General features: G+C 68.4%; 71 protein-coding genes and 1 pseudogene (1 of these 72 running past the window's edge). 66 read left to right on the top strand and 6 right to left on the bottom strand.

All coding sequences use genetic code 11. The features are described 5' to 3' along the window. Both AXA74_RS12970 and AXA74_RS12965 read left to right on the top strand, forming a co-directional pair. Window positions 1-914: the 3' portion of a gamma-glutamyltransferase family protein gene (locus AXA74_RS12970; protein ID WP_185844188.1), read on the top strand. 883 nt of this gene lie to the left of the window's left edge; the window shows 914 of its 1,797 coding nt (coding positions 884-1,797); its start codon lies beyond the left edge, outside the window; the stop codon is at window positions 912-914. Between the two features lie 5 nt (window positions 915-919). Then, window positions 920-1,327, top strand: a complete 408-nt coding sequence (locus AXA74_RS12965) for a hypothetical protein (protein WP_029581286.1) — start codon at window positions 920-922, stop codon at window positions 1,325-1,327. 67 nt (window positions 1,328-1,394) lie between these two features. On the opposite strand, the gene AXA74_RS12960 is transcribed toward AXA74_RS12965, so the two are convergent. The 3 genes from AXA74_RS12960 to AXA74_RS12950 all read right to left on the bottom strand — a co-directional run bounded on the left by AXA74_RS12960 (window position 1,395) and on the right by AXA74_RS12950 (window position 5,673). Further along, window positions 1,395-1,955, bottom strand: a complete 561-nt coding sequence (locus AXA74_RS12960) for a MarR family winged helix-turn-helix transcriptional regulator (protein ID WP_029581285.1) — start codon at window positions 1,953-1,955, stop codon at window positions 1,395-1,397. Window positions 1,956-1,990: 35 nt separating this feature from the next. Beyond that, complete coding sequence (locus AXA74_RS12955) at window positions 1,991-3,682, bottom strand: collagen-like triple helix repeat-containing protein (RefSeq protein ID WP_032955864.1); 1,692 nt, start codon at window positions 3,680-3,682, stop codon at window positions 1,991-1,993. A gap of 290 nt (window positions 3,683-3,972) precedes the next feature. Further along, window positions 3,973-5,673, bottom strand: coding sequence for a ShlB/FhaC/HecB family hemolysin secretion/activation protein (locus AXA74_RS12950; protein ID WP_032977705.1), 1,701 nt, complete (start codon window positions 5,671-5,673; stop codon window positions 3,973-3,975). Between the two features lie 434 nt (window positions 5,674-6,107). Between AXA74_RS12950 and AXA74_RS12945 the strand changes: the two genes are divergently transcribed. The 10 genes from AXA74_RS12945 (at window position 6,108) to AXA74_RS12900 (ending at window position 14,291) form a co-directional block, all read left to right on the top strand. Continuing rightward, window positions 6,108-6,917 carry an MHYT domain-containing protein gene (locus tag AXA74_RS12945; RefSeq protein WP_032977708.1) on the top strand — a complete coding sequence of 270 codons (810 nt, stop codon included), beginning with the start codon at window positions 6,108-6,110 and terminating at the stop codon, window positions 6,915-6,917. A 140-nt stretch (window positions 6,918-7,057) separates the two neighbouring features. Beyond that, complete coding sequence (locus tag AXA74_RS12940) at window positions 7,058-7,264, top strand: Flp family type IVb pilin (protein WP_032977711.1); 207 nt, start codon at window positions 7,058-7,060, stop codon at window positions 7,262-7,264. 117 nt (window positions 7,265-7,381) lie between these two features. After that, window positions 7,382-7,894, top strand: coding sequence for an A24 family peptidase (locus AXA74_RS24560; RefSeq protein ID WP_158333021.1), 513 nt, complete (start codon window positions 7,382-7,384; stop codon window positions 7,892-7,894). Further along, on the top strand, window positions 7,855-8,280 hold the full coding sequence (locus tag AXA74_RS12930; RefSeq protein ID WP_185843321.1) for a TadE/TadG family type IV pilus assembly protein: 426 nt from the start codon (window positions 7,855-7,857) through the stop codon (window positions 8,278-8,280). Before AXA74_RS24560 ends, AXA74_RS12930 begins: the two co-directional genes overlap by 40 nt. Window position 8,281: 1 nt before the next feature. Further along, entirely contained in the window at window positions 8,282-8,737 is a 456-nt protein-coding gene (locus tag AXA74_RS12925) for a TadE family protein (protein ID WP_032955870.1), read from the top strand. Next, on the top strand, window positions 8,734-9,672 hold the full coding sequence (gene cpaB / locus AXA74_RS24555; protein WP_032955871.1) for a Flp pilus assembly protein CpaB: 939 nt from the start codon (window positions 8,734-8,736) through the stop codon (window positions 9,670-9,672). The genes AXA74_RS12925 and cpaB overlap by 4 nt, the downstream gene beginning before the upstream one ends. Window positions 9,673-9,746: 74 nt before the next feature. Next, a complete protein-coding gene (locus AXA74_RS24550; protein WP_029581276.1) occupies window positions 9,747-11,048 on the top strand; it encodes a type II and III secretion system protein family protein in 1,302 nt (433 codons plus the stop codon). Beyond that, window positions 11,045-12,385 carry a P-loop NTPase family protein gene (locus AXA74_RS12910; RefSeq protein WP_032977718.1) on the top strand — a complete coding sequence of 447 codons (1,341 nt, stop codon included), beginning with the start codon at window positions 11,045-11,047 and terminating at the stop codon, window positions 12,383-12,385. Before AXA74_RS24550 ends, AXA74_RS12910 begins: the two co-directional genes overlap by 4 nt. Window positions 12,386-12,399: 14 nt before the next feature. Then, window positions 12,400-13,764 (top strand): CpaF family protein, encoded by a 1,365-nt coding sequence (locus tag AXA74_RS12905; RefSeq protein WP_029581274.1) that lies wholly within the window; start codon window positions 12,400-12,402, stop codon window positions 13,762-13,764. Next, window positions 13,761-14,291, top strand: coding sequence for a hypothetical protein (locus AXA74_RS12900; protein ID WP_232019812.1), 531 nt, complete (start codon window positions 13,761-13,763; stop codon window positions 14,289-14,291). The genes AXA74_RS12905 and AXA74_RS12900 overlap by 4 nt, the downstream gene beginning before the upstream one ends. A gap of 222 nt (window positions 14,292-14,513) precedes the next feature. Here AXA74_RS12900 and AXA74_RS12895 read toward each other — a convergent pair whose 3' ends face one another. Both AXA74_RS12895 and AXA74_RS12890 read right to left on the bottom strand, forming a co-directional pair. Then, window positions 14,514-14,714, bottom strand: coding sequence for a hypothetical protein (locus AXA74_RS12895; protein ID WP_060833209.1), 201 nt, complete (start codon window positions 14,712-14,714; stop codon window positions 14,514-14,516). 24 nt (window positions 14,715-14,738) lie between these two features. Then, window positions 14,739-15,233, bottom strand: a complete 495-nt coding sequence (locus tag AXA74_RS12890; RefSeq protein ID WP_060833212.1) for a helix-turn-helix domain-containing protein — start codon at window positions 15,231-15,233, stop codon at window positions 14,739-14,741. A gap of 123 nt (window positions 15,234-15,356) precedes the next feature. Here AXA74_RS12890 and AXA74_RS23920 point away from each other — a divergent pair, with 123 nt between their 5' ends. The 39 genes from AXA74_RS23920 (at window position 15,357) to AXA74_RS12710 (ending at window position 41,096) form a co-directional block, all read left to right on the top strand. Beyond that, the gene (locus AXA74_RS23920) at window positions 15,357-15,659 is read left to right on the top strand and encodes a helix-turn-helix domain-containing protein (RefSeq protein ID WP_081093937.1); all 303 of its coding nucleotides are present in this window, start codon (window positions 15,357-15,359) and stop codon (window positions 15,657-15,659) included. Window positions 15,660-15,804: 145 nt separating this feature from the next. Continuing rightward, window positions 15,805-16,251, top strand: coding sequence for a hypothetical protein (locus AXA74_RS12885; protein ID WP_232019811.1), 447 nt, complete (start codon window positions 15,805-15,807; stop codon window positions 16,249-16,251). Then, complete coding sequence (locus AXA74_RS12880; protein WP_060833207.1) at window positions 16,248-18,215, top strand: transposase domain-containing protein; 1,968 nt, start codon at window positions 16,248-16,250, stop codon at window positions 18,213-18,215. The genes AXA74_RS12885 and AXA74_RS12880 overlap by 4 nt, the downstream gene beginning before the upstream one ends. An 83-nt stretch (window positions 18,216-18,298) precedes the next feature. Next, a complete protein-coding gene (locus tag AXA74_RS12875; protein ID WP_060833206.1) occupies window positions 18,299-19,267 on the top strand; it encodes an AAA family ATPase in 969 nt (322 codons plus the stop codon). After that, window positions 19,264-19,413, top strand: a complete 150-nt coding sequence (locus AXA74_RS24175) for a hypothetical protein (protein WP_155680867.1) — start codon at window positions 19,264-19,266, stop codon at window positions 19,411-19,413. Before AXA74_RS12875 ends, AXA74_RS24175 begins: the two co-directional genes overlap by 4 nt. Before the next feature lie 36 nt (window positions 19,414-19,449). Then, a complete protein-coding gene (locus AXA74_RS12870) occupies window positions 19,450-19,761 on the top strand; it encodes a hypothetical protein (protein WP_060833205.1) in 312 nt (103 codons plus the stop codon). After that, a complete protein-coding gene (locus tag AXA74_RS12865) occupies window positions 19,758-20,144 on the top strand; it encodes a hypothetical protein (protein WP_060833204.1) in 387 nt (128 codons plus the stop codon). Before AXA74_RS12870 ends, AXA74_RS12865 begins: the two co-directional genes overlap by 4 nt. Before the next feature lie 28 nt (window positions 20,145-20,172). Then, on the top strand, window positions 20,173-20,796 hold the full coding sequence (locus AXA74_RS12860; RefSeq protein ID WP_060833203.1) for a DUF3164 family protein: 624 nt from the start codon (window positions 20,173-20,175) through the stop codon (window positions 20,794-20,796). A 2-nt stretch (window positions 20,797-20,798) separates the two neighbouring features. Beyond that, complete coding sequence (locus AXA74_RS12855) at window positions 20,799-21,479, top strand: DUF7168 domain-containing protein (RefSeq protein ID WP_060833202.1); 681 nt, start codon at window positions 20,799-20,801, stop codon at window positions 21,477-21,479. Window positions 21,480-21,483: 4 nt separating this feature from the next. Further along, window positions 21,484-22,110 (top strand): hypothetical protein, encoded by a 627-nt coding sequence (locus AXA74_RS24680; protein ID WP_060833201.1) that lies wholly within the window; start codon window positions 21,484-21,486, stop codon window positions 22,108-22,110. Continuing rightward, on the top strand, window positions 22,107-22,655 hold the full coding sequence (locus AXA74_RS12845; RefSeq protein ID WP_060833200.1) for a hypothetical protein: 549 nt from the start codon (window positions 22,107-22,109) through the stop codon (window positions 22,653-22,655). The genes AXA74_RS24680 and AXA74_RS12845 overlap by 4 nt, the downstream gene beginning before the upstream one ends. Next, entirely contained in the window at window positions 22,655-23,257 is a 603-nt protein-coding gene (locus tag AXA74_RS12840; protein ID WP_060833199.1) for a gp16 family protein, read from the top strand. Before AXA74_RS12845 ends, AXA74_RS12840 begins: the two co-directional genes overlap by 1 nt. After that, window positions 23,257-23,544 carry a hypothetical protein gene (locus tag AXA74_RS12835; RefSeq protein ID WP_060833198.1) on the top strand — a complete coding sequence of 96 codons (288 nt, stop codon included), beginning with the start codon at window positions 23,257-23,259 and terminating at the stop codon, window positions 23,542-23,544. Before AXA74_RS12840 ends, AXA74_RS12835 begins: the two co-directional genes overlap by 1 nt. Window positions 23,545-23,558: 14 nt before the next feature. Continuing rightward, complete coding sequence (locus AXA74_RS12830) at window positions 23,559-24,023, top strand: hypothetical protein (RefSeq protein ID WP_060833197.1); 465 nt, start codon at window positions 23,559-23,561, stop codon at window positions 24,021-24,023. Then, entirely contained in the window at window positions 24,016-24,405 is a 390-nt protein-coding gene (locus tag AXA74_RS12825; RefSeq protein ID WP_060833196.1) for a hypothetical protein, read from the top strand. Before AXA74_RS12830 ends, AXA74_RS12825 begins: the two co-directional genes overlap by 8 nt. Continuing rightward, window positions 24,398-24,823, top strand: coding sequence for a Mor transcription activator family protein (locus tag AXA74_RS12820; RefSeq protein ID WP_060833195.1), 426 nt, complete (start codon window positions 24,398-24,400; stop codon window positions 24,821-24,823). Before AXA74_RS12825 ends, AXA74_RS12820 begins: the two co-directional genes overlap by 8 nt. Before the next feature lie 105 nt (window positions 24,824-24,928). After that, window positions 24,929-25,246, top strand: a complete 318-nt coding sequence (locus AXA74_RS12815; protein WP_060833194.1) for a putative holin — start codon at window positions 24,929-24,931, stop codon at window positions 25,244-25,246. A gap of 1 nt (window position 25,247) precedes the next feature. Beyond that, a complete protein-coding gene (locus AXA74_RS12810) occupies window positions 25,248-25,880 on the top strand; it encodes a transglycosylase SLT domain-containing protein (protein WP_060833193.1) in 633 nt (210 codons plus the stop codon). Further along, window positions 25,874-26,281 carry a hypothetical protein gene (locus AXA74_RS12805; RefSeq protein ID WP_060833192.1) on the top strand — a complete coding sequence of 136 codons (408 nt, stop codon included), beginning with the start codon at window positions 25,874-25,876 and terminating at the stop codon, window positions 26,279-26,281. The genes AXA74_RS12810 and AXA74_RS12805 overlap by 7 nt, the downstream gene beginning before the upstream one ends. Further along, entirely contained in the window at window positions 26,278-26,586 is a 309-nt protein-coding gene (locus AXA74_RS24385; protein WP_060833191.1) for a flagellar basal body L-ring protein FlgH, read from the top strand. The genes AXA74_RS12805 and AXA74_RS24385 overlap by 4 nt, the downstream gene beginning before the upstream one ends. Window positions 26,587-26,626: 40 nt before the next feature. Next, complete coding sequence (locus AXA74_RS24860) at window positions 26,627-26,782, top strand: TraR/DksA C4-type zinc finger protein (protein WP_118993605.1); 156 nt, start codon at window positions 26,627-26,629, stop codon at window positions 26,780-26,782. Further along, window positions 26,782-27,123, top strand: coding sequence for a DUF2730 family protein (locus AXA74_RS12795; protein WP_060833190.1), 342 nt, complete (start codon window positions 26,782-26,784; stop codon window positions 27,121-27,123). The genes AXA74_RS24860 and AXA74_RS12795 overlap by 1 nt, the downstream gene beginning before the upstream one ends. 4 nt (window positions 27,124-27,127) lie before the next feature. Next, entirely contained in the window at window positions 27,128-27,427 is a 300-nt protein-coding gene (locus AXA74_RS12790; protein WP_060833189.1) for a VpaChn25_0724 family phage protein, read from the top strand. Window position 27,428: 1 nt separating this feature from the next. Next, the gene (locus tag AXA74_RS12785) at window positions 27,429-27,977 is read left to right on the top strand and encodes a DUF3486 family protein (RefSeq protein WP_060833188.1); all 549 of its coding nucleotides are present in this window, start codon (window positions 27,429-27,431) and stop codon (window positions 27,975-27,977) included. Between the two features lie 2 nt (window positions 27,978-27,979). Beyond that, window positions 27,980-29,695 carry a hypothetical protein gene (locus AXA74_RS12780; RefSeq protein WP_060833187.1) on the top strand — a complete coding sequence of 572 codons (1,716 nt, stop codon included), beginning with the start codon at window positions 27,980-27,982 and terminating at the stop codon, window positions 29,693-29,695. After that, a complete protein-coding gene (locus AXA74_RS12775) occupies window positions 29,696-31,168 on the top strand; it encodes a DUF935 domain-containing protein (RefSeq protein WP_060833186.1) in 1,473 nt (490 codons plus the stop codon). It begins immediately after the preceding gene. Then, window positions 31,169-31,963, top strand: coding sequence for a phage head morphogenesis protein (locus AXA74_RS12770; protein ID WP_060833185.1), 795 nt, complete (start codon window positions 31,169-31,171; stop codon window positions 31,961-31,963). A 3-nt stretch (window positions 31,964-31,966) separates the two neighbouring features. Beyond that, the gene (locus AXA74_RS12765; RefSeq protein WP_060833184.1) at window positions 31,967-32,479 is read left to right on the top strand and encodes a phage virion morphogenesis protein; all 513 of its coding nucleotides are present in this window, start codon (window positions 31,967-31,969) and stop codon (window positions 32,477-32,479) included. Between the two features lie 264 nt (window positions 32,480-32,743). After that, the gene (locus tag AXA74_RS12760) at window positions 32,744-33,850 is read left to right on the top strand and encodes a hypothetical protein (protein ID WP_060833183.1); all 1,107 of its coding nucleotides are present in this window, start codon (window positions 32,744-32,746) and stop codon (window positions 33,848-33,850) included. A gap of 4 nt (window positions 33,851-33,854) precedes the next feature. Further along, window positions 33,855-34,217, top strand: a complete 363-nt coding sequence (locus AXA74_RS12755; protein WP_060833182.1) for a capsid cement protein — start codon at window positions 33,855-33,857, stop codon at window positions 34,215-34,217. A gap of 24 nt (window positions 34,218-34,241) precedes the next feature. After that, entirely contained in the window at window positions 34,242-35,177 is a 936-nt protein-coding gene (locus tag AXA74_RS12750; protein WP_060833181.1) for a major capsid protein, read from the top strand. Between the two features lie 62 nt (window positions 35,178-35,239). Next, a complete protein-coding gene (locus AXA74_RS12745) occupies window positions 35,240-35,554 on the top strand; it encodes a hypothetical protein (protein WP_060833180.1) in 315 nt (104 codons plus the stop codon). 2 nt (window positions 35,555-35,556) lie between these two features. Further along, window positions 35,557-35,967 (top strand): gp436 family protein, encoded by a 411-nt coding sequence (locus AXA74_RS12740; RefSeq protein ID WP_060833179.1) that lies wholly within the window; start codon window positions 35,557-35,559, stop codon window positions 35,965-35,967. Further along, window positions 35,968-36,528 (top strand): DUF1834 family protein, encoded by a 561-nt coding sequence (locus tag AXA74_RS12735; RefSeq protein ID WP_060833178.1) that lies wholly within the window; start codon window positions 35,968-35,970, stop codon window positions 36,526-36,528. Continuing rightward, window positions 36,525-36,740 (top strand): DUF2635 domain-containing protein, encoded by a 216-nt coding sequence (locus AXA74_RS12730; RefSeq protein ID WP_060833177.1) that lies wholly within the window; start codon window positions 36,525-36,527, stop codon window positions 36,738-36,740. Before AXA74_RS12735 ends, AXA74_RS12730 begins: the two co-directional genes overlap by 4 nt. After that, window positions 36,740-38,227, top strand: a complete 1,488-nt coding sequence (locus AXA74_RS12725; RefSeq protein ID WP_060833176.1) for a phage tail sheath subtilisin-like domain-containing protein — start codon at window positions 36,740-36,742, stop codon at window positions 38,225-38,227. The genes AXA74_RS12730 and AXA74_RS12725 overlap by 1 nt, the downstream gene beginning before the upstream one ends. A 28-nt stretch (window positions 38,228-38,255) precedes the next feature. Then, a complete protein-coding gene (locus AXA74_RS12720; protein WP_060833175.1) occupies window positions 38,256-38,615 on the top strand; it encodes a phage tail tube protein in 360 nt (119 codons plus the stop codon). A gap of 3 nt (window positions 38,616-38,618) precedes the next feature. Next, window positions 38,619-38,978 carry a hypothetical protein gene (locus AXA74_RS12715; protein WP_060833174.1) on the top strand — a complete coding sequence of 120 codons (360 nt, stop codon included), beginning with the start codon at window positions 38,619-38,621 and terminating at the stop codon, window positions 38,976-38,978. Between the two features lie 120 nt (window positions 38,979-39,098). Next, window positions 39,099-41,096, top strand: coding sequence for a phage tail tape measure protein (locus AXA74_RS12710; RefSeq protein ID WP_126623602.1), 1,998 nt, complete (start codon window positions 39,099-39,101; stop codon window positions 41,094-41,096). Between the two features lie 14 nt (window positions 41,097-41,110). Here AXA74_RS12710 and AXA74_RS12705 read toward each other — a convergent pair whose 3' ends face one another. Beyond that, entirely contained in the window at window positions 41,111-41,323 is a 213-nt protein-coding gene (locus AXA74_RS12705; RefSeq protein ID WP_060833172.1) for a hypothetical protein, read from the bottom strand. A 40-nt stretch (window positions 41,324-41,363) separates the two neighbouring features. Between AXA74_RS12705 and AXA74_RS12700 the strand changes: the two genes are divergently transcribed. From AXA74_RS12700 to AXA74_RS12630, 15 genes and pseudogenes are all read left to right on the top strand, one after another. Continuing rightward, a complete protein-coding gene (locus AXA74_RS12700) occupies window positions 41,364-42,668 on the top strand; it encodes a DNA circularization protein (RefSeq protein ID WP_060833171.1) in 1,305 nt (434 codons plus the stop codon). Next, entirely contained in the window at window positions 42,661-43,740 is a 1,080-nt protein-coding gene (locus AXA74_RS12695; protein WP_126623601.1) for a phage baseplate assembly protein, read from the top strand. Before AXA74_RS12700 ends, AXA74_RS12695 begins: the two co-directional genes overlap by 8 nt. Next, window positions 43,737-44,303 (top strand): phage baseplate assembly protein V, encoded by a 567-nt coding sequence (locus AXA74_RS12690; RefSeq protein WP_060833169.1) that lies wholly within the window; start codon window positions 43,737-43,739, stop codon window positions 44,301-44,303. The genes AXA74_RS12695 and AXA74_RS12690 overlap by 4 nt, the downstream gene beginning before the upstream one ends. Beyond that, window positions 44,303-44,746, top strand: a complete 444-nt coding sequence (locus tag AXA74_RS12685; RefSeq protein WP_060833168.1) for a phage GP46 family protein — start codon at window positions 44,303-44,305, stop codon at window positions 44,744-44,746. Before AXA74_RS12690 ends, AXA74_RS12685 begins: the two co-directional genes overlap by 1 nt. A gap of 11 nt (window positions 44,747-44,757) precedes the next feature. Next, a complete protein-coding gene (locus tag AXA74_RS12680) occupies window positions 44,758-45,810 on the top strand; it encodes a baseplate J/gp47 family protein (protein WP_081093933.1) in 1,053 nt (350 codons plus the stop codon). Next, window positions 45,795-46,421 carry a YmfQ family protein gene (locus AXA74_RS12675; RefSeq protein WP_060833166.1) on the top strand — a complete coding sequence of 209 codons (627 nt, stop codon included), beginning with the start codon at window positions 45,795-45,797 and terminating at the stop codon, window positions 46,419-46,421. The genes AXA74_RS12680 and AXA74_RS12675 overlap by 16 nt, the downstream gene beginning before the upstream one ends. A 2-nt stretch (window positions 46,422-46,423) precedes the next feature. Further along, window positions 46,424-46,693: a hypothetical protein gene (locus tag AXA74_RS23910; RefSeq protein ID WP_181391112.1), complete on the top strand. Its 270-nt coding sequence runs from the start codon at window positions 46,424-46,426 to the stop codon at window positions 46,691-46,693. Window positions 46,694-46,696: 3 nt separating this feature from the next. Further along, a complete protein-coding gene (locus tag AXA74_RS12665) occupies window positions 46,697-47,044 on the top strand; it encodes a hypothetical protein (protein ID WP_060833164.1) in 348 nt (115 codons plus the stop codon). A gap of 50 nt (window positions 47,045-47,094) precedes the next feature. Further along, entirely contained in the window at window positions 47,095-48,117 is a 1,023-nt protein-coding gene (locus AXA74_RS12660) for a phage major tropism determinant (protein ID WP_197723106.1), read from the top strand. Window positions 48,118-48,161: 44 nt separating this feature from the next. Then, a complete protein-coding gene (gene avd, locus AXA74_RS12655; RefSeq protein WP_197723105.1) occupies window positions 48,162-48,476 on the top strand; it encodes a diversity-generating retroelement protein Avd in 315 nt (104 codons plus the stop codon). Between the two features lie 329 nt (window positions 48,477-48,805). Beyond that, complete coding sequence (locus tag AXA74_RS12650; RefSeq protein ID WP_060833161.1) at window positions 48,806-49,852, top strand: reverse transcriptase domain-containing protein; 1,047 nt, start codon at window positions 48,806-48,808, stop codon at window positions 49,850-49,852. Next, entirely contained in the window at window positions 49,852-50,658 is an 807-nt protein-coding gene (locus tag AXA74_RS12645; RefSeq protein ID WP_060833211.1) for a DNA adenine methylase, read from the top strand. Before AXA74_RS12650 ends, AXA74_RS12645 begins: the two co-directional genes overlap by 1 nt. Window positions 50,659-50,719: 61 nt before the next feature. Further along, window positions 50,720-51,154: pseudogene (locus tag AXA74_RS12640) on the top strand (type II secretion system F family protein); the annotation flags it as partial. A gap of 9 nt (window positions 51,155-51,163) precedes the next feature. Continuing rightward, window positions 51,164-52,162: a type II secretion system F family protein gene (locus tag AXA74_RS12635; RefSeq protein WP_029581272.1), complete on the top strand. Its 999-nt coding sequence runs from the start codon at window positions 51,164-51,166 to the stop codon at window positions 52,160-52,162. A gap of 2 nt (window positions 52,163-52,164) precedes the next feature. Continuing rightward, on the top strand, window positions 52,165-53,058 hold the full coding sequence (locus AXA74_RS12630) for a tetratricopeptide repeat protein (RefSeq protein WP_172899583.1): 894 nt from the start codon (window positions 52,165-52,167) through the stop codon (window positions 53,056-53,058). Window positions 53,059-53,162: the final 104 nt, after the last annotated feature.

Below are 53,162 nucleotides of genomic sequence, written 5' to 3'. Positions count from 1 at the left end.
ACCTGGGCGCGATGGGCGCCAACAGCGCCGCCTTCATCCATCGCGTGACCGAAGCCATGAAGCTGGCTTTCGCCGACCGCGAGGTCTATTACGGCGACCCGCGCTTTACCGACGTGCCCCTGGACATCCTGCTCTCCGACGCCTACAACGACGCGCGCCGCGCCCTGATCGGTGAGACCGCCTCGCATGCGCTGCGGCCGGGCCAGGTGCTGGGCTTCGAAGCCCAGCTGGCGCGCGTGATGGACACGCTGTCGCGGCTGTCCAAGGTCACGCCGGTGGGCGCGGCGGGCAGCGAGCCCACCCTGGCCGACATGCGCGCCTCGGTCAAGCGCGGCGATACCACCCATGTGGACGTCATCGACCGCTGGGGCAATATGGTGTCGGCCACGCCCTCGGGCGGCTGGTTCCAGTCTTCGCCCGTCATCCCGGAGCTCGGTTTCGGCCTGAACACGCGGGCCCAGATGTTCTGGCTGGAGCCGGACCTGCCCTGCTCGCTGGCGCCGGGCAAACGGCCGCGCACCACGCTCACTCCCTCGCTGGCGTTGCGCGGCGGCCGGCCTTATATGGTGTTCGGCACGCCGGGCGGCGACCAGCAGGAGCAATGGCAGCTGCTGCTCTTCCTGCGCCACGTTCACCATGGCCTGAATCTGCAGGAGGCCATCGACCTGCCCATGTCGCATACCCAGCATTTCCCGACCTCCTTCTATCCGCGCGACCGCAAGCCGGGCCATCTGGCGCTCGAAGCCAGCTTCGGCGCGGAGGTGATCGATGACCTGCGCGCGCGCGGCCACCAGATCGAGGCGGTCCCGGCCTGGAGCGTGGGCCGCCTGACGGCGGCCGCGCGCGACGCGGACGGCCTCCTGCACGCGGCAGCCACGCCGCGGCTGATGCAGGCCTACGCCATCGGCCGCTAGCCGCCATGGCCGGCCGTCAGCCGCTGTTCGAACCGCCCCGGAAAAAGACGCCCGCGCGCCTGAATTCCCTGGCCTGGGTGTTCGAGCCGCTGGAAGACGAGCCCGGCTATGCGCGGCGCAAGATGTTCGGCTGCGACGCCGCCTATCTGGACGGCCTGCTCTGCCTGGTTGTCGCGGACCGGGCGGAGCCCTGGAATGGCCTGCTGGTCTGCACCTCGCAAGCCCATCATGCCAGCCTCATGGCGCAGATGCCGGCCCTGCGGCCGCATCCCGAACTGGGCAAATGGCTGTATCTGCCGCAAGGCCACGAGGACTTCGAGTCGCTGGCCGCGGCCATCGTCAGGGGCGTGCGCGGGCGCGACGAGCGCATCGGCGTGCCGCCCCGGCCCAGGCGCGCGCGCAAGACGGCGTAGCTGCCCGCCGCCATAAAAAAAGCCGCCCCGCGGCGGCTGTCGGATCCTCTCGCGGGGCGGCCCAGTCTCAGTTTTCCATCACGTCGCGGCCGCTGCGGGCCTGCAGCCACAGCTGCGTGTCGTGACGCAGGCTGCGGACATATTGCAACAGGAAGGCCTGTACCGCGCGCATCTGCTGCGCGTCGAACTGCCGGCTCAGGAAGTGCACCTCCTCCAAGACGGCCTGGCGGGCCTGGACCAGCGCCTTGCAGCGCTCGGCGATGGGACGGATCACGATGATGCGCCGGTCCAGCGGGTGCCGCCCCCGCTGGACGAAGCCCGCGGCCTCCAGGCGGTTGATCAAGGCCGTGGCTCCGCCCCAGCTGATTCCCAGCAGTTGGCCGAGCTGGCCGGTCGGCAAGGCATCCAGCTCCTGCACCAGTTCCAGGGCCTTGAGTTCCGTGATGGACAGGCCGAGTTTTTCGGCGACCGCGGCCTGGTTGGCCGTGGCGTACACCGCCAATTGCTGGCTCAGAATCGCCGCGATGTCGGCGACGGCCCCTGTCTGGGGAACCGCCGGCTCTGCGCCGGCGCCGAACTCGGCGCCGCCGTGGCGTTCTTCTGTGACGATACGGGCTGCTTCGAACATGGCGTTGCTCCGGGAGGGTTGCTCGTTCCGGGGGATTACTTCTTACCGCCCAGTCCGCCCAGCAGTCCGCCGAGCAGACCGCCATTGGCCCCGGCGCCCGTCGTGCCTGCGGCCGTGCCGCCGGCGACCCCGCCAAGCAGTCCGCCGAGCAGGCCGCCGTTGCCGGCGCTGCCGCCCGCGGATCCGGAGCCGGCCGCGCCTATGCCGGCCGCGCCGCCCGTTACCGTGGCGACGGTCGTGGTCACCGTGGTGACGACACCGCCCACCAGGCCGCCGCCGGCGCCGCCGCCGAGCACGCCGCCCAGCAAGCCGCCGTTGGCCGCGCCGTTGGTCGCGCCGTTGGCCGTGCCCGTCACGCCGCCCAGCAAGCCGCCCAGCAGTCCGCCATTGGCCGTGCCGCCCGTCGAGCCGCCGCCCGAAGCGCCGCCGGTCAGGCCGCCCAGCAAACCGCCCAGCAGGCCGGCGTTGCCGCCCGTGCCGCCCACCGCGCCGCCCGTCAGGCCGCCCAGCAATCCGGTCACCGGCGAGAGCAGGCCACCGTTGGCATTACCGCCGGTCACACCGCCCAGCAGGCCGCCGGTGATCGGCGAGAGCAGGCCGCCATTGCCGGACAGGCCCAGGCCGCCGGTCAGCGAGGCGACCGCGCCGGTGGCGTCCTTCAGCACCGCGCCCAGGGGGTTGGGGTTGCCGGCGTCGGCCTTGACCAGGCCGCCGGCGTGCGCCACCGCATTGCCCACGCCTTGCAGCACGCCGTTCAGGCCACCTATCGGCAGGCCGCCGCCGAGGTTTCCGCCGGCGCCGGCGATGGTGCCTCCCACGCTGGTGAGCAGGCCCGAGACCGGCGTGCCCAAAGTGGTCGTGGCGCCCACGGTCTGGGTCAGGTTGGTCACCGTCGCGGCGATGGGCGCCACGGTCGGATCCAGCCCGGCGCCCACCGCGCTCAAGGCCGGCTGCAAGCCCAGCGGCAGCACATTGTCCACGGCCTTGCCGGTATTGTTCAGGGCGGGTTCCAGGAGGGGGCCCTTGGATTGGCCCAGCACGCCGCCGGTCAATCCCGCCACCGTTTGCGTCACGGGCTGCAGCAGTCCGCCATTGCCGGTCAGCCCGGCGGTCAGCGCGCCCACCGCGCCAGTGGCGTTCTTGGCCACGGTGGTCAGGGGATCGGGGTTCTTGGGGTCGGCAACCAGCAGGCCGCCGACGCTGCCCACGGTGTCGCCCAGCCCGCTCACCAGGCCGCCGACGCCGGTGCTCAGGCCGCCGGGCAGGCCGGTGCCGGATAGCGTATCGCCGAGATTGCTGACCGTGCCGCCCACCGAGTTCAACGTGCCGGCGACCGGTTGGCCCAGCCCCGTGGTCCGGCCGACGGTCTGGGTCAGGTTTTCCACGGTGTCGACGATCGGTTTGACCGTCGGATCGAGGGCCTTGCCGACCCCGCCCAGCGCGGCCGAGGTATTCAAGGGCAGGGCATTATCCACGGCAGTGCCCGTGCCGCCCAGCGTGGTCTGCAGCAGACCCGCCGTGGTCGTATTGGACGGCGGGTTGGTGGGCGTGTCTCCACCGCCGCCGCCACCGCCGCCGCCGTCGCCGCCCAGACCCGGGCCGGCGCTGGCGGAACGGTGGCTGCCGCCGCCGCCGCCGCATGCGGTCAGGGCCGCCAACATCACGACACTCATCACGGAAAGCGCAAACCGGGAGGTCTCGCGGCGATTTTGAGTCTTCACTTGCATGATGTGCTCCTTTGGATGGGAAGTCAGGCCGTTTGCCGCCCGATGCCTTTCCATACGCAGGATTCATGCCAAGTTTTTACGGATTATCCCTGATGGCGGGTTTTCCTTCAGGACTGGTTTTTAAAAATACATATATATCAACAACTTGCCAATGAAACAGGAGATTTCACGCAAAATGGAAAGGCCTGCTTTTTGCGAAAGCAGGCCTGTTGTGAATGTTGTTTTTCCACGAAATTCGCCGGGTGTTACGGGGAACGTTACGCCGGACGTTACGTAACGCCCGGCGTTTTTCAAAAGGCGTCGTAGAACAAAGAATAATTGGCGTTGAAGCGAACATCGCGGTCGCGGTCGTTCACGGTGGCTGCGCCGACCGGCTTGGCGATATTGAAATCGAACAGATAATACTTGTCGTCCGTTATACGGAAACCCAGCGCGACCGAGGAGAGGTGCTTGGGGTTGACAGGCTTGAGCGCCGGATTGTTATACCAGCTGCGGGCGTAATCGACCATGACATAGGGCTGCAGGGCCCGCAGGTATTGGTAGCCGATATTGAAGCGCCGGTTGATTTCGGCTGACAGGCCCAGGCCTTTGTCGCCGCTGATCTCGCCTTGCGGATAACCCATGCCGTAGCGCCAGCTGCCGAACGACACCTGCTCTGACGTGGGCAGGATGTCGCTGCTGTACTGTCCGGCGCCGCTGAGCACCAGGCCGAACTGGGCTGGCAGGGTGAAGGCCTGGCGCACGCTCAGGTTCCAGCGTGTGAAGTCCAGGTCGGTGGGGGGCGTCGCCTCGTAGCCATAGTTGCTGGTGACCTTGGCCCGCGCGCCCATGCTGTCAAAGCCCTTGGACACGCTCAAGGTGGCGTCGGTGGAGCGCTCCGGCAGGACGTCCAGGTAGCGCAGCTCCGCCGTGGCGGCCCGCACGCGCGAGTCCTCGCGCAGCCAGTTGTCGGTGTGGCGCTGGTCGTAGCGGTCCTGGGAGTTGGTGGCGTACATGCCCAGCGTGCCCGTAAGCGAACGCCGGTTGTTCAGCAGGATGGGGTAGCTCACCCCGACGCCTATCCTGTCGGTCGTCACCTTGCGGTCGAAACCGAGGTATTGGACGGCGTCATCCTGGGGCCGCGCTTGATAGTGATAGCCGTCGACCTTGACCGACCAGCCGTCGTTGCCTACCGGAACCCGGACCTCGCCGGCGAAGTACTTCACATCATCGGTATTGAGCGGGATGCTCGCCGTCAGGCGGACCTGCTCGCCCAGCGGCGTGAGGCTGTTGGCCCCCACGTTGACGATGGGCTGCATGCCCGTGCCCATATCGGCGATGCCGCCATTGCCGGTGAACTTCTTGCGCGTGGCCTCCAAGCTCAGTTCGGTGGCGCCGCTGGCGCGCTTGGGCAACTCCAGCGCCGGCGTGAACGACACGCCAGGCACGGTGCGCATCAGGTTGAGCACGCGCTCCAGCGTGGCCTGCTTGAGCGGCTTTTCCTGCAATAAAGGCTGGGCCAGGCTTTCCAGCCTTTGCCGGGCATTGCCGATATCGCCGTCGATGCGCACATTCTCGATATAACCCTCGACCACGGTCACCACGACCAGGCCGTTGGCAAAATCCTGGTTTTGCACCAGGGCAAAAGAAAGCGGATAACCACGCTCCCTGTAGAGCACCGTGATTTTGTCGACCTCGGCCACCAGTTGCGCGACGGTTATGTCCTTGCCGGCCAGGGGCGTAAGAAAAGCTGAAACTTCCTCAAAGGGGATAGTCTTGACGCCCGACACATCGAAATGCCGCGGAACAATATGTTGCGCAAGCCGGGCGGCCACTGCCTGTTGTTCCGGCGTGGGCGCGACCGGTGTGGGAGGCGCCGCGGCCGGGGGGCGCTCGATCTGCGGCAGCGCGTCCACGGGGTTGCCCCGCAGGGGGCCGTCGGCCCAGACCGGGGGGATACCCAGCGCGAGACTCAGGGAGACCAGCAAACTGCGAAGGACGGGATGCTTCATCGATGCGGCTTGTCGGGTGGGCGCTCGGGCGCTGGATTATTGTCAGTTCGTTACGGGGTCGATTTTGGTTGCATCTTGCCAGCAAGGCCTCGGGGCAGCAATCCTGCGCAAACCCCAGGAATTTAGATTGCGTTTATTGCACCGCCCGGGCAAGTGCGGAGTCCGCCCTGACATATTTTGCCGTTCTTTTGCGAAAAAATTCCATTTATTGCCAGAATTATGAATATCGGTTGCACTTCTGATGTCGCAATATTACGAATGTTCGGGAAAACCCGGATGTAAAGCGAATGTTAATAGATAAGACTAGATAAACATTTCAAAACAAAAATTTCAGTATTTCTCGGGTGAATCAACACCGCAGTTCTGGTTAACAGGATGCGTGGCAATGATTAGGTTCTTGCTAGTGCTCGTTGCGAATTGACCGCGGAGTTGAAATGAATCCCGGAGACGTGGTTCCGCTTTCGTTCCAGATGGCTTTGGTGACCTTGTCGTTTGTCATCGCCTTTCTGGGAGCATATGTTGCATTAAGTGCGGCGGCCCGGATCCGGTTGAGCGTACAGTTTGGAGATAGTTGGCGGGGATTTGTGGTGGTGGGCGCGGTGGCGATGGGCGGCATCGGCATCTGGGGCATGCATTTCATCGGCATGCAGGCGCAATACCTCCCTTTCGACGTGACCTACAGCCTGGGGCTGACCATATTGAGCGCGCTGGTGGCGATCGGTTTTTCCGCCGCGGCCTTTCTCTATGTGGGGGGCAAACCGTTTTCGCTGATGCGCTGCCTGGTGGCGGGCGTGACGGTGGGGCTGGCGGTCGCGGCGATGCACTACATCGGCATGAGCGCCATACACATGCCCGCCGTCTTTCGCTGGAATCGTTCGCTGGTCGCGCTGTCGGTGCTGATCGCCATTCTCGCCGCCACGGTGGCGATCTGGCTGGCCTTCAATGTGCAGCGCGAGTGGCAGCGGGTGGCCGCCGCCGGCGTGATGGCGGTGGCGATCTGCGGCATGCATTACACGGGAGCCGCCGCCGGCGTGGTGGTATGCCGCGCGGCGCTGGACCCGGCCGAGGCCGGGCTGGTGGGCGGCGCCTCCTTGCCCTATGTGGCCTTCGCCGGGGCCGTGGCGATCCTGATTGCCATGCGTTGGCAGATGCACCGCAGCTACAAGGACTATCAGTTGCGCATGGCGGCGCGAGTCGATGATCTTCTGGGCGGCAACTCGCGCCCCGCGGGACCGACGGCCTGAAAGCCGGCCGGGTAGACAAATGTTGAGAAGTCGTAAGGATTGACCCTCTCCGGGCGCACCCGGGCGGGCAATGGCAGCGCCCGGGTGCCGCGGCGTTTTTTCAACCTGTAGTACCTGTTTTTTTGCTTTCGGAGGTGTCTATGTTTGCGCAACTTTCCTCTTTCTGGCGCGACGAAGACGGCGCGACCGCCATTGAATATGGCCTGATCGCGGGACTGGTCGCAGTGGCGATCATCGGTGGCCTGACCATATTGGCAGACGGCCTGAACAGTCTGTTCGGGCGGATCAATACCGAGTTGACCAGCGTCGCGCCGGCCGGTGGCGGCGGGAACACCAATCCGCAGTAATTCTGCTTCAAGCGACGAAGGCCTGCGGGCCTTCATCGCTGCGGTTTCGTCCGGAGTCTTCGCGTCTTCCGGGCACGTCTCGCCTTGATGCCGTTGATCAACGACGGGAGTCTTACCTTGTTGAAGGAGAATGCGTGGTGGATGGCTTGGCTCGCCTTCAACGCTGCGGTCGCCGTGTACGACCTGGGCTGGCGGCGCGTGCCCAACTGGCTGGTGTCTATCGCCGCCTTGGCCCAGCTTGGCTGGCTGATTTCGCACAGCCTCGCCGGTGCCTGGCCGGCCAGCGGCCCGCGCGGCTGGTTGGACGCGGGATTGCCTTTTGCCATCGGTTTGCTCTTCATCGTGTTCTGGCGCTTGCGTCTCATGGGCGCGGGCGACGTCAAATATCTCGCCGTGCTCGGCCTGTGGCTGGGGCTCATGCCCTGGCTAATGGTGCTGCTGCTGGCGAGTGTCCCGGCGGGCATCCATGCGCTTGGCCAGGCGCTGGCCGTCATGCGCCATCCCCGGCGGGTCCGGCGCGGCGTGCCCTACGCGGGTTACCTCGCCTTGTTCGCGCTCAGTCTGGCGCTTATGCCGTCGAATTCGCCCTGGTGTTCCTGGTGTTCTTCCTGGTTGTCTACGGCATTCTGACCTGGGGCCTGATCTTCGTAGCGCAGCAATCCGTCAATCATGCGGCCCAGGAGGGCGCGCGCATGGCCTTGCAATGGCAGGGCGCCAACGCCATGGCCCCGCGCGCGCTGCATGCCCGCGCCGAGGCGCTGCGCCAGGTCTCCTGGGTGCAGAGCATGGGCAATGCCAATGCCGCGATCGCGGTCTGCGGGGCGAATGGGCTATTGCAGGGCGAGGGCGCCTGCAGCGGCGCCGCCCTGGCTCCCGATCAGATCGAAGTCCTGGTGCGCTACCCCTATCTCGCCGGGCCGCTGGTGCCCGTGCTGCCGGGGGTGCTGCCCTGGCTGCCGACGCAGCTGACCGCGCGCGCCTCGGTGCGGCTCGGCGGCCCCGTGGCGGGAGGCTGACATGCGGCCCACCTGCCATCAGCGCGGCGCGGCGGCCATCGAGTTCGCCATCACCCTGTTGCTCATGCTCATGCTGGTGGTGGCCATTGTCGGCTATGGCGCCTGGTTCTGGGCCCAACAGAAAGTCACCAAGGCGGCGGGCGAGGGCGCCCAGGCCATGCTGCAGACAGGCTTTCGGACGGGCGTGGCCGACCCCGGGGCGGCCTGCGCGGCGGCGCGCCAGGAAGCCTCCTGGATGGCCATCAGCTGCGCCACCCAGGTCCAGCCCTGCGCCTGGACCAACGCCGCGGGCGCCGCGCCGCCTTGCGCGCGCGTGTCGGTTTCCTATCGCGCGGACACCTGGCCGCTGCTGGCCACCATGAATTCCCTGGTCAGCGCCTTTTCTTCCCGCCCCTGGTTCCCCAGCACGCTCAATGCCTGGGCCGTTGTGCAGATTCCGCAGGATGTGACGCCATGAACAGTCTGACCAAAGTCGCCGCCGTGTTCTTCCTCCTGGTGGCCCTGGTGCTGGGGTATCTCGCGGTCCGCCTGGCGATGCGCGATGCGCCGCCGCCGCCGTCGCAGCCGCTGGCGCAGAGCGCGCCGCAGGAGGCCGAAGTCAGGGTCCCCGTGGTGGTGGCGAAAGAAAACATTGACGCCGGCACCCGCTTGAGCGAGACCATGCTCGCGGTCGAGCAGTGGAAAGTCGCGCCGGAGGTGGCCGTGGCGGACCCCGGCCTCGTGGCGGGCCGTGTCCTGCGCGAGAAAGTGGTGGCCGGCCAGCCCGTCGGGCCCTATGTATTGGCCATCGGCCTGGCCTCGCACCTGGAGCCGGGCGAGCGCGCCGTCACGATCGCCGTCGACGAGATCGCCGGCGCGCAGAACCGCATCCGGCCGGGCGACCTGATCGATGTCTTCATGCTGATGGAGCGCGGCGCCGAGGTGCAGGGCTCGCAGATGCGGCTGCTGCAATCGCGCGTCAAGGTGCTGGCCTATGGCCGGGATTCGGTCGACGGTCCCGCCGAGTCCGAACGCGCGGCGGGCGCGGGCACTGGCAACCCGGCGCCGGTGGCGCGCAACGCCATGCTGGCCGTGCCCGTGGCCAAGGTCAACGAGCTCTTGCTGGCCGCGCGTGCCGGCAAGCTGCAGCTGGTGTTGCGGTCGCCCGCCGATGATGCCGTCCCCGATCCCAGCCTGTTCCCGGCCCGCGCGCCGGTGCTGGCCACGCGCGCCAACCTGACGCCGGAGCAGAAAGCGGCCGCGCAGGAGGGGGTGAACCTGGCTTTCGCCGGCGACGGCCTGACCCAATTGGCCGGACCGACGCCGTCGCCGCCCGCGCGGCCGCAGGCTTCGGGCGGGGGGCGCAGCGTCGAGGTGCTGCGCGGCTCGACGCTGCAGAACGTGGCCTATTGACGACCGTTTTTCCAGACCTTCACGTGAAAACGCGCATGACTACCGTACGCACCGCAGGAAAATGGACGCTGCTCATGGCCGTGCTGGCCCTGTCGCCGGCGCTGTCCGTCCAAGCCCAGCAGGCGCCGGCTTCGGCCGCCGCCAGTCCTGCCGCCCCGGGCGAGATCGTGGTGGCGGTCAAGGGCCAGGAGCCCCTGCGGCTGGCGTCGCCGCCTTCGCGCATCGCCGTGGCCGACCCCGAGGTCGCCGACGTCAAGGTGCTCCCCGCCGGGCCGAACCGGGCCGGCGAAGTCATCATCATCGGCCGCAAGGCCGGCACCACCGAGCTGCGCATCTGGGCGCGCGGGCAGCGCGATCCCCAGCTCTGGGTGGTGCGCGTGGCCACCGATGTGCAGGCGGCCCTGGCCACGCGCGGCGTGCAGCCAGGCGCCTTCGTGGACATGGCCGGCGGCACCGGCCTGGTCAGCGGCGTGGCGCCCTCGGCCGAAGCGCATCGCGGCGCCGTCGAGGCCGCCGGCGGCGACAAGAATGTGGTGGATGTCTCGCAGATCAATACCAGCGGGGTGGTCCAGGTCGAGGTCAAGGTGGTCGAGGTGTCGCGCACGGTCATGAAGGATATCGGCGTGAGCTTCAATGCCGGCGGTTCGCGCTTCAGCGGCGGGGTGAACCTGCTGCCCAGCCTGGCGGGCGGTTTCATGGGGTCCATCAGCTACAGCAGCCGCGATTTCAACGCCACGCTGCAACTGCTGCAAAGCAATGGCCTGGCGCGCGTGCTGGCCGAACCCACGCTGCTGGCCCTGTCCGGACAGAGCGCCAGCTTCCTGGCCGGCGGTGAAATCCCCGTGCCGGAGTCGGGCGGGCTGGGCACGCAGAACGTGGTCTACAAGCCCTTCGGTATCGGCCTGACCGTCTCGCCCACCGTCATCTCGCGCGAGCGTATCGCGCTGAAGGTCGCGCCCGAGGCCAGCGAGCTGGACTACGCCAACGGCACGACCATCGTGAACTCGAACAACTCGACCACCATCATCCCGGCCCTGCGCACGCGGCGGGCCGACACCATGGTCGAGCTGGGCGACGGCGAGAGCTTCCTGATCAGCGGTCTGGTGTCGCGCCAGACCAAGGCCAACGTCAGCAAGATCCCGCTGCTGGGCGACTTGCCCATCATCGGCTCATTCTTCCGCAATGTGCAGTACTCGCAAGAGGACAACGAACTGGTCATCGTCGTCACCCCTCGTCTGGTCCGGCCCATCGCGCGCGGCGTCACTCTGCCGCTACCCGGCGCGCGCCAGGAAGTGACCGACTCCGGCTTCAATGCCTGGGGGTATTACCTGCTGGGCCCCATGGGAGGCCAGCAAATGCCGGGTTTCTCACAGTGAACGATATGAAGACTCACGCCCGAGAATGGGTTGGCCTGGACAAGGCCAATTGCTTCCTGTTCTGCTCAAGCGACAACGGCGTGGCGCAGCAACTGGGACAGGCCGTGGGCGACCTCGGCCTGCTGACCCAGGAATCGCCCGCGTTGGACGTGCTCGCCCAGCGCCTGGCGGAAATCAATCCGCAGGTCGTGTTTCTCGACTTCACGGGCGGCCAGGCCGATCCGGGAAAACTGCTGATCGCCGCCGACCTGGCCCGGGTGCTCATGCGCGTGGCGCCCTCGTTGCCGCGGGTGGCGGTGGGCTATCTCTCGCAGCCCGACGGCGCCATCGCGGCACTGCGCGCCGGCGTGAGCGATTTCGTCGATCCTTCCGTCTCGCCCGACGAGGTCAGGGCGGTGGTGCAGCGGCTGATCGCCGACCGCCGCCAGGCCGATGGCAATGGTGGCTCGCATCGCAGCGTGCTGGTGCTGGGCGCGCGCCCGGGCGTGGGCGCCAGCACCCTGGCCGTGCATGTCGCCGGCCTGGCGCAGCAGCATCTGGCGCAGGTCGCGCTGGCGCGCCAGAACGCCCAGGGCGCGCGCTCGCAGGCCAAAAGCGAGCTGATGGCCGCGCAACTGCCGCTCAATGAGCGGGTCTGCGTGCTGGACCTGGGCTGGCCCATCGGCGATTGCCTGCTTTATCTCAACATCAACAGCGACTTCGATTTCGCCGAGGCGGTGCGCAATCTGCGCCGCCTGGACGGCACCTTGCTCAGCTCGGCCATGGCCCACACGCCGGCGGGCGTCAGCGCCATGGCGCTGCCGCGCGACGTGGCCCAGGTGCGCGCCCTTTCGCCGTCCGATTCGCTGTCGCTGTTCGAACGCCTGCGCCAGCACTATGGCTTCCTGGTCACCGACGCGGGCGGCTTCTCCCATCCCGAGTTCGTCGCCAAGCTGGCGCGCAGCTCCCAGGATATCTGGCTGGTGACCGACCAGAGCGTGAGTTCGCTGGTGTCGCTGGCCGGCGTGCTGCGGGAGCTAGAACAGCAGCATGTGCAGCGCGATGCCATCAAGCTGGTGGTCAACCGCTACGACGAGCGCTACGGCATGACCGCGCTGCAGATCGCCGAGCGCTTCGGGCTGGCGCTGGCCGGCACCCTGCCGGACCGCACGCTGCCGCTGATGCTGTGCACCAACCAGGGTCGCCTGCTCTATCAACAGGCCGGGCGCGATATCTATGTGAAGGCGGTGCAGGGCCTGGTCGACCGCATGCTGGCCGAACGCATGGCGCCCGGCACGCGCCAAGGCTGGCTGGCGGCCTGGCTGCCCGGGGTTCACAAGCGCATGATGCTGTACTGAAGGAATCGCCCACCATGATCATGTCGGCATCGATGGAGTTCGGCAGCGGCCAGGAGCCGGACGAGTTCGCCAGCTCGCAGCGTTTCCAGGACGTCAAGAGCCAGGCTTACGAGCACCTGCTCTCGCGCATCGAGGAGCTGGGGGCCGAGTTCGGCCGCTGGACGCGCGCGGCGATCCAGGAGTTCGTGGAGATCGAGGTCGCCAGCTTCGCGCGCATGCGGCGGCTGGCGGTCAACGAGGCCGAGCTGGCTCACATCAGCAGCTCGCTGACCAAGGAGCTGGCCGGCCTGGGGCCGCTGGAAGACCTGCTGGCCGATCCCGCGGTCGAGGACGTGCTGATCAATGGCTACAACAACGTTTTCGTGTCGCGCCGCGGGGTGCTGGCGCGCGAGAACCTGCGCTTCACGGACAACCAGCATGTGCTGCGCATCGTGCGGCGCATCCTGGCGCCGCTGGGCCGGCGGCTGGACGAGTCCAGCCCCATGGTGGACGCGCGGCTGCCCGACGGCGGCCGCCTGAACGTTGTGATCGAGCCGTTGGCCGTCGACGGGCCCATGGTGTCCATCCGCAAGTTCCGCCAGGATCCGCTCAAGCCGACCGATCTCCTGGTGCTGGGGACGTTCAACGAGGAAATCCATCGCCTTCTGAACCTGGCGGTCAAGCATCGCTGCAACGTGCTGGTTTCGGGCGGGACGAGCTCGGGCAAGACCTCGCTGCTCAACGCGCTGGCCTTCTTCATTCCGGAGAGCGAGCGCGTCGTGACGGTCGAAGACACCGCCGAGCTGTCGCTCAACCACCCGCACGTGGTGCGGCTGGAGTCGCGCCAAGGCGGTTTTGACGGCGGGGGAGCGATCACCATCCGCGACCTGATCCGCAACAGCCTGCGGATGCGGCCCGACCGGGTGGTGGTGGGCGAAGTGCGCGGCGCCGAGGTCATGGACATGCTGCAGGCCATGAACACCGGGCACGAAGGCTCCATGGCCACCATCCATGCCAATTCCCCGCGCGAATGTCTGTACCGGATCGAAATGCTGGCGGGCTTCGCCGGCTTCCAGGGCAGCGAAGACAGCCTGCGGCGCCAGATCGCCAGCGCGCTGGATTTCATCGTCCAGATCGGCCGCCTGCCCAATGGCAAGCGGCGCGTCATCTCGGTGACCGAGGTCACCGGCATGGGCGACAACGTCATCGCCACGCAGGAGCTCTATCGTTACGAGTCTTATGTGACGCCGGACGGCGAAGACAAGGACAACTGGGTGAGCCTGGGTATCAATCCCCATACACCCAAGCTGGCGCGCGCCTGGACCGAGATGCGCGCCTCGCTGGCGCCGGACGACCCCGAACCCGCGGGCGGCGGCGGCTTCTGGGGCAGACGGCGATGACGGCGGCCCTGGCCCTGTTGGGCGCGGCCCTGCTGATGGCGGCCGTGGCCTTTGTGCTGCTGCGCCGCGCCAGCGTGGGGGCGCGGCGCACGGCCAGCTCGGCTTTCCTGGCCTCGCGGCTGGATCCTGCGGCCGGGCAGGGCGCGGCCGACCGGCTGCTGCGCCCCATCCGCATGGGCGGCAACGCCTGGGCACGCATGCTCCTGCTGGCCGGCGAACGTTCGGACGGCAGGCTGTACGCCGTTTTGCTGCTGCCGCCGCTTGTGGCCGGCGGGCTGGGCGGGATGTTCGGCGGCCCGGCGTCGGCCGTGGCGGCCTTTGCCCTGCTTTTGCTGCTGGGTTTCTTCCGTCTCTGGCGCAAGGCCGACAAGCGGCGGCGCCGCATGGTCAACCAGCTGCCCGGCTTTCTGGATGGCGTGGTGCGGCTCATCACCATAGGCAACAGCGTCAACGCGGCCTTCCAGGGCGCGCTCACGGCGGCTGTGAGGGGACAAGAGGATTGCGACAACCGGGTCTATGTGGGTTGAGGCGGGTTGCTGCGGGATGAGGCCCAGAAAAACAACGACTTAGAGGGCTTACGGGTCGCGGGCAACACGGGCGCGCCAAGGGGTGGTGGTTTGCGACAAATGGCACGGGCGCGCGAAATAAGACATGAGAATTGCGACAAGACCGAAAACCCAGGCGGCGGTGTTTAAACGGGCGGCCGCCTGCACCCTGGAAATGTAGGTTACGGGGCGTTTAAACACCCGTCATGAGGCGCGGCGCTTATCGGCCGTGTCCTGCTGGTCCTGCGCGGGCGTGTGCTGCTGGACGCTGCCGTCGCCGCCGATGATGACGACCCCGCGATTGCCGATGATGATGTTGCTCTGAATGAGAGGCGCGCCCCGGCCGGCCTGCCCACGCTCCAGAATCTCCCGTATCTCCTTGTCTAAGTCGATTTCGTCGCTCATACGCTCCTTCCGCCCCTGCCGCTGCTATCGGTACGCGGCTAAATCTATGATGTTACTTACTGTAGCGTGATCCGGCATTTCTTGTCGGCTTGCGAAGTGGCGGTACAGCACCCGGACGAGTCGCGCCAGCGCGGCCGGCTCCAGCTGGATGTTTCGGCGCTGTAGTTCCTCAAACGCCGAGCGCGACACGCGCTCCAGCAGATCCAGGTCGGCTACTTCTTCCCCGGTGCCGCCGACGGCCTTCCCGCTCGGCCGGGCCTTGTCCGGCTCGCCTTCCCCGCTGGCCAGCCACGCGACGCTGACGTTGGCCGCAGCAGCCAGCTTCACCAGATGCGGGCGCGATGGTTCGCCGCTTTCAAAGTAGCGCCGGACGGTGCTTTGCGACAGCCCGGCCTTCCTGGCTAGTGCATTAACACTCCCCGCCTTTTCGGCGCATAGTCGCATACGACTAACAAATTGATTTTCATCTTCCGATCTCGTACTTGAAAGATCGGAATTGCGCGTATCTTGCGCTTTCATCTTAGACATAACCCATTGAATTCCCTTTAGTTTTTACACTTTGCGGCCCTCTTAGTTGAAAACGACAACTTGAAAGTCGTTTTGCGCTTGATTTCCTAGTCTTATACGACTAGAATTTCACACATGAGAGAACAAACGCGCCCAAAAAAAACGGCACGCAAAGACTGGCACCGCGCCGATATTGTCGCCGCCCTACGCAAGGCTGGATGGAGCCTGCGCAGGCTTGCCCAGCACCACGGTTACGCCAATCCCACGACGCTGGGCACTGCCATGTCCCGTCATTGGCCGAAAGGCGAACGCATCATCGCTGAAGCAATAGGCTGCAGCCCGGCCGAGATTTGGCCAAGCCGCTACGCGGAAAAGTATAGCGTTCTTGCACCAGCAAGTAACGCAAAAGCTATAAGGGAGGAGGTCTTATGCACATGATCGCGCTCCTGTTCTTCGGAAGGGGACAGATTAAATGCTGGGCCTACTCCGGCCTAGATGCAGCCGCCGGCGGCGTTTGGAATGTGTCCGCCGCGAGGGGGTCCAAATGAGCCGCCGCCGCTGGAAGCCGCGCCAGGCAGCGACCATGCAAGAGGCCATCCGCCTGTGCCTGGACTACGCCCTGCATAAGCACAATCGCTCGGTCGCCCGTGTGGCCGAGCTGATCGGCGTATCTGAATGGGTGATCTACAAGTGGATGAGCGAGGGATCAATCCCCAGCAAGCGCATCCGCCCGTTCGAGTTCGCGTGCGACTCCACGTTCGTCACCCAGTACATCGCCGTCAGCGCGCAAAAGCTGGTGATTGACATTCCAGCAGGCCGGGCCGCTGGCGAGCGCGACCTGCTGGATCTGCAAAACGCGCTGAACAGCGCCGTATCTCTGCTGACCAGCTTCTACCGCGACGAGGCCAAGCCCGAGGACGTACTACAGGGCGTGACGCTGGCCATGATGCAGCTGGCCGGTCACCGCGAGAACGTGCGGAAAAGCGCTGCGCCCGAACTGGACCTGTTCGGCGGGGAGGATGACGCATGACCCGCGAATGGTTCGCAGCCCAGGAGCTTGCCGGCCTGCCCGGAATGCCTGCCACGGTGCAGGGCGTCAATCATCGCGCCAAGGTGGGCGGCTGGAAGAATCGGCCGCGCGCAGGGCGCGGCGGTGGGCGCGAGTACGCCTTCCCATCACTCCCCATCGAAACCCAGGCCGCGCTGCTCAAGCGCGATGCGCCACCGGCGGTCGCCCCGGCCCGCCCGGCGGCGCCTGCGCCTGATCGCGCCGGCCTGTGGGACGCCTACGACCGCCGCCCGCAAAGCCTGAAGGATGAAGCCGCGCGGCGCCTGTCCGCGTTACAGGCCGTCGAGCGCCTGGTGGCCGCCGGCACCGGCCGGTCGCGCGCCGTCGAGGAGACGGCCAAGGCGTTCGGCGAGAATCGCGCGACCCTGTACCGCTGGGCCAAGCTGGTGGCCGGGCTGGACCCGGCCGACTGGCTGGCCGCGCTGGTGCCGGCCTACAGCGGATGCACGGCCAAGGCGGAGTGCGACGAGCGCGCCTGGGACTTCTTCAAGGCGGAATGGTTGCGCGACGAGGCGCCATCCATCGCCACCGCCTACGACCGCATGGTGCGTGCCGCGCGCGAGCATGGCTGGAAGGTTCCCAGCCAGCGCACGGTCACCCGGTGGGCGAACGAGATACCGCGCACGCTGCGCGTGCTCAAGCGCGAGGGCGAGCACGCCATGATGCGGCTATACCCGTCGCAACATCGCACCGTGCGCGACCTTTACGCGATGGCCTGGATCAACGGCGACGGCTACCAGCACAACGTGTTCGTCCGCTTCCCGGACGGCACCATCGGGCGCCCCAAGACGTGGTTCTGGCAGGACATCTACAGCCGCCGCATCGTCGGCTACCGCACGGACCGCACCGAGCACAGCGACATGATCCGCCTGGCCCTGGGCGACGTGATCGAGCGCTACGGCATCCCCGAGCACGCCACTATCGACAACACGCGCGCGGCGGCCAACAAGTGGCTGACCGCCGGCGTGCAAACGCGCTACCGCTTCAAGGTCCGCGAGGAAGACCCGGTGGGCCTGATGCCGCAGCTGGGCATCAAGCTGCACTGGACCAGCGTGCATAACGGCAAGGGCCACGGCCAGGCCAAGCCGGTCGAGCGCGCCTTCGGTGTAGGCGGCATCGGCGAATACGTGGACAAGCACCCGAAGTTCGCCGGCGCCTACACCGGCCCCAACGTCATGGCCAAGCCCGAAAACTATCAGTCCACGGCGGTCGAGTGGGACGTGTTCGTGCAGGTGCTGCGCGCCGAGATTGACGCCTGGAATGCGCGCACCGGCCGGCGCACCGAGATATGCGCGGGCGAGCTGTCGTTCGACCAGGCATTCCGCGACAGCTACGAGCGCAGCGCACACCTGATCCGCCGCGCCACCGAGGCGCAGCGCCGCATGTGGATGCTGGCCGCCGAGGCGGTGACGGTGCAGCGCGACGCCAGCGTGGCGCTGGCCATCGGCAAGGGACCGAGCGGGCGCAACCGCTATGCCTGCGACGCGCTGATCGAGCACGTCGGCCGCAAGGTGGTGGTCCGCTTCGACCCGGACAGCCTGCACGAATGCGTGCATCTGTACCAGTTGGACGGCCGCTACATCGGCCAGGCCGATTGCATGATGGCCGCCGGCTTCGGCGACACCAGCGCGGGCCGCGAATGGCGGCGACAGCACAAGCAGCGCCTGAAGGCCGCCAAGCAGATGGCCGAGGCCGAGATCCGCATGTCGGCCATCGAAGCGGCCGACTACATGCCCGATCCCCAGCCGGACCCCGAGACGCCCCTGCAAACCAATGTGGTGCGCGGCGCCTGGAAAGCGCCGGCCAAGAAGGTAGCGAACAGCGATGTGGTGCCCGAGGCAGAGGGAGAAATGCCCGCCGAGCGGCACCGCTTCGACGACTTCATCCTGGGCCAGATGGAGCAATGGAAGCGCGGCCAGGTATGAAAAACCCCGCGCAGTAGGCGCTGCGCGGGGCATGTAGCAAACGGGCCATGTGGCCCATCAACCAGCAAACAGGAGCATACCAGATGGACCAAAACGTGACGCAACTGGAAACCGCCCGCCGCGCCCCGCACGACGACGTGCTGATCGGCGAGGTCAAGGCCATCATGCAGGCCGAGGATCTGACCCAAGCGCAGATCAGCGGCCTGACCGGCATCGGTAAAGCGCGCCTTAGCCAATGGCTGAACGGCGTTTATACGGGCAACGTGGCCGCCATCGAGGCGGACATCCGCCGCTGGCTGGAAAGCCGGCGCGCCGCCGCTGCCGTGTCCGCCACGCTGCCGGCCGCGCCGGGCTGGGTGGAAACGCCCACGGCGCGCGCGGTGCTGTCGGCGCTGTCGTTCTCGCAGATGGCCGAGGCCGTGTCCGTCATCTACGGCGGCGCCGGCGTGGGCAAGTCCACCGCGCTGAAGCAATACCAGCGCCGCGCGCCCAACGTGTGGGTGGTCACCGCCACCCCGGCCGTGTCGGCGCCCGGCCCCATCCTGACCCGCATCGCGCAGACGCTGGGCATCCGCACCACCGGCGCGGTGCATGTGATCGAGGCCAACATCGTGGAGCGCGTGCGCGAGACGCGCGGCCTGCTGGTCATCGACGAAGCGCAGCACCTGACGCACCGCGCGCTGGATGCGGTGCGGTCCATCCACGACGCGGCCGGCATCGGCCTGGCCCTGGTCGGCAACGAGATCGTGTACAGCCAGCTGACCGGCGGCCAGCGCCAGGTCGGCTTCGCGCAGCTGTTTTCCCGCGTGGCCAAGCGCGTGCGCCTGTCGCGCGCCAAGGATGCCGACGTGCTGGCGCTGCTGGACGCCTGGCGCATCGACGACGCCGAGGCGCGCCAGCTGTGCCTGGGCATTGGCCGGCGTCCCGGCGCGCTGCGCGGCCTGTCGCAGACGCTGCGCCTGGCCAGCATGTTCGCGGCCACGTCCGGCGCGGCCCGGCCGACCGCCGAGCATGTGCGCGACGCCTGGCAAGACCTGGGGGGCGAATCGTGAAGCCCCGCCACCAGCCCGAGCAGGTCGAGTACGGCCCGATGCACCCGGATCTGTTCGACGGCGAGACGCCCATCGTGTGGGTGTCCGGCGCCGCCGAGCAGCCCGCCACCGAACCCCGGAAAGTGCGGGGGGGGGGGGCAGCATGATGCACGCAAGCGCGAACGGCGCGAGGAGACCCTGAAATGATGTACAGCGACGCCTACCTGAATCACTACGCCGACCGCTACGTGGCCATGCACCTGAAGCGCCACGGCGTGACGCTGGAGCAGTACCTGGCCGACCCGGCCCGGTACGACCATCTGGAGTTCGAGCCGTTCCCGCTGCTGCCCGAACAGCGGCGCGTGCAGCAGCAGCTGGACGCCGAGGCCACCCGGGCCGAGCAGGAGATCGAGCACCTGCCCCGGCGCAACGGCGCGGCCATCGAAGTGCTGCACCACCGGCGGCACCATCGCCGCACCTTCCTGAGCTTCTTCACGCGCAAGGTGAAGGCATGAAAGGCCCGGCGATCCGCACCCGCAAGGCTTTCCTGAAGACGATGGCCATGTACGTCGAGGCGTGGGGCCGTCCGGCGATAGTCCGGGAGGTCACCGCCTATCTGGAGCGCCACCGGGAGCCGGTCACTGCCGTGCGCTTGGCGCGCGACCTGGGGGCGCCGCTGCACCTGATCCGCGCCACCCTGCTGCAGTTGGAGCAGGCCGGCCGGGTGGCGGTGGTGGCCTACACCGTGCCCGAGGGCCGCGCCTGGCGCCCCGTCGAGATCGGCATCTGCGAATGGTGCGGGCAGCTGGACCACCACCTGGTCGCGGGCGAGTGCCCCAGCTGCCGCCCCGGCGTGCAGGATGCGGCCCGCCCCGCGCACGCCCGGCGCATCTGCTGACAACCACAACCACATCCAAGGAGTAACCATGAGCACTACCGACACCACCATCCCCCCCGGCTACATGCGCAACGCGGCCGGCCACCTGGTCCCCGAGGACCAGGTGCGCGAGCACGACAAGATGCGCGACCAGGTCGCGCGCGAGCTGGCCGCCGAGGCCGAGGAACTGAACGCCAGGCTGCGCGCCTTCAAGAAGAAGGCCCTGGGAGACATCGCCGACCTGGTCAGCATCGCGGGCGACCGCTACGGCGTAAAGCTGGGCGGCGAGAAGGGCAATGTGACGGCCGCGACCTACGACGGCGCCTACAAGGTGCAGCGCAGCTACGCCGAGCGCGTGTGCTTCACCGAGGAGCTGGAAGCGGCAAAGGCGCTTATCAACCAATGCATCACGCGCTGGAGCGAGGGCGCCAACGCCAACATCCGCGTGCTGGTGGACCGGGCGTTCCGCACCGACAGCAAGGGCCAGATCAAGACGGCCGCCGTGCTGGAGCTGCTGCGCCTGGAAATCAAGGATGAGGACTGGCAGCGCGCGATGGAGGCGCTGAAGGACTCGATCCAGACAGCCGGCACGGCCGTGTACATCCGCGTCTACAAGCGCATCGGCGACAGCGAGCAGTACCAGGCTGTCGCCCTGGATCTGGCGGCGGTGTGACTATGGACAAAGACAGCATCCTGCGCAAGATCCAGAAGTGCATGGCGCTGGCAGGCTCGGCCGAACCGGCCGAGGCCGCCGCCGCGCTGCGCCAGGCCCAGGCGCTCATGCGTGAACACGGCATATCCGACCTGGAGGTCACCGCCGCCAGCGTCCAGGAAATGCCCGTGCGGGCACGCGCCGACAACCCCACCATGCACGAATCGCTGACGGCCAGCATGGTCGCCGATGCCTTCGGCTGCCGCCTGATATTCAGCAACGGCTTTGTTCATGGCCCGCGCTGGCTTCTGGTCGGCTGCTCGCCGAACGTGGACGTGGCGGCCTATGCCCTGCAAGTGCTGCTGCGCCTGCTGTTCAAGGCGCGAAAGGACTACATCGCAGCCAAACTCAAGCGCTGCGGCCCTAAGAACAAGCGGGCGCGCGCCGATGCGTTCTGCATGGGCTGGGCACATGCGGCTTCCCGCGCCGTGTCGAACATGGAGCGCACCGATGAGCAGGACAAGGCCATCGAAGCGTTCATGTCCCTGAACCATCCCGACCTGGGCAGCCTCAAGCCGCGCGAGCCACGCGCAGCGCGTGGCGACACTTGGGCCGACCGTGCGGCCGGCCATCTTGCTGGCCAGGGCGTGCAACTTCACCAGGGTGTCGGCGCTGCTGCCGCGCCCCTCATGCTGGAGGGCTGAACACATGAACGGTCAAATCCAACGTATCCGCGACGCCCTGCGCGCCTACTCGGTGCCGGGTAGCCCGGTCAGCAAGGCCGACTGCCTGGCCGAGATCCAGCGCATCGCCGACGAGCACAACGTGGACCTGCACACGGACGACGTGGCGGTCGATGTCTTCGCGTCCGCCATGAAGCAGAAACTGGCGGCGGCGCGCGCCCAGGGGCGCGGCGGCTGGGAGCAATGCGACCCGGCCGTCCTGTCGCAGATGCTGCGCGCGCACGTCGAGAAGGGCGACCCGCGCGACGTGGCCAATTTCTGCTGCTTCCTGTGGGTGCTGGGGGCGAGCATTTCCCCCGCGAGCAGCGGGAACTGGCTTGACCGCAGCCAGGCCGAGATGCGCCAGGCTGTAGGCGTCGCCGATGCCGTCCAGCGCGCCCATGAGAACGGCTACGCCGAGGGCCTGGCCACCCATCACGACCACGACGTGCGCGACGCGGCGCTGGAGGATGCGGCGCTGGTGGCCGACAAGAAGGCCCGCATCGGCATCATGCGCAGCCTGGAGGCCACCTACAAGGCCGACGCGGCCCGCGAAATCGCCGAGGACATCCGCGCACTCAAGACCACCGCCCTGGTGGCCAGGGAGGCATGACCGTGACGAACGCCCATCAATCCGTCCTGACCGACGAAGTAATCACCGATCTTTCCGTCGAGCATAGCGATCCGTTCGACTACGCCCGCGCCGTCGAGCAGGCAGTGTTGGCGAAGGTGTGCGAGCGGGCCGAGCGCGACCTGGTGCGCGAAGCGCTGGCCGACCTGGTGGCGCTTGAGGATATGAAGCGCCACATGGCCAAGATCGCGGCCGAGCCGGACTTCCTGGATAGCCCGGAAAGGCTTGCCCACTACGACCAGATGGCCGCGGCCTACTTCAGGCGGCGGCCACATGCCTGGGACAACGCGCGCGCCATCCTGGGCGCCGGCTTGCGCGCCAGTCTGGAGCCGGGCGAGGTCATCTACCGCTGGCAGGCGCTGGACTATTCCGGCTACTGCTACGGCAGCAACCCGCCCGCCAATCTGCCGCAGCGGTGCAATCTGACGGCGTTCTACGGCGCGCCGCGTGTGCGCGTCATGCCCGACGGCCGTTCCTTCGGCTGCGTGCTGCGGCCCGTCGTGCCATCCAGCGAGGGCGCCCGATGATGGCTGCGCGCAAGACGACGAAACCCGGCTGCGCCCGCTGCCGCGCCGAGCTGGCCAAGATCCACATGGCCGCCAAGGCGCTGGGCATGGACACGACCGACCCGAACCCGAACAGCGACTACCGGGCCATGCTGCGGCAGCACGGCGGCAAGACTTCGGCGGGCGAGCTGGACGCGGCCGGCCGCGCCCGCGTGCTGGACCATCTGCGCCGGGCCGGCGCCCAGGCCACGCCGCGCAAGCGCGTGGCGCAGCATCCCGGCACGCCGCACAACCTGGACCGTGAGGCCATGCTGCAGAAGATCGAGGCGTACCTGGCCGACATGAAGCTGCCCTGGTCCTACGCCGACACCATCGCCCGCCAGCAGACCGGCATCGAGCGCGTGGCCTGGCTGCGCAAGCAGGAGGATCTGCGCGGCGTCATCGCGGCGCTGCATGTCGAGCAGGAGAAGCGCGGCCTGCTGGAGGCGCTGGACGAGCGCCTGGCGGCCCTGGGCATGACCCGCGAGGGGCTGGCCGAGCAGCGCGCGCTGCGCGCCGGGTGGATGCGCCACCGGCCTACGCTGCGCCGCCTGGTGGCGGATCTGGACAGGAAGGTGCGCTGATGCCTTGCTATACCGGCCTGACTTCCAACGGCGACAAGTTTTTCCTGTGCGGCAAGCTGGGGCCGCACTGTGCGGCCGAGAAATGCGGCGATGTCGGCACGAACCTGTGCGACTACCCGGTCGGCGAGGGCCGCACCTGCGACCTGCCGCTGTGCGACAGCCACGCCTACGAAGTCGCCCCGAACGTCCACTACTGCCCCGGCCACCTGGTGCTGTGGCAGGCGTTTCGCGCCAGCGGCCGCGAGCAGCGCGAGCTGGAAAACGTCGTGCCGTTCAAGGGCCGATAAACAGGATTTAAACGATGGCCAACACTGACATCCGCTGCCCCTGCTGCCACGCCAGCTTCAGCCTGGAGCACATCGCCGAGGACGAGGCGCTGCGCGAACTGATGGCGCTGCTGGCCGACCTGCCGCGCGAGGTATCCCGGCCGCTGGTGGCCTACGTGGGGCTGTTCCGTGGCCCGTCCAGGGCGACGGCCTACGAGCGCCAGCTGCGCCTGGCGCGTGAAGTGCTGGCCATGCACCAGGACACGCTGCTGGTCGGCGTGGCGCTGTCCGAGACGGTCGAGGCCATCCGGGCCAAGCGCGACACGGGCGAGGACACCCGGCCGCTGAAGAACCACAACTATCTCAAGCGCGTGGTCGAGTCGCAGCAGGCGCGCGGCGCCGGCGTCGTGCAGCCGCTGCGCGAGGCGACCGCCCCGGCGCGCCCGGCCAGCAAGACGGCGGCCGCCCTGGCGGCGCTGGGCAGGAGGGGGCATGGCTGACCAGGCGAACGTGCCGGAGTGGTTCTATCGGTCAATCAGCACCGGCCTGGCCGCGCTGGTGGTCCTGCACCTGCCCGGCGCGCCCAGCCATGAGGTCATTTCCTACACCGAGGACGTGTGGGTGCGCGCGCTGTGGTCGGCCAATGTGGCCTGGCAGGAGGATCTGGACGCGCCGCGCCTGGCCGAGGCATTCCTGCGCCTGACGCGCCAGGTGGACCGCTGGCCTGCGCCGCGCGCGCTGCTGGAACTGCTGCCGGCGCGCCCGGAACCCATGAAGCTGGCCGCGCCCCAGGTGTCGCGCGCCGAGCGCGAGCAGAACAGCCGCCGGCTGCGCGAGCTGGTCGAGCGCCTGGCCAGCAAGAAGGCGGTGCGGCATGGCTGACCGCTACTACATCGAGGCCGAGCTGCTGCCGCAATCGCTGGCCGAGGTCATCGACGCGGTCGGCATGGCGCCGGCCATGGCGCTGGTCGAGCGCGCCGGCGGCACGCGCGTGTACGTGCCCGAGCGCATCGACGGCGAACACCCGCTGGCGCAATGGATGGGCCTGGACGCGGCGCGGGCTTTGGTCGAGCGCTTCGGCACCGATACGCTGGACGTGCCCCGCTGCCTGGCCGGCATGCGCGTGGTGCGCGACCGCCGCATCCGCGCCGAGCGCCGGGCCGGCGCATCCATCCGCGAGCTGGCGCTGCGCTACCGACTAACCATGCGCCAGGTCTACACCATCCTGGCCAACGGCGACCAGGACGATGCCGGCGCCGCGCAGGACTCGGCCGACGTGTCGCAATTCTGGCTGTTCTAGACGTTTTCGTCGGTACGCGCTACCCTGTCGCCTGCCTGCCTTAGTGCTGCATGGGTGAACCGCTTCACCTAATCCGCAGCCGCCCATCCCCGCACACTGCGGGGCATGAAAAAACATACCTTCTTCGACCGATTGCGCCTGTGGCCCTGGCTGCTGGGCGCCCTGCTGACCACCACCGTGGTGGGCGTCATCGCGCCGCACCAGCTGGGCGTGCTGATCTGGAGTCTGTCCAAGCTGTGCCTGGGCGCGTACCTGGGCTACTGGATCGACCGGGGCATCTTCTGTTATGCCCGCCCCGGCGCGGTGGTCGAGGCCGCCAAGCAAGGCGGCGACGGCGTCGCCTGGAACGTGGCCTGCTGGTGCATGATGCGCCGGGCTGTCATCATCGCGGCCGCCGTGCTGGCGCTGGGCCTGGGGGTCTAGCGTGGCGCGCCCGCACCTGTTCGCCCGCCTGGCGGCCCTGGTGCTGCCCCTGCTGCTGTTTTCCTGCGGCGGGCCGGTGTACGCGCAGGCCATCCCGGCCGCCGCCGACGGCTACAAGCGCGAGCTGACCCGCATCGTGCAACAGGAGTGGGGGCTGGACGCGCCGGTGTCTGTCCATGCCGCACAGATCCACCAGGAAAGCGCCTGGCGCCCTGGCGTATCCAGCGGCGCCGGCGCGCAAGGGCTGGCGCAGTTCATGCCCGACACGTCCGCCTGGATCGCATCCATCTATCCCGACCTGGGCGAGGCCGCGCCGTATTCGCCCGGCTGGGCCATGCGTGCGCAGGCCCGCTACAACCGCTGGCACTGGCAGCGCATCGACGCGGCCGACGTGTGCCAGCACTGGGCCATGACGCTGTCGGCCTACAACGGCGGGCTGGGCTGGCTACAGCGCGACCAGCGCCTGACGCGCCAGGCTGGCGGTGACGCCCGCGTCTGGTTCGGCCAGGTCGAGCTGCACACCGCGCGCGCGGCCTGGGCCGAGCGCGAGAACCGGCAATACGTGCGCCGCATCCTGTTGCAGCTGGAGCCGATCTACCGCACCGCCGGATGGCAAGGGGCGCGCCCATGCTGAAGGCCATCACCGCCGGCCTGCGCTGGCTGCTGGGCAATACGACGGTTCTGGCCCTGCTGGCGCTGGCCGCCCTGTGGGCGTGGCACCAGTGGCAGATCGGCGGCCTGGAGGATGCGGTGCAGCGCGCCGAGTCGCACGCGACGGCCGCGCAGGCCGAGGCCGACCGGGTGCGCGGCGAGCGCGACCAATGGCGCGGCACGGCCGAGCAGCGCGGCCGCGATCTGGCCGCCCTGGCCGACGAGCGCCGCCAGGCCGAGGCCGCCACCGTCGCGCTGCAAGACAAGCTGGCCAGGCGCGAGGACGCCTACCGCGCCTTGCGCGAATCCATCCGGGCCGCGCCTGACGCCGACGACGGCGCCGTGGCGCCGGTGCTGCGCCGGACCATCGAGGCGCTGCCGTGATCGCGCGCCTGGTGGTCCTGGCGTGTGTGGCGGCCGGGCTGGCGGGCTGTGCGGTCGCACCGGCGCCGACGATGCCGCCGGCCGGTCCGGCGCCGGTGCTGTGCGCGACCCCGGCCGGGCAGACCGAGCCGGAGACCGAGCCGGACAGGCCGGCCGGCACGTACAGCCAGCGCGCCGTGGCGGCGTACATCGAGCAACTGCACCGCTGGGGCACCCGTGGCTGGGAAAAGGTCGCGGCCGTGCGGGCCTGGAGTATGGACTGTGTGGACAGAGCAGCAGTACGAGCTGGCGGCCCGGCTCGCTGAAGAAGAACGCGCGGCGTCGCTGGAAGCGCTACGCACCCGGATGCGCCAGGACGCGCCCGGCTCGGTGGATGGCAACTGCCTGGACTGTGGCGATGTCATCGAACCGGCACGCCTGGCGGTGCTGCCTGGCGCGGTGCGGTGTGTAGGTTGCCAGGTCGCCCATGAGAAACGGCAGGCACAACATGCGAGGTATTGATGGAAGGGGTTGATTGGGGCGCGGCGCGCCTGTTCTGGGACGTATTGCAGACGGGCATTACGGCGGCCATCGCGGTGTACGTCTGGTGGACCGGGCGCAGCCGCGCCACCACGGACGCTATCGACCGGGTCGATGACCGGGTCACGCAGGTGCAGCAGCGCCTGGACCGCGTCGAGCACACGCTGGAGAGCAGGCCCGGCTATGCCGACCTGGACGCGCTGCGCGCCGAGGTGGCGCAGACCAACCGCAAGCTGGCCGAAGTGTCGGCGCAGCTGGTGGGCACGACCAACCTGCTGAATCGCCTGCACGACTACCTGCTGCAGGAGCGAAGGGAGAAGTAAGACGATGAGCTATCAGGACTTTGAAACCGAGGGTCGCCGGCTGGCGATCTTGCGCATTCTGTCGCGGCGCAACGAGTACACGACCAACGAGTACAGCCTGAACGACGAGCTGGTGGGCGCCTACGCGCACAACGTCAGCCGCGACCGCTTGCACGGCGATCTGGCCTGGCTGCAAGAGCAGGGCCTGGTCATCGTGCAGCAGCCGCGCGCGGGCTGGATCGTCACGCTGACCGTGCGCGGCGGCGATGCGGCCGCCGGCCGGGCCACCGTCCCCGGCGTGGCGCGGCCGCGCCCGGGGGTGTGACATGCCCAAGCGCAGCAAGGTCTATGACCTACCGCCCGAGGTCCGCGACGAGCTGAACCAGCGCCTGGTCGGCAACGGATTCCAGGGCTATGAGGGCCTGGCCGCCTGGCTGGCCGAGCGGGGCTTTCAGGTGTCGCGCTCGGCCATGCAGCGGTACGGGCAGGATCTGCAACAGGAGTTCGAGCTGGCTATGGGCGACGTGCGCCGCACCACCGAAATGGCGCGCGCGTTCACCGAGGACGACGACGACAGCCGGGGGTCGCTGGTCGATGCCACCGCGCGCATCGTCCAGGAGCAGCTGCTGCGCATCACCATCGCCCTGCGCAACGCCGAGCACGAACCGGACAAGGCGGCCAAGTACATGGCCACCGTCACGCACGCCCTGGCCGACATCGGCCGCATGAGCCTCGGACAGAAGAAATGGGCGCGCGAGGTCCGCCGCGAGGCCCTGGAGGCGGCCGCGCAGCGCGTCGAGGACGCGGCCGTGGCCAAGGGCCTGAATGCCGAGGACGCCAAGTTCTGGCGCGAACAAGTCTTGATGGGTATGTAGCGATGGCAGAAAACACCCTGGCCCCGCTGCCCGATACCCAACGCATCGTCGAGTGGGACGAGCTGCCCGAGAACGTGCGCAGCATCCCGGCCGACTTCAATCCGATGGCCGAGGGCGTGCTCATGGCGCATCAATCGGCCTGGATTCGGATGCAGCAGGATCTGGACATCGCCGTGTGCGAGAAGGGCCGGCGCACCGGCATCACCTTCGCCCAGGCCCTGACCGACACCATCACGGCGGCCACGGCCAAGGAGGCCGGCGGGGCGAACATCTGGTACATGGCCGACACCCGCGAGAAGGGCCTGGAGTACATCGGCTACGTGGGCAAGTTCGCGCAGATCGTGGCGCGCGGCCAGGCCAGCCGCATCGAGATGCACATCTTCGAGGACCAGCTGCCGGACGGCGGCAGCCGCCAGATCCAGGCGTTCCGCGTGCGCTTTGCCAGCGGCTTTCGCGTCACGGCCCTGTCGTCGCGGCCCGAGAACATCCACGGCCTACAAGGCTTCGTCAACATCGACGAGGCCGCCCTGCACAAGAACGTGGCGCACGTCCTGGAGTCGGCCACGGCCCTGCTGATCTGGGGCGGGCGCATCCGCGTGTGGTCCACGCACCGGGGCAAGAAAAACGCCTTCAACGAGCTGGTAAGCGACGTTCGCGCCGGCCGCTACGGCAAGAAGGCCGGCGTGATCCGCATCGGCTTTGACGATGCGGTCGGCAACGGGCTGTACGAGCGCGTGTGCTTCATGGCTGGCCGGCCGGCCACGCCCGAGGGCAAGCGCGACTGGTACGAGAGCATCCGCGCGGCTTACGGCCCACGTAAGGCGGCCATGCGCGAGGAACTGGACGTGATCCCGCGCGACGGCCAGGGCACGGCCATCCCGACCGTGTGGCTGGAGCGGGCCATGCCCGAGGTCCGGCCGGTGCTGCGCCTGGTGTTCGATGATGACTTCCCCCGGCGCTCGGAGGCCGAGCGCGAGGCGTGGTGCGAGAAGTGGATGGCGGCCCACCTGGCGCCGGTGCTGGATGCCGCGATGGAAGGCTTCACTGGGCGCTGGGCGGTCGGCATGGACTTTGCGCGGCATCGGCATTTTTCCATCATCAAGCCGGCGCGCATCACCACCGAGCTGGCGCGCGACGTGCCGTTCCTGATCGAAATGGCCAACGCGCCGACCCGGCAGCAGGAGCAAATCCTGTGGCGCTTGCTGGACCGACTGGAACGCTGGACCTTCGCGGGCGATGCGTCCGGCCCTGGCCAGACGCTGATGGAGTACACCGGCGACCGCTACGGGCGGGCCGAACTGAACGAGGACACGGGCGCCTACTACGGCGGGCCGGTGCATGAGGTAGTGCTGTCGCGCGCCTGGTACGGCCAGTGGATGAGCAAGTACATCGGCCTGTTCGAGGACGGCTTCATCGCCCTGCCGCGCGACGCATCGCTGGAGGATGACCATCGCGCCGTCGAGTACATCGACGGCATCCCGATGGTGCCCAAGATCGAGCGCAAGGATCTGAAGGACGCCGATCTGGTGCGCCACGGCGACGGGGCCATCGCGGGCGCGCTGATGAACTTCGCCGCCACCAATCCCGCCGACCGGGAAATCGACTTTATGAGCACTGGCGTCAAGCGCAACAGCTACGCCGTGGAGGCCGACGTGGGGCGCATCACGGATACCGGCTGGGGCACCGTCAGCGGCTCGCTGGATATGGGAGGGTTCTAGATGGCGACCGAGAACGAGAAGCCGGACAACGAAAAACCAATCATGCAGGAAGTGGCCACCACGATGGACGGCCGCGACATCACGCGCGGGTTTGTCTCGCCCCTGCAACTGCTGCAGCCGTCCGACACCGTGCTGCGCAGCCGGGGCAATAGCGATCTGCGCCTGTACGAGGAGCTGCTGCGCGACGACCAGGTCAAGGCCACCTGGCAGCAGCGCCAGCTGGCGGTCATATCGGCCGATTGGGATGTGCAGCCGGGCGGCACCAGCGCGCAGGACCAGGCCGCCGCCGACTTCCTGCGCGAGCAGCTGAACAACATCAAGTTCGACCAGACCACGATGGGCATGCACTACGGCGTCTTCTACGGCTACGCCGTGGGCGAGTGCATGTACGGCCGCGACGGCCGGCATGTGACGCTGGAGGCCATCAAGGTGCGCAACCGCCGGCGCTTTCGCTTCGACGGCGCCGGCCGGCTGCGCATGCTCACGGCCAACCAGCCCGACGGCGAGCTGCTGCCGGGGCGCAAGTTCTGGACGTTTGCCACCGGGGCCGACCACGACGACGAACCCTATGGCCAGGGCCTGGGGCACTGGCTGTACTGGCCGGTCTTTTTCAAGCGCAACGGGTTGCGGCTGTGGCTGGTGTTCCTGGACAAGTTCGGCCAGCCGACCGCCAAGGGGCGCTACCCCGGCTCGGCCACCCAGCAGCAAAAGGACCGGCTGCTACAGGCCCTACAGGCCGTGCATAGCGACTCGGGCGTGGCGCTGCCCGATGGCATGGACATCGAGCTGATCGAGGCGGCCAGGTCGGGCACGGCGGACTACACCGAGCTGTACGACCGCATGGACCGTGCCATCGCCAAGGTGACCCTGGGCCATACCGGCTCCAGCGAGAGCGCGCCGGGCCGGCTGGGCGGCGAGGACATGGCCGGCGACGTGCGCGACGACATCACCAAGGCCGACGCCGACGTGCTGTGCGAATCATTCAACGCGGGCGTCGCGCGCTGGCTGACCGAGTGGAACTATCCCGGCGCGGCCGCGCCGCGCGTGTGGCGCAAGATGGAGCAGCCCGAGGATCTGAACCGCCTGTCCGAGCGCGACGAGCGCGTGTCCCGCCTGGGCTACCGCCCGACCCTGCGCTACGTCCAGGACCACTACGGCGAGGGCTGGGAGGTGGACAACCGCCCGCCGCCGGCGGCCACATCGCCCTTCGGCTTTGCCGAGGGCGACGACAGCGTGCGGCTGCGCGCCGACACCATGACCGACCGCCTGGAGCGCGAGGCCGAGCCGGCGATGGCCGCGCTGATGGAGCCGGTGCGCCGCCTGGTGGCCAACGCCGGCAGCTTGCAAGAGATCCGCGACGGCCTGTACAGCCTGTACGCCGACATGCCCAGCGAGCAGCTGGCCGTGGTCATGCGCCGGGCCATTGCGGCGGCCGCCCTGGCCGGCCGGGCCGATGTGGCCGAGGGGGAGTAAATGGCCGTCCAGTACCGCGACCTGCCGTTTCAGGAGGCCATCGCCTTCTTTCGCAACAAGATCAACCTGCCCAGCGGGCGCTGGACGGACGTGTGGAAGGACGCTCACGACACCGCGTTCATGGTGGCGGGCGCGGCCAAGGCGGACCTGCTCAAGGATCTGCGCGCGGCCGTGGACGAGGCAATCAGCCAGGGCACGACGCTGGCCAGGTTCCGGGAGCGGTTCGACGAGACGGTGGCCAAGACCGGCTGGGACTATCGCGGCGGGCGTGGCTGGCGCACGCGCGTCATCTACGAAACCAACCTGCGCAGCGCCTACGCGGCCGGGCGCCACGCCCAGCTGACCGACCCGGACCTGTTGCGGGTGCGGCCGTACTGGCGCTACCTGCACGGCGGCAGCAAAGATCCCCGGCCCGAGCATCTGGCCTGGGATGGCATGGTGCTGCGCGCCGATGACCCCTGGTGGAACGAGCACTACCCGCCCAACGGCTGGGGGTGCAGCTGCAAGGTGGTGGCGGTGGGCGATGCGGATCTGCGGCGCCTGGGCAAGGCCGGGCCGGATACGGCCCCGCCGGTGCGGCGCACGCCCTGGCAAGACCCGACTGGCGCGCGCCAGGAGCAGGTGCCCGAGGGCATTGATCCGGGCTGGAACTATGCGCCTGGCCGCACCGTGGCGCAGCGCACCCGCGAGACGGTCGAGCGCAAGCGCGCCGGCCTGCCCGAGATCCTGGCCGATGCCATGATGACCGAGATCCTGGCCGCCCTGCGCCGGCGCCCGGGCGACCTGGAGGACTAGACGATGGCAGGCATCCAGCTGGAGGTGGACATCCGCGACCAGGTGGTCGGCGACGTGCTGGAGCGCATCGTGCGCAACATGGGCAGTACCCGCCCGGCCCTGTTCGACATCGGCGAGCATCTACAGGGATCGGTCGAGGAGCGCTTCCGGTCGGAGACCGACCCGGCGGGCAACCCCTGGGAGCCGCTGACGGCCTTCACGCTGGCCAACAAGCGAAATGACCAGATCCTGACCGAGACGGGCGGCGCCGGCCTGCGCGGCTCCATCCACTACCAGGTCGGCGACGGCGTCCTGGAGCAAGGCACCAACAAGATATACGGCGCCATCCACCAGCTGGGCGGTATCATTCGGGCCAAGAACGGCGGGCGTCTGGCCATTGGCAATCCCAAGAAGGCGTTTGCCCTGGTCCAGCAGGTGGAAATCCCCGCGCGGCCGTACCTGGGCCTGTCCAAGGAAGACCGCCAGGTCATCGAGGAGATCCTGGTGCGCCACGCCCTGCCGCCCGAGGCCAGATAGCGGCCCGCCTAGGAGGCCCAAAACGGCCGTTCTGGGGCCTGACATGCCCCGTTGCACCACCCTGGACCCCTTAAACGCGCCTGCGGGCCGTTAAACGGGTTTTAAACAGGTTGCCGACCGACCTGTCCGGTGGTTAGATATGCGGGTGGCCGGCATTCGCCTGCGCCGCTCCCCCATCCCCCCAATCCGCCATCCGGTGAAGTGCTTCACCTGATGCGCCGGCGCGCGTCCCGAGATACTGGCTTCCACGAGTACGGAGGCCACATGCAGCGAATCGAAATCTTCCGGCCTGGCACGCATACCGCGATGTCGGGCGAAACCATCGGGTTCACCGAGGCGCAGCTGCGTGCCAGCGCTGCCGCCTACGACCCGGCCAAGCACGAAGCGCCCATCGTCGTGGGCCACCCGCGCCACGACGGCCCGGCCTACGGCTGGGTCAAGTCCCTGCGCTATGGCGAATCCCTGGAGGCCGAACCCGACCAGGTCGAGCCGGCATTCGCCGAGCTGGTCGAGGCCGGACGCTTCAAGAAGGTGTCCGCCGCCTTCTACCGGCCCGGCTCCCCCAACAACCCCGTGCCCGGCGTGTTCTATCTGCGGCACGTCGGTTTCCTGGGCGCCCAGCCGCCGGCGGTCAAGGGGCTGCGCCAGGTCGAGTTCGCCGACGCCGACGCCGGCGACGTGGTGGAACTGGAGTTCGGCGAAGTGCGCGCCGGCACCGTGCAGCGCCTGTTCCGGGCGCTGCGCGACTTCCTGATCGGCAAAGAGGGGCTGGAGGTTGCCGACCGGGTGCTGCCCGACTGGGCCGTCGAGGACATCGAGGCGGCGAAGCCCGGCCCGGCTTTTCGTGAATCCCCCACCAAATCAACCATTACCCAGGAGGTATCCGACGTGGACAAGCAGGAACTGGAACGCAAACAGAAGGAGATCGAGGACCGCGAGGCCGAGATCGCCAAGAAGGAAACGGCGTTCGCCGAGCGCGAGCGCCAGGAGCGCGCGGCCACCAGCGTGCAGCTGGTGGACAAGCTGGTGGCCGAGGGGCGCGTGCTGCCCCGGCACCGCGACGGCCTGGTGGCCTTCATGGCCAGCGACGAGGCCGAGCAGCCGCTGGAGTTCGGCGAAGGGGCGACCCGCACCAAGACCAGCGCCCGCGCCTTCCTGGAAGGCTTCCTGAAGGAGCTGCCGCAATCGGTGGATTACGCCGAGCGCGGCCGCGCCGAGGAGCTGCCCGAGGCGGGCACCTTCCAAGCCCCCCAGGGCTACCAGGTGGACCCCGACAAGGCCCGTCTGCACCAGCAGGCCCTGGCCTATCAGGAGTCCCACAAGTGCGACTACGTGACGGCCGTGCGCGCCGTCCAGCGGAAAGGAGCGTAACGCCATGAGCCAGAAAACCCCTGTACTGACCCTGACGGTGACCGCTGCCGGCGCCGTCGCCGCCTGCCGCTTCGTCGGGTTCGGTGGCGCCCAGGTGACCGCCGCCGGCGCCAAGGCCCTGGGCGTGTCCACCACGTCCGCCCTGGACGGCGACGACCTGGCCGTCGATGTGATCGGCACCACCGTGATCGAGTCCGGCGGCGCCATCGGCCTGGGCGATGACATCGTCAGCGACGCCCAGGGCCGCGCCATCGTGGCCACCGTGCCCGGGGAGGACGAGGTCAGCACCGAGGTGGTGCTGGCCCAGGCGCTGGACGGGGCCAGCGGCGCCGGCGAGTTCGTCGAAGTGCTGCTGACCCGCCGCTAACCATCATTTAAGGAGCCGTCAAACATGAACATGAATACCCGCCAGGTCCGCGTGATCGACCCGATTCTGTCGAACGTGGCCCAGGGCTACACCCATCCCGAGCGTGTGGGCTTCACGCTGTTCCCCCGCGTGCCGGTCAAGCAGCGCGGCGGCCAGATCATCGAATTCGGCCGCGACAGCTTCAAGCGCTACACCACCCGCCGCGCGCCCGGCGCCAATACCAAGCGCGTGCAGTTCGGCTACGAGGGCAAGCCGTTCGCCCTGGTGCAGGACGCCCTGGAAGGCAAGGTGCCCTGGGAGCACATGCAGGACGCCGCCCAGGTGCCGGGCATCGACCTGGGCACCGAGGCCACCAACGAGGTCATGGAGATCCTGTCGCTGGCCCTGGAGATCGAGCAGGCCGAGATCGCCACGAAGGCGGCCAACTACGGCGCCAACAACAAGGACACGCTGGCCGGCTCGGACGTGTGGAACGACCCGGATTCCGACCCGGCCAAGCAGATCCGCGAGTACCGCGAGGCGGTGCGCTCCATCGTGGGCCTGCGCCCCAACACCATGGTGGTGTCGGCGGCGGGCTTCAACGCCCTGGCTGAGCACCCGAAGATCCTGGAGCGCTTCAAGTACACGTCCAGCGACTCGGTGACCAAGGAAATGCTGGCCAAGCTGTTCAACCTGCGCACGCTGGAAGTGGGCGAGGCCGTCTACATGAACGAGGGCAGCGACCAGATGGTGGACGTGTGGGGCAACGTCGCGGTGCTGGCCTTCGTGCCCGCCCAGGTCAGTTCGGCCCGCACGCCGTCGTTCGGCTACACGTACACGCTCGAAGGCCACCCGCTGGTCGAGGAGCCGTACAACGAGCGCAACAGCAAGAGCTGGATCTACCCGGTCACCTACGAGCGCGCCCCGGTGCTGTCCGGCATCGAGTCCGGCTTCCTGATCCAGGGCGTCACCAGCGCGTAACCGGCCGCCCTGGCCACACGGCCCGCCTGCGGGCGGGCCGCACTACTAGGAGGATGTGACCCATGAAGTTTCCACTACTGGAGCCGGTGCGCCGCAACGGCAAGCGCCTGAAAGCGGGCGGCGAGATCGAGCTGGACGAGAAGGCCGACCAGGCCGAGATCATGCGCCTGTCTCTGCTGGGCGCGATCCGCGACGTGCGCCCGACCGTGCCGGCCGGGCCGCCCAAGACGCCGGAAGGCGGCGGCGATGCCGGCGGACAGGCGGGCGGCCAAGCGGGTGATGCGGGCGGCACCCAGGGCGCGGGTCAAGGCGCTGGCCAGGCCGGCGGCCGTGGCAAGCCTGCCGCCAAGACGGCCAAGGCCGGCGGCCGGGGGTGAGCATGTACGCGAGCGTGGCCGACCTGGTCGAGCAATTCGGCGAGACCGAGATCGTGGAGCTGACCGACCGCGACCAGGCCGGCGAGATCGACACGGCCGTGGCCGAGCGTGCGCTGGAGGATGCCAGCGCCGAGATCGACGGCTACCTGGCCGCGCGCTATCGCCTGCCAATCAGCGAGCCGCTGCGCCTGCTGACGTTGCTGGCCGCCGACATCGCGCGCTATCGGCTACAGCGTGGCGTGGCCACCGACCAGGCGCGCCAGCGGTACGAGGACGCGGTGGCCATGCTCAAGCGTATCCAGTCCGGCCAGATGAACATGCCGCTGGCCACCCGGCCGCCGGCGGTGGCCGAGCCGATGGTGGTGCGCTCGGGCGGCCGCGTGTTCGATGACGACGCGCTCAAGGGGTGGTGAATGCTGGTCGAAGCCGAAGATTCCATCGTCGAATCCGTGCAGCTTGCCCTGGGCAAAGCCGTGCGCACGGTCGAGACGCTGCCCGGACCGTGGGACCAGGACGCCCTGGCGCTGGCGTTTCGCAGCATGCCGGGCGTGTGGGTGTACTTCGACGGCGGCACGCCTGGCCGCACGCGCGGGCGCATCGTCGGGCGCTACCTGGTCTACGCGGTCACCAGCCACGCCAGCGGCGGACGCGAGCGCCAGCGCGGCAACAGCCGCCAGATCGGCGCCTACGAGATCGTCGAGCGCGTGGTGCCCACGCTGGACCAGCACAAGGCGGCCGACCTGGGCACGCTGCACTTCGAGGGCCTGCGGGTGCTGTCGCCGGCCACGGCCCAGCGCAAAGGGGTGGCCGTCTACGAAATGGCGTTCTCGCTGGAGATGGGTTTCCCGGCCGCGCGCGATGCGGGCGAGCTGGCCGACTTCGCCATCTACAGCGGTACGCACCAGGTGGGCGACGGCCCCAACACCGAGAGTTATCTACAACTGCCGACGGGCAACGAGGAGGTATCACCGTGACCAAGAAGTACGTCAAGCCGGCCCAGGACGGGCTGGTGGTGCGCCGGCCGCTCGATGGCCAGCCGTTGCCCGCCGAGGGCGCCTGGGTGGACTGGAGCGGCTACTGGGCGCGCCGCAAAGCCGACGGTTCGATTGTCGAGATCGAGCCGCCCAAGAAACCGAAGGCCAAGCCTGCCAGCCAGGCCGGTGCCGCAGCAAAGGAGGCTGACTGATGGCTATCAGTTCCACCGTGTTCAACGAGATCCCGGCCGCGCTGCGCGTGCCGGGCTGGTACATCGAGTTCGACAACCGCCTGGCCGGCAACGCCGTGTTCCAGGGCAAGCTGCTGGTCATCGGCCAGAAGCTGGCATCGGGCAGCCAGGCGCCGGGCACCCTGGTGCGCGTCACCAGCGAACAGCAAGGCGACGATCTGTTTGGCCGCGGGTCGATGCTGGCCGAGATGTTCCGCGCCATCAAGAAGGTGGACCTGTACACCGAGACCTGGGCCATCGCCCTGGAAGATGCCCCGGTGTCCGTGGCCGCTGCCGGCGAAATCGAAGTGACCGACGGGCCGACCGAGACCCGGCCGCTGGCGCTGTACATCGCCGGCTACCGCGTATGGGTGCCCATCACCGGCGGCGACACGCCGCAGGAAGTGGCCCAGGCCATCGTGGCGGCGGTCGGTGGCGATGACCGCGTGCCGGTGGCGGCCGCCATCGACGAGGACACGCCCAGCAAGGTGGTACTGACCTGCCGCTGGAAGGGCGAGACCGGCAACGACATCGACCTGCGCGACAGCGTCAAGGGCGAAGGCAAGCCGGCCGGCCTGGAGCTGACCTACACCGCGTTTTCGGGCGGGGCGGTCAATCCCGAGCTGGACGACGCCATCGCGGCCATGGGCGCCGAATGGTGGAACTGGATCTGCCTGCCCTACACCGACCAGACCAGCCTGGAGACGATGGAGGCCGAGCTGTCCGACCGCTACGGCCCCATGCGCCAGATCGGCGGGCGGGCGTTCGCCGCCTTCCGGGGCAATCATTCGGACACGGCCACCAAGGGCAACAGCCGCAACAGCCCGCACGTCACCATCATGGGCACCAACCTGGCCGTGTCGCCGACCTGGCTGTGGGCGGCCACCGATGCCATCGTCGCGGCCGGATCGCTGGCCATCGACCCGGCGCGGCCGCTACAGCGCCTGGCGCTGCCCGGCCTGATCGGCCCGGCCGAGCATGTGCGCTGGCGTGACGACGAGCGCAACCTGCTGCTGTACGACGGCATCGCCACCTACACGGTGGCCACCGACGGCACGGTGCAGATCGAGCGTCAGATCACGACCTACCAGGAGAACAGCGCCGGTATCGCCGACGACAGCTACCTGGACATCAACACGCCCGAAACGCTGGAGCGCATCCGCTTCGAGCAGATCAGCCTGTTCGCGCAGAAGTACCCGCGCCACAAGCTGGCCGCCGACGAGGACCGCGACTTCTACGACCCGAGCCAACCCATCATGACGCCCAAGGTCGCAATCAGCGAGCTGTTGAGCCTGTATCGCCTGACCTTCATGGGCGAGCGTGGCTGGACGCGCGACTACGCGGGCTACGCCGAGAGCATCCGGGCCAACATCGACCCGGACGATCCCAACCGGCTGAACGTCATGGACTCGCCCATGCTGATCGGCCAGTACCGCGTCCATGCGCAGCAAACGCAGTTCCGTCGCTAACGGGGCCTTAAACGGAGGATAAACAACCATGAGCGGAGCAAAAATCACCGGGGTGGCCACCATTCGCGTCGATGGCCAGGAGTTCCCCACCGAACGCGGCGCGACGCTGAATCCTGGTGGCGTGAATCGTGCCACCAAGATGGCCGGGCGCCGGGTCTTCTACAACGAGGAGCCGGTGGCCCCGACCCTGACGGCCACGGTCTTGCACACCGAGGATCTGGACATCATCGAGCTGGGCAAGATCAACAACGCCACGGTCCTGTTCGAGTGCGACAACGGCCAGGACTACATGCTGACCGGCGCCTTCGTGACCGAGACCACCGAACTGAACAGCGGCGAGGGCCAGATCCGCTTCAACATGGCCGCCCGCACCTGCGAAAGGATCTAAGACATGGACCAAACCACCGAGCTGCCCGGCGGCGTGGAGCTGACCCCGGAAGAAGCCGCCCGCGTGCGCTACACCGACGACGGCGTCATCGTCACGCTGCTGGAGCCGCTGACCTTCAAGCCCAGCAAGCTGGACGACGAACGCACCATCACCGAGCTGGCCATGCCCAACAAGATCAAGGGCAAGCATCTCCAGGCGATGGACAAGGCCAGCGGCGAAATGGGCAAGACGCTGGCGCTGCTGGCCACCCTGGCCCGCATCCCGGTGGCCGCCGCCGGCGAGCTGGACTCGCGCGACATCGACGTGGCCATGAAGGCGGTAACGCCTTTTTTGCCCAAACTCCAGGCGACTGGCCGGTACTGATCCGGTCGGTGGCCGTGGCGTTCGGCGGATTCAGTCCCGCCGATTTATTGCAGATGGATCTGGATGACCTGGTCTGGTGGTATCGCCAGGCCGAAGCACTTGCAGAGGAGCTAAAAGCCCGTGGCTAACATGGTGACCAGCATCGTCATGCGCCTGGTGGACCAGGTGACGCGCCCTGTGCGCGGCATCCAGCGCAGCCTGTCCGGCCTGGCGCAGCGCGCCGGCCTGGACCGGCTCGGACGAGCTGCCCGCCAGGTCGGCACGCAGATGGGGCACGCCATCAACCAGGCCAAGGCCCTGGGCAAGCAGGCGCTGGTCCTGGGCGGCCTGGCCGCCGGCGCCGTGTGGGGCGTCAATCGCCTGGTGTCCGGCGTGGCCGAGCTGGGCAACGAGGTGCAGACGGCATCCGAGCGCCTGGGCGTGGGCACCGACTGGCTGCAGCAATGGCAGTACGTCGGTCGCCAGTTCGGCGTGCAGAACGACGCGATGGTCGATGGCTTGAAGGAATTGAGCCTGCGCGCCGACGAGTTCGTGCTGACCGCCGGCGGCCCGGCCGCCGATGCGTTCGGCCGGCTGGGCATCACCACGGCCCAGCTGAAGAAGACCAAGGGCAACACCGATGCCCTGTTCGACCTGGTCCTGGGCCGGCTGCGCGAGGTGGACAACTTCGCGGCGCGCCAGCGCCTGGTCGATGAGATTTTCGGGGGCACCGGCGGCGAGCAGATGGCGCAGATGGTCAGCGCCACCAAGGAGGAAATCGAGGCCATGATGCGCTCGGCCAAGCAGGTCGGCGCCATCATCCCGCCCGAGGAAATCGCGGCCGCACGCGAGTACACCCGCCAGATGGGCGACTTGCAGCAAATGCTGACCGGCATCCGCACGTCGGTGGTGGGCGCGCTGCTGCCGGCCGTCACCGAGTGGGCCAAGCGCATGGGCGAGCTGGGCCGCGCCAACCGAGAGGCCATATCGCAGCGCATCCTGGAGGGTCTGCGCGAGTTCTGGCGCGGCATGCGGATGATTGGCAGCGTGGTGTCTTGGGCGGCGGACCGCGTGGGTGGTTTCGGCAATCTGCTGGCTATCGTCGCCGGCATCATAGGCGCGCGGTTTGTGGTCTCGCTGGTGCTGGCGGCGCTGTCGGTGGCGAACTTCATGCGGGTGGCCATCATTACGGCCGTCAAGATATTGCCCATGCTGGCGAGCGCCCTATGGACGGTGACGCGCGCCCTGGTGAGCTTCGCTGCGCGCGGCATCGCCCTGGCAGTCACGTCGATGGCCGGCATTGCGCGCGGTCTGGTCGGCCTGGCCGCCCGCGCGATACCGGCCGCCATCGCGGGCATCCGCGCGCTATCGCTGGCCTTCCTGACCACGCCGGTGGGCTGGATCGTGACGGGCATTGCGGCCGTGGCCGGCGCGGTGTACCTGATCTATCGCAACTGGGACAGCATCGCCGCGTGGTTCGGGCAGCTATGGCAGGGCATCAAGGCGTTTTTCAGCCGTGGCATCGGCGACATCGCCGGCGACCTGCTGGCGTTCTCGCCGGTCGGGCTGATCTACAACAACTGGAGCGCCATTACCGCCTGGTTCGGCAATCTGTGGCAAGGCGTGCGCGCCTTCTTCGGCCGCAGCATCGGCGAGATCGCCCAGGATCTGCTGGCCTTCCATCCGGCCGTGCTGCTGGCCAAGGGCATCGACGCGGTGTTCGAGCTGTTCGGCGCGCGGCCGCTGACCGAGATCGGCGCGCAGTGGGTGGGCGGCCTGTGGGACGGGATCAGCGCGCGCTGGGATCAGTTGACCGGGTGGCTGCGCGGCAAGGTGGCCGAGCTGACCAGCTGGATTCCGGCCTGGGCGCGCGACCGGCTGGGTATTGGCGGGGGTGCGCCTGGTGCGACCGCTGCGCCCGGCTTGCCGCCGCCGGCCCCGAGTGCGCCGCCGGTGGCGCTGGGTGCGCCGGTGGGCCGAGGGTCTAGTGCGATGGCCGCGCCGGTGGCCAGGGCCGACGTGGGCGGCGAGCTGCGCATCGTGATCGACAGCCAGGGCCGGCCGCGCGTAACAGAAGCCCGCCGGAATGGCGGGCTGGACTTTGAAGTGGATTCGGGAGTGCTGGGGGTGGCGCCATGAAGGCCACCGTCGGCTTAATCGCCGTTGGCGATGCGCTCGGCCGCCGCGTCTTTGACGCATTGGCTGTACATGGTGGCGGCAATGAGAAGCGGCACGCCAACGTACCAGCCCCAATGCAGATCCGGGTCAAGGTAGTAGAGGCCGCCGGCTGCGGCCGCGCCTACGGCCAGAGCAAGCAAGGCGAGCTTTTCGGTTTTCTTCAGGGCGGGCTTTTCGGTTTTCTTCATGGTGTTCCCCGTTTGGTTGCTGGTAACAGGATTTTAGTCCATGACGTGGCGTGAGCGCATCGACCCCGAAATGCGCGGGGCATATCGCGGCGTGCCGTTCTATGTGGAGCGCGCCGACACCAAGGGCGGCCGGCGCTGGCTGATCCACGAATACCCGCGCCGCGACAATCCCTACTCCGAGGACATGGGCCGCCGCGCGAAGGAGTGGCGCCTACAGCTGTTCGTCGCCGGCGACGACTACGACCGCGACCGCGACGCCCTGATCGAAGCCTTCGACGCGCCCGGCGCGGCCACGCTGGAGCACCCGTACCTGGGCAGCGTCATGGCCGTGGCCAGCGATGTGGGCTGGAGCGAATCAACCGCCGAGGGCGGCGTCTGCACGTTCCAGGTGACCTTTTCCGAGGCGGGCGAGGAGTCCTACCCGGCCACGGCCATGGACACCCAGCGCGAGGTCGGCCTGGCCGCCGACATCTTCGAGGGGTCGATCCTGGACGACTTCGCCGACAAGTGGAGCGTCGATGGGCTGCTCGGCTGGTCGCTGGTGGCCGTCGAGCGGGATCTGACCGCCGTGGTGCGCGGCATCGAGGACGTGGTGGGCGGCATCGCCGACCAGGTCGCAGAGTTCATCCGCTTCCCCATGAACGTGGCCGGCATCGTGATCGGCGGATACAACCGCCTGAAAGGCGCGGTCATGCGCCCCATCAACGCCCTGGACCTGTACAGCGGCCGCAGCCTGGTGGGCCGGTCCGATGATGACGACGGCGGCGCCAACGTCACGACGGGCCTGGCCGGCGACGCGGCGGCCGCCAGCATGGGCGCCCGCGTGCTGCTGTCGCCTGGCACGCCTGTACGCGCGGCGCGGCTGCTGCGCGAGACGGCCGAAAGCGCCGCAGCGGTGCCGCCGCCGGTGGCCGACACGCCGGAGCGGCGCCAGCGCGCGCAGAACGCGGTCGCTGCTCGGCAACTGAATGGCCGCGCGGCCGCGCTGACGGCGGCCCGCCTGGTCGCCGAGACCGACTGGCCGAGCCGGCAGGAAGCGCAGGCCGCTGGCCAGGACACGCTGGCCCTGATCGACGCGCAGATGGCCACCGAGGAGCCGATTAGCGACGTGGTCTACGGCGCCCTGGTGGCCCTGCGTGCGGCCGTCACGGCCGACCTGCGCGCCCGCGCCGTGGCGCTGCCTGGCCTGACCACGTACACGCCCCAGGTGACGCTGCCGGCCCTGGTGGTGGCGCACCGCCTGTATGGCGACGCGCGCCGGGCCGACGAGATCGTCATCCGCAACGGCGTACCGCATCCGGGCGCCCTGCGCGGCGGCATCGAACTGGAGGTATTGAGTGAGTAACCGAGAACCCGTGGTCCTACAGCTGGGCAGCGAGCAGCATCAAGGCTGGCAGGAGGTCCGCATCCGCATGAGCCTGGAGCAGATCGCTGACTCGTTCGAGCTGACGCTGACCGAGCGCTGGTCCGACGCCGGCCAGGTCCGCCCGGTGACGCCTGGCCTGGCCTGCACCGTGCATGTCGGCGACGAGCTGGTGGTGACCGGCTATCTGGACGAAGTGCTGCCCGACTACGACGCCGAAAGCCACACCATCGCCGCCAGCGGCCGCAGCAAGCCGGCCGACCTGATCGACTGTAGCGGCGAGGACGTGCGCCTGGATGGCCTGACGCTGATGCAGATCGCCGAGAAGCTGGCCAAGCCCTACGGCATCGAGGTGATCGACACCGTGAAGGCCACCAAGCCGTTCGCCGACTTCGCGCTGGAGGATGGCCAGCCCATCGCCGAGGCGCTGGAGCGGGCGGCGCAGATCCGTGGCGCGCGCATCGTGAGCGATGCCCAGGGCCGCCTGGTGATCGTTCACGCCGTGCAGCGCGAGATCGCCACGCCCCTGGTGCTGGGCGGGAACATTCGCAAGGGCAGCGGCGTGTTCAGCGAGCGCGACCGCTTCAACGAGTACATCGTGGTCGGGCAGACTCCCGGCAGCGACACCTGGAGCGGCAGCCAGGCCGCCGGCCCCAAGAGCAAGGCATCCGACCCGCGCGTGCGCGCCCCGCGCAAAACGCTGATCGTGTGCGACACGCCAGCCGATGCGGCCGACTGCAAGGCCCGCGCCGAGCTGGAGGCGCGTATGCGCTGGGCCAAGAGCCGGGGCGTCACCTACACGGTGGGCGGCTGGCGCCACGAGCAAGGCGTATGGCGTCCCGGCGACCTGGTGCTGGTGCAGGACGCCTACCTGGGCCTGGACGAGCGCCTGCTGGTGTCCGACGTGCAACTGATCGAGGGCGAAGGCGGCCGCACGGCCGAGCTGCGCGTGGCACCGCCGGCGGCCTTCGAGCCGGTGCCGGTGGCCGAGTCCGAGAAGAAGGCCAGCGGCAAGACTGCCACGAAGCCGTCGCCAGGCTGGGGGTGGGAATGACGGATCAACGTCGCGTATTGCAGCGCGTGGTCGGCCCGGTATGGCGCCGCCTGCGCCTGCTGTTGAGCCGGGGCGTGCTGGTGCTGGTCGATGACGCCCTGAAGCTACAGCGCGTGCAGGTGACGCTGCTGGGCGATGCGCCGGCCTGGGCCGAGCGGTTCCAGCAGTACGGCTACACCAGCCACCCGTTGCCCGGCGCCGAGGCCATCGTGGCGTCGATTAGCGGCGCGCGCGCGCACCTGGTGGCCCTGTCGGTCGATGACCGGCGCTATCGCCTGGTCGGCCTGGCCGAGGGTGAAGTGGCGCTGTACGACGACCAGGGGCAAAGCGTGCATCTCACGCGCGGCGGCATCGTGATCGACGGCGCCGGCAAGCCGGTGACCATCACGAACGCGCCGAAGGTGCGCGCCGAGACCGAGCTGCTGGAATGCACCGGCGAGATCCGGGACCGCTGCGACTCGGGCGGGCGTGCCATGTCCGAAATGCGCGAGACCTACGACGGCCACGACCATCCGGGCGACTCGGGCGGCACGACCGGCAAACCGAACCAGGGGATGGGCTGATGGATCTGGCGCTGCATTACGACCCTGCCGCCAAGGTGTTCGACCTGCTGCTGGACGGCGGCGACCTGGCCACGGACGAGGGGCTGGTGACCGCCGTGGTGCTGTCGCTGTTCACGGACCGCCGGGCGCTGCCCGAGGATCGGCTGCCCGATGGCGCCACCGACCGGCGCGGCTGGTGGGCCGATGTCTATAACCCGCGCCCGCACGGCTCGCGCCTGTGGCTGCTGTGCCGCGAGAAGGAGCTGGACTCGGTGCTGCGCCGCGCGCAGCAGTACGCCGAGGAGGCGCTGGCCTGGCTGGTCGAGGATGAGATCGCGCGCGCGGTCGAGGTCGAGGCCATACACCTGCGGCGCGGCGTGCTGCAACTGCTGATCGGCATCGTGCGCGGCGACGGCACCGTGCTGCAGCGGCAGTACGAGTACGTGTGGCAAAGCGCCGCATAAAGGAGGATTACATGGCGTTTAAACGACCCACATTGCCGGAACTGCTGGCGCGGATCGACCAGGATCTGCTGTCGCGCCTGCCTGGCGCCCAGGCCGAGCTGGCGGTGCGGATGACCAAGGCGCTGGCCGCCGCCGATGCCGGCGCGGTGCATGGCCTGTATGGCTACCTGCAATGGCTGGAGCTGCAGCTGTTCCCGGACACCTGCGACGACGAGAACCTGCATCTGCATAGCGCGGGCGTGCCGCGCCGCCCGGCGTCGCGCGCCGTGGGCCGGGCGCGCTTCCAGGGCAGCGACGACGCGGTGATCGTGGCCGGCACCACGCTACAGGTGGATGGCCGGGAGTACCGGACCACCGGGGAGGTCAGGATCGCCGATGGCCAGGCCGTGGCCGGCGTCGAAGCGGTGGAGACGGGCGCGGCGGGCGACCAGGACGCCGGTGTGCAGCTGCGCCTGGTGTCGCCGCTGCCTGGCGTGGTCGGCCAGGCCGTGGTCGATGAGGACGGCATCCGTGGCGGTGCCGACCTGGAGACGTTCGGCAGCTGGCGCGACCGTATCATGCTGCGCCGCGCGCGCGTGCCGCGTGGCGGCGCCGCCGGCGACTGGGAGGAGTGGGCGCTACAGGTGCCGGGCGTCACGCGCGCCTGGGAAGACCCGCTGGGCATGGGTCCGGGGTCGGTGGTGGTGCGCATCATGGCCGACGATGCCAGCGACGGCCCGCTGCCGTCGCAGCAGCTGCTACAGGCCGTGGCCGACCACATCGAGGCGCAGAAGAACGTCCAGGCGCAGGTGTACGTGGTAGCCCCTGAAACCGAACCGTTCACGCCGCAGCTGTGGGTGCTGCCCAACACCGAGGCGGTGCGTGCGGCGGCCGCACAAGCCCTGCGGGATCTGGTGGACCGCGAGGGCGAGCCAGGCGGCACGCTGCTGATAAGCCGCATCCGCAGCGCAATCAGCCTGGCGCCGGGGGTCGAGGACTACGACCTGCAATGGCCGACGGCCAACGTCGAGCATGGCACCGGCGTGCTGCCGGTATGGGGAGGGGCGCAGTGGATCGAGGACTGACCGACGCCGACTACCGGGCGCTGCTGTTTGCGATGCTGCCGCCCGGCGTGGTGTGGCCAACCGATCCAGACAGCCGACTACAGCGCGTGCTGCTGGGCATGGCCCAGGAGTTCGTGCGCGTCGATGCGCGTGCCCGGCAGTTGTTGGCCGAGGCCGACCCGCGCCAGGCGCGCGAGCTGTTCCCCGAGTGGGAGGCCAGCTACAGCCTGCCCAGCCAGTGTGCGCCGGCGGTGCAGAGCCTGGCCGACCGCCAGGTCGCGCTGATTGGGCGCATTGTCGGGCGCGGCGGGATGCGCGCTGCGGACTACATCGACATGGCCGAGGGCCTGGGCTACCCGGGCACGGAAATCATCGAGCAGCACGAAGCGACGATGGAGCTGGCCAACGGTGTCGGCCCGCGCGGCGCCGAGATCGGCGACCCGCTGAACGGCGAGGACTGGCTATGGGCCTGGGACGTGTTGGTGCCGTCCGGGGTGATTCGTGAGGCGGTGATCGGCGGGTCCGAGATCGGCGACCCGCTGCGCAGCTGGGGCGACGAACTGATCGAGTGCGCGCTGCATGAGGCCGCGCCGTCGTGGCTGATTTTGAACGTAGGTTATCGGGAGGCTTAATCATGGAAAAAGTAGGTGCCTTCACCGACCGGGTGACATCCGAGGGTGAATGGAGAAACGGAGACCCCGCCAGCAACGTGCGCGCCACGCCGATGCTGGCGGCCTGGTTCAACATGCTGCAGCGCGAGCTGCTGGCCATTCTGGCCGATGCCGGCATTGACCCCGACATCGCCGACGAGGCCCAGCTGGCGGCGGCCATCAATGCCATCGCGGATCGACGCTCGGTAAGCCGCGTCGATGGCGTGGCGGCTTTAACTGTCGAGGAGGAGTAAGACATGCAGGGAGTACCCCGCTACGGTCTGCGCACGCGCGCCGACTATGACCTGTTGCAAGGGCTGGCCGTCCAGGGCGAAATCCGCCCGCAGGGCGTGGCCACGCTCAAGCGGCACTGGGAGGGCCTGCTGGCCGGGCGCTGGACGTATGTGCATGACCGCGACCTGGCCGAGGGTGAGGCGCCCGACGGCGCCGAGCCGGAATACCGCGTCCTGGAAAGCCAGGACGAGGACGGCGACGTGCGCCGCGTGCAGATCAAGCGCATCGAAAGCCCCACGGCGGAAATCTTCCGTCTGGGCTTCACGGTGCAGGACGTGGAACAAGCAATTTCTGACCTGGAGGCGGCGTAATGGCGGAGAAGACCTACGCGATCCCGGCTATGGGCGCCGGGCATTTCAGCATGATGGGCGCAATCAGCGCGTCCGGCGCGATGCGCCTGGACGTGCCCGAGGGCATCGTGAACATCGGCGGCAACGGCAAGGGCTATGTGCTGCCGCCCAGGACGGACTGGGACCCCACCGAGGAGGGCAACCAGGACGGCTCGCTGGACGGCCTGGCGCTGGGCGATGACGTGTACCTGTACGCTGTCCAGGGCGACGATGGCCGCGCCGGCCTGGTGGCCAGCACCAACATCACGGTGCCCGGCGGATACACGGCCGCGACCAGCCGCAAGATCGGCGGCTTCCACTACGGCCGCGTACGCACCGTGGCCCAGCGCTACAACACCGCCATCGCGCCGGCGGTGCAGATCGTGCCGAACAGCGTGTGGGACTTGGGCCACCGCCCGACGTGCGACCCGACCGGCATGGTCGAAGTGGTGCCCGGCCGGCTGTGGGTGGACATCTACCTGAACAGCGAAGGCAGCGGCGTGTGGCCGGAAAACATCCCGGTCAGCCGCTACGGTGCCATGCCGCTGCGCGACGACGTGTATGCGCGTACCGACTTCCACCTGCTGGCCCGCAACGCCGGCAAGCGCCTGCCGACCGTCGAGGAGTTCCTGACCTACGCCGAGGGCGCGCCGCAAGGGGCCAATGGCAACAACGATACCGCGTGGGCTGCAACCACCAACACCGGCCCCACCACCGCCGGCGGCGTGGCCAAGGCGGTGTCCATGTTCAACGTGGTGGACGCGGCCGGCAACCTGTACGACTGGCTGGATAACCACCTGGATGTCGGCTTTGGGACGACGGCAGCCTGGAAGGCCGACATTGTCAACGTGGGCAAGGATGCGGCCCTGGCGCGCGGCCAGGTGTATTCGTATGTCTACGGGACCAACAACGCCAATAGCAGCTGGCGGTGCTTCATTGGCGGTGGCTACTTCGTCGACGGCGTGTACGCGGGCGCGCGCTCCCTGCACTCGTTTGCGTATCCGTGGAATGCGTCTGGCGCTGTGGGCCTGCGCTGCGTCTGTGACGCCCTGTGAGCGTGAACCCTGAATCGGCCCCGCGACAGCGGGGCCTGGTAATCGTGAACAAGGTGGAGCGGCTGATGGTGGATCTAGGGCCGCACATCGACAAGATCCCGCGTCACCAGCGATTCCGCTACGGCGCGCGCCTTGAGGAGGCGCTGTGGGAGCTGGTGCGGCGGCTTATCGAGGCGGCCATGTCCAACCAGAAAAGCAAGGTCTACCGGGCCGACGAGCAGGTGCGCTACATCCACGCGCTGCTGCGGCACGGCGCCGAGCGGGATCTGCTCGGCCCCAAGCGTGTGGGTGACGCGGCCGGCAAGCTGGCCGAGGTCGGCGCCATGCTCGGGGCCTGGCGTCAGCGATTGGAGGGATAGAGCAGTAAAGGGTGGGCCGGGTTTCGGCGACAGCTGGCGGTGCTTCATTGGCGGTGGCAACTTCGACGACGGCGTGAACGCGGGCGCGCGCTCCCTGAACTCGAATGCGAATCCGTGGAATGCGAATGGCAATGTGGGCCTGCGCTGCGTCTGTGGCCACCATTCTAGAGAGGGCGGCGACGGTGTCGCCGTCACCCAAGATCCCTACAGGGGGTCAGCCGGTCCGTCCTGGCCCTGCGCGAGCAGGCCGAATACGACGGTTCGGGCGGCGCGAGTAGCGCAAGCGAAAGCCCCGCCCGGGCGCTTATTGCAGAACAAGAGAAGGTGAGATGGGAAGACGAGGCAAGAATCTGATTGAGGAGATCATCGACTGGGACAACCTGGTCGAGGCGCACCGCCTGGCCAGGCGCGGCAAGCGCGACAGGTTCGACGTGGCCGACTTCGAGGGCCGCATGTGGGAGGAGCTGGGCGCGCTGCAAATGGAGATGCTGTGGGGCACGTACAGCCCCGGCCGGTATCGGTCTTTCCTGGTCTACGAGCCGAAGCAGCGCGTGATCCTGGCCGCACCCTACCGGGACCGCGTCGCCCAGCACGCCATCTGCAACATCTGCGCCCCGATCTGGGACCGGGGCATGATCTTCGACAGCTACGCCTGCCGGCCCGGCAAGGGCACACACCTGGGCGCGGCCAGGGTCGAGCGCTGGCTGCGCGGCATGGCCGCCACCGGCGACACCTGGGTGCTGAAGATGGACGTGAGCAAGTATTTCTTTTCGATCCGGCACGAGCTGGCCAGGTCCGTGGTGCGCGACAAGATCAGTTGCCCGGCCACGCTCAAGCTGCTGGATACCATCATCGCCAGCACGGGCGGATCGGGCGAGACTGACCCGGTGGGCATCCCGGTGGGCAACCTGACCAGCCAGTGGATCGCCAACCTGGTGGGCAACCGCATCGACCAGTGGGCCAAGCGCACGATGGGCCTGCGGCGGTACGCCCGCTACATGGATGACATGGTGGTGCTGGTGCGCAGCAAGCAGGAGGCGCTGGAGCTGCGCGACGCCTTCGACGACAAGCTGGCCAGCATGGGCTTGCGCTTCAGCAAGGCCAGCGTCCTGCCGGCATCGCGGGGCGTCAACTTCCTGGGCTACCGGATATGGCCCCACAAGCGCCTGCTGCGCAAAGACTCGGTGCGCCGGATGAAGCGCGCCATGCGCGCGATGCAGCGCGACTACGCCGAGGGCAAGATCAGCCTGGCGCAGGTCCAGGAACGCATCAATTCATGGGTCGCCCATGCGTCCCATGCCAACAGTGAGAGCCTGCGGCGCCAGATCCTGGGGTCCGTGGTATTCAGCCGAGGAGGCAAGGAGGCAGTCCGTTGATTCAGCACCGACCAATCATCCCCTGGATAGGCGGCAAGCGCCGCCTGGCGTCCGCCGTCCTGGACAAGTTCCCCGCCCATACGTGCTATGTGGAGGCGTTCGCCGGTGCGGCCGCCATCTACTTCGCCAAGGAGCCGTCCGAGGTCGAAGTGCTGAACGATGTCAACGGGGATTTGGTCAACCTTTACCGGGTGGTTAAGCACCATTTAGAGGAGTTCATCCGGCAATTCAAATGGGCCTTGAGCAGCCGCCAGATATACGAGTGGGAGAAGCTGACCAGGCCCGAGACGCTGACGGACATCCAGCGGGCGGCGCGCTTCTACTACCTGCAAAAGCTGTCGTTCGGCGGCAAGGTCGAGGGCCGGGTCTTCGGCAGCGCTACCACCACCGGCCCGCGTCTGAACCTGCTGCGCATCGAGGAGGATATGAGCCAGGCGCACCTGCGCCTGCAAAGCGCCTACATCGAGCATCTGTCCTGGGAGCAGGTGGTGGCCAAGTACGACCGCCCGCACAGCCTGTTCTACATGGACCCGCCGTACTGGATGACCGAGGGCTACGGGGTCGAGTTCGGCTTCGAGCACTACGAACGCATGGCCGAGCTGGCCAGGTCTATCAGTGGGTCGATGGTTATCAGCATCAACGACCACCCCGACATCCGCCGGGTGTTCGCCGGCCTGCACATGGACGTGCTGGGCATCAAGTACACGGTCGGGGGCGGTGCCGGCAGCGCGGCCAGGGAGCTGCTGATCTGGAACGACGCCTGCGAGCAGGGGCGGCGGGAAATTGGCCAGCAGGGGCTATTTTGATGCGGCGGGCATCCGTCGCAAACTAGATGGCGCGGCGTCGCAAAGCAGTTGGCGCGCTACAGCGGCCGACGATCCCTTGCTCGAAGTGCTGGAACGCGCCGACGCGCTGACGCGCTCGGGCAAGGACCTGGACAGCGCGCTGCTCATCGTCTCGCGGCAATACGGCCTGCAGGAGCTCTTCCTGGTGTCGTCGGTGATTTCGCTGGCCTTGCGCTTCGGCGGACGCAGCGAGCAGGTGCTCGAGCGCATGGCGGCCTTCATGCGCGACCTGGAGCAGGCCCGCGACGAACTGGTAGCCTTGTCGGCCGAGGTGCGTCTGTCGGCCTGGATACTGTCCTTGCTGCCCATCGGCCTGGCGCTGTTCATCATCATTTTCAACAACGACCTGTTCATGAATATGTGGCGCGATCCCGTGGGCTTCAGGATGCTGATGGGCGGCCTGGGCCTGCAGATCGCCGGCAGCTATTTCCTGTTCCGCATGGCGCGGGGCGTGTGAGGAGGGGCGATGGAAACCATGCTCAACGATCCAAGCGCCCGCTGGTTCCTGGTCGGCGCCGTCATCGCGATGATGATCGGCTGCCTCATCGTGAGCGTGGCGGTATTTACGCGCATCGGCCGGGCCGACCGCAATCGCGCCGTGATCGACCGCGCGCTGGCCGCGCGCGATGGCGCCGAGCTGCCGGCGCCGCAAGTCCCCAAGGGCGCCCGCCAGCGCGCCGCCGCCGTGACCGAGGCCGCCAGTTCGGCCGGCCTGAAACTGGGGCAGGGCAGGCTGGGAGAGTCGCTGCTGGCCGCCGAAGACCGCCGCCTGGCGGAGCTCTGCTTTCTGGAACAGGCCAGCCGCGTCAAGGGGCTGTTCATCATCGGCCGCGCGGTGCTGGCGGTGCTGCTGCCCGTGCTGGCCTGGCTGGCGCTGGACGACTTCCTGGAGAGCCGCGGCTTTCTGGCCTGGGTGTTTGCGATTTTCCTGGGGTTTGCCGTGGGCTGGATGCTGCCCAAGTGGTGGCTGATGCGGCGCTGGCGGCGGCGGCGCAAGGCCGCCGAGGACGAGCTGCCGCTGCTCATCGACCTGATGCGGCTGCTGCAGGGGGTGGGCCTGTCGGTGGACCAGAGCATCCATGTGCTGGTGAGCGATTTCCGCACGGTGATGCCGGTGCTGGCCTCGGAACTGCGGTACTCGGCCGAGCTGTATACGCGCGGGCGCAGCCGCGAACAGTCCCTGGGCCGGCTGGCCGTCGATTATGAGAACGATGATCTCACCGCCATCTGCCGGCTCATCGTGCAGGTGGACAAGCATGGCGGCGCGGTGCAGGAGCCGCTGGCCCGCTTCAGCGAGCGCGTGCGCGAACGCCGCAAGCTCGATCTCAAGGCCCATGTGGCGCGCCTGACGGTCAAGATGACCGGCGTCATGGTGCTGACGCTGCTGCCGGCCCTGCTGATCGTGACCGGGGGCGCCGGCTTCCTGGCGGTGATACGCGGCCTGTCGCGCATCAATGGAGGCTAGACATGAGGATAGGCAGACTCTCGGCGGCAGGCTTGGGGCTCACGCTTCTGGGCGCCTGCGCCAGCAACAATGTGGACACTGCCTGGCAGCTGATGCAGCAACAGCAGCAGGAGCAGGCCCTGATGCAGCAAAAAAGCGACGAGGCTGAACGCCAGCGCGCCATGGCTTCGCGTCCGGCCATGGCCCTGTCGGTGATCCGCGAGGCGCAGCAAAGCGGGCGCTATTTTGCATCGCTGGCCTATCTGGACGCCTATCGGCAGACCTACGGCGAGACGCCGGAAGTGCAGGTCATGCGCGCCGATGCCCTGCGCATGACCGGACAGGGCGAAGCCGCCGAGAAGCTCTACCGCAATCTGCTGTCCGGCGAGCAGGCGCCGGCGGCCTGGCACGGCCTGGGCTTGCTGGCCGCCGGCCGTTCGGATTTCGCCGGCGCGGCCGACGCGCTGGCGCGCGCGGCCGCCTTGCGGCCGACCGATGCCCAGTATCTGGGCGACCTGGGCTATGCGCGGCTGCGCGCCGGCGACCTGCAGGGCGCCCGCCTGCCGCTGGGCCAGGCCGCCGAGCTGGACCCGGGCAATGCGCGCATCCTGGGCAACCTGGCCTTGCTGCTGGTGCTGCAGGGCGAAGAGGGCGGCGCCCAGCAGGTCATGGCGCGAGGCCAACTGAGTCCCCAGGCCCGCAATCGCGTCTATCAGCTGGCCGCGGAGATCCGCCGCCCGGCGGCGGTCTCGGCCAGCGGCGGCCATGCCGTGGGCGCGCCCGCCGCGGGCGGGCCGGTGGTGCGCGCCGTTCCCGCCGGCCCGGTCGCCCTGCCGGCCGCCGAACCCGCCAGCGCGGTTCCCATGGTGCAGCGTCCTTTGCTGGACCGCCTGGCCAATCCCCCCCTGGTGCAATAACGCCGACGGAGATCCTGACGTGTCCCGATCCCTGAAATACTGCCTCCTGCCGGCCCTGCTGAGCTGCGTCCTGGCGCATGCGCAAACCCATGCGCCCCTGACCG

Origin of the sequence: Bordetella hinzii LMG 13501 (assembly GCF_001548475.1) — a bacterium.
GTDB classification, from domain to species: domain Bacteria; phylum Pseudomonadota; class Gammaproteobacteria; order Burkholderiales; family Burkholderiaceae_B; genus Bordetella; species Bordetella hinzii.
Note: the sequence above shows the minus strand (reverse complement) of the source record. Positions and strands in the feature narration are given on the sequence as shown.

Coding starts and splice junctions, on each gene's coding strand:
- AXA74_RS12965 (WP_029581286.1), top strand. CDS start 920: ATGGCCGGCCGTCAGCCGCTGTTCGAACCGCCCCGGAAAAAGACGCCC.
- AXA74_RS12960 (WP_029581285.1), bottom strand. CDS start 1,955: ATGTTCGAAGCAGCCCGTATCGTCACAGAAGAACGCCACGGCGGCGCC.
- AXA74_RS12955 (WP_032955864.1), bottom strand. CDS start 3,682: ATGCAAGTGAAGACTCAAAATCGCCGCGAGACCTCCCGGTTTGCGCTT.
- AXA74_RS12950 (WP_032977705.1), bottom strand. CDS start 5,673: ATGAAGCATCCCGTCCTTCGCAGTTTGCTGGTCTCCCTGAGTCTCGCG.
- AXA74_RS12945 (WP_032977708.1), top strand. CDS start 6,108: ATGAATCCCGGAGACGTGGTTCCGCTTTCGTTCCAGATGGCTTTGGTG.
- AXA74_RS12940 (WP_032977711.1), top strand. CDS start 7,058: ATGTTTGCGCAACTTTCCTCTTTCTGGCGCGACGAAGACGGCGCGACC.
- AXA74_RS12925 (WP_032955870.1), top strand. CDS start 8,282: ATGCGGCCCACCTGCCATCAGCGCGGCGCGGCGGCCATCGAGTTCGCC.
- cpaB (WP_032955871.1), top strand. CDS start 8,734: ATGAACAGTCTGACCAAAGTCGCCGCCGTGTTCTTCCTCCTGGTGGCC.
- AXA74_RS24550 (WP_029581276.1), top strand. CDS start 9,747: ATGGCCGTGCTGGCCCTGTCGCCGGCGCTGTCCGTCCAAGCCCAGCAG.
- AXA74_RS12905 (WP_029581274.1), top strand. CDS start 12,400: ATGATCATGTCGGCATCGATGGAGTTCGGCAGCGGCCAGGAGCCGGAC.
- AXA74_RS12900 (WP_232019812.1), top strand. CDS start 13,761: ATGACGGCGGCCCTGGCCCTGTTGGGCGCGGCCCTGCTGATGGCGGCC.
- AXA74_RS12895 (WP_060833209.1), bottom strand. CDS start 14,714: ATGAGCGACGAAATCGACTTAGACAAGGAGATACGGGAGATTCTGGAG.
- AXA74_RS12890 (WP_060833212.1), bottom strand. CDS start 15,233: ATGAAAGCGCAAGATACGCGCAATTCCGATCTTTCAAGTACGAGATCG.
- AXA74_RS23920 (WP_081093937.1), top strand. CDS start 15,357: ATGAGAGAACAAACGCGCCCAAAAAAAACGGCACGCAAAGACTGGCAC.
- AXA74_RS12885 (WP_232019811.1), top strand. CDS start 15,805: ATGCAAGAGGCCATCCGCCTGTGCCTGGACTACGCCCTGCATAAGCAC.
- AXA74_RS12880 (WP_060833207.1), top strand. CDS start 16,248: ATGACCCGCGAATGGTTCGCAGCCCAGGAGCTTGCCGGCCTGCCCGGA.
- AXA74_RS12875 (WP_060833206.1), top strand. CDS start 18,299: ATGGACCAAAACGTGACGCAACTGGAAACCGCCCGCCGCGCCCCGCAC.
- AXA74_RS12870 (WP_060833205.1), top strand. CDS start 19,450: ATGATGTACAGCGACGCCTACCTGAATCACTACGCCGACCGCTACGTG.
- AXA74_RS12865 (WP_060833204.1), top strand. CDS start 19,758: ATGAAAGGCCCGGCGATCCGCACCCGCAAGGCTTTCCTGAAGACGATG.
- AXA74_RS12860 (WP_060833203.1), top strand. CDS start 20,173: ATGAGCACTACCGACACCACCATCCCCCCCGGCTACATGCGCAACGCG.
- AXA74_RS12855 (WP_060833202.1), top strand. CDS start 20,799: ATGGACAAAGACAGCATCCTGCGCAAGATCCAGAAGTGCATGGCGCTG.
- AXA74_RS24680 (WP_060833201.1), top strand. CDS start 21,484: ATGAACGGTCAAATCCAACGTATCCGCGACGCCCTGCGCGCCTACTCG.
- AXA74_RS12845 (WP_060833200.1), top strand. CDS start 22,107: ATGACCGTGACGAACGCCCATCAATCCGTCCTGACCGACGAAGTAATC.
- AXA74_RS12840 (WP_060833199.1), top strand. CDS start 22,655: ATGGCTGCGCGCAAGACGACGAAACCCGGCTGCGCCCGCTGCCGCGCC.
- AXA74_RS12835 (WP_060833198.1), top strand. CDS start 23,257: ATGCCTTGCTATACCGGCCTGACTTCCAACGGCGACAAGTTTTTCCTG.
- AXA74_RS12830 (WP_060833197.1), top strand. CDS start 23,559: ATGGCCAACACTGACATCCGCTGCCCCTGCTGCCACGCCAGCTTCAGC.
- AXA74_RS12825 (WP_060833196.1), top strand. CDS start 24,016: ATGGCTGACCAGGCGAACGTGCCGGAGTGGTTCTATCGGTCAATCAGC.
- AXA74_RS12820 (WP_060833195.1), top strand. CDS start 24,398: ATGGCTGACCGCTACTACATCGAGGCCGAGCTGCTGCCGCAATCGCTG.
- AXA74_RS12815 (WP_060833194.1), top strand. CDS start 24,929: ATGAAAAAACATACCTTCTTCGACCGATTGCGCCTGTGGCCCTGGCTG.
- AXA74_RS12805 (WP_060833192.1), top strand. CDS start 25,874: ATGCTGAAGGCCATCACCGCCGGCCTGCGCTGGCTGCTGGGCAATACG.
- AXA74_RS24860 (WP_118993605.1), top strand. CDS start 26,627: ATGCGCCAGGACGCGCCCGGCTCGGTGGATGGCAACTGCCTGGACTGT.
- AXA74_RS12795 (WP_060833190.1), top strand. CDS start 26,782: ATGGAAGGGGTTGATTGGGGCGCGGCGCGCCTGTTCTGGGACGTATTG.
- AXA74_RS12790 (WP_060833189.1), top strand. CDS start 27,128: ATGAGCTATCAGGACTTTGAAACCGAGGGTCGCCGGCTGGCGATCTTG.
- AXA74_RS12785 (WP_060833188.1), top strand. CDS start 27,429: ATGCCCAAGCGCAGCAAGGTCTATGACCTACCGCCCGAGGTCCGCGAC.
- AXA74_RS12780 (WP_060833187.1), top strand. CDS start 27,980: ATGGCAGAAAACACCCTGGCCCCGCTGCCCGATACCCAACGCATCGTC.
- AXA74_RS12775 (WP_060833186.1), top strand. CDS start 29,696: ATGGCGACCGAGAACGAGAAGCCGGACAACGAAAAACCAATCATGCAG.
- AXA74_RS12770 (WP_060833185.1), top strand. CDS start 31,169: ATGGCCGTCCAGTACCGCGACCTGCCGTTTCAGGAGGCCATCGCCTTC.
- AXA74_RS12765 (WP_060833184.1), top strand. CDS start 31,967: ATGGCAGGCATCCAGCTGGAGGTGGACATCCGCGACCAGGTGGTCGGC.
- AXA74_RS12760 (WP_060833183.1), top strand. CDS start 32,744: ATGCAGCGAATCGAAATCTTCCGGCCTGGCACGCATACCGCGATGTCG.
- AXA74_RS12755 (WP_060833182.1), top strand. CDS start 33,855: ATGAGCCAGAAAACCCCTGTACTGACCCTGACGGTGACCGCTGCCGGC.
- AXA74_RS12750 (WP_060833181.1), top strand. CDS start 34,242: ATGAACATGAATACCCGCCAGGTCCGCGTGATCGACCCGATTCTGTCG.
- AXA74_RS12745 (WP_060833180.1), top strand. CDS start 35,240: ATGAAGTTTCCACTACTGGAGCCGGTGCGCCGCAACGGCAAGCGCCTG.
- AXA74_RS12740 (WP_060833179.1), top strand. CDS start 35,557: ATGTACGCGAGCGTGGCCGACCTGGTCGAGCAATTCGGCGAGACCGAG.
- AXA74_RS12735 (WP_060833178.1), top strand. CDS start 35,968: ATGCTGGTCGAAGCCGAAGATTCCATCGTCGAATCCGTGCAGCTTGCC.
- AXA74_RS12725 (WP_060833176.1), top strand. CDS start 36,740: ATGGCTATCAGTTCCACCGTGTTCAACGAGATCCCGGCCGCGCTGCGC.
- AXA74_RS12720 (WP_060833175.1), top strand. CDS start 38,256: ATGAGCGGAGCAAAAATCACCGGGGTGGCCACCATTCGCGTCGATGGC.
- AXA74_RS12715 (WP_060833174.1), top strand. CDS start 38,619: ATGGACCAAACCACCGAGCTGCCCGGCGGCGTGGAGCTGACCCCGGAA.
- AXA74_RS12705 (WP_060833172.1), bottom strand. CDS start 41,323: ATGAAGAAAACCGAAAAGCCCGCCCTGAAGAAAACCGAAAAGCTCGCC.
- AXA74_RS12700 (WP_060833171.1), top strand. CDS start 41,364: ATGACGTGGCGTGAGCGCATCGACCCCGAAATGCGCGGGGCATATCGC.
- AXA74_RS12690 (WP_060833169.1), top strand. CDS start 43,737: ATGACGGATCAACGTCGCGTATTGCAGCGCGTGGTCGGCCCGGTATGG.
- AXA74_RS12685 (WP_060833168.1), top strand. CDS start 44,303: ATGGATCTGGCGCTGCATTACGACCCTGCCGCCAAGGTGTTCGACCTG.
- AXA74_RS12680 (WP_081093933.1), top strand. CDS start 44,758: ATGGCGTTTAAACGACCCACATTGCCGGAACTGCTGGCGCGGATCGAC.
- AXA74_RS23910 (WP_181391112.1), top strand. CDS start 46,424: ATGGAAAAAGTAGGTGCCTTCACCGACCGGGTGACATCCGAGGGTGAA.
- AXA74_RS12665 (WP_060833164.1), top strand. CDS start 46,697: ATGCAGGGAGTACCCCGCTACGGTCTGCGCACGCGCGCCGACTATGAC.
- AXA74_RS12660 (WP_197723106.1), top strand. CDS start 47,095: ATGATGGGCGCAATCAGCGCGTCCGGCGCGATGCGCCTGGACGTGCCC.
- AXA74_RS12650 (WP_060833161.1), top strand. CDS start 48,806: ATGGGAAGACGAGGCAAGAATCTGATTGAGGAGATCATCGACTGGGAC.
- AXA74_RS12635 (WP_029581272.1), top strand. CDS start 51,164: ATGGAAACCATGCTCAACGATCCAAGCGCCCGCTGGTTCCTGGTCGGC.
- AXA74_RS12630 (WP_172899583.1), top strand. CDS start 52,165: ATGAGGATAGGCAGACTCTCGGCGGCAGGCTTGGGGCTCACGCTTCTG.